The 57,671-nt window shown below is 43.4% G+C and carries 50 protein-coding genes (2 of these 50 cut by a window edge); 31 read left to right on the top strand and 19 right to left on the bottom strand.

Annotation, left to right across the window (positions count from 1 at the left end; translation table 11 throughout):
• Positions 1-555, top strand: partial view of a 3'-5' exonuclease gene (locus tag Q4561_RS14450; RefSeq protein WP_303461462.1) — the 3' portion only. It extends 81 nt beyond the left edge of the window; 555 of the gene's 636 nt are visible here — the last part of the coding sequence; the start codon falls outside the window, past its left edge; its stop codon occupies positions 553-555.
• Between the two features lie 22 nt (positions 556-577).
• Here Q4561_RS14450 and Q4561_RS14445 read toward each other — a convergent pair whose 3' ends face one another.
• The 3 genes from Q4561_RS14445 to Q4561_RS14435 all read right to left on the bottom strand — a co-directional run bounded on the left by Q4561_RS14445 (position 578) and on the right by Q4561_RS14435 (position 2,744).
• Positions 578-1,537 carry a diguanylate cyclase gene (locus Q4561_RS14445; protein WP_303461460.1) on the bottom strand — a complete coding sequence of 320 codons (960 nt, stop codon included), beginning with the start codon at positions 1,535-1,537 and terminating at the stop codon, positions 578-580.
• A gap of 120 nt (positions 1,538-1,657) precedes the next feature.
• Positions 1,658-2,074, bottom strand: coding sequence for an MAPEG family protein (locus Q4561_RS14440; protein ID WP_303461458.1), 417 nt, complete (start codon positions 2,072-2,074; stop codon positions 1,658-1,660).
• A 163-nt stretch (positions 2,075-2,237) separates the two neighbouring features.
• On the bottom strand, positions 2,238-2,744 hold the full coding sequence (locus Q4561_RS14435; RefSeq protein WP_303461456.1) for a fasciclin domain-containing protein: 507 nt from the start codon (positions 2,742-2,744) through the stop codon (positions 2,238-2,240).
• Between the two features lie 187 nt (positions 2,745-2,931).
• Here Q4561_RS14435 and Q4561_RS14430 point away from each other — a divergent pair, with 187 nt between their 5' ends.
• Positions 2,932-4,101, top strand: coding sequence for a tetratricopeptide repeat protein (locus Q4561_RS14430; RefSeq protein ID WP_303461455.1), 1,170 nt, complete (start codon positions 2,932-2,934; stop codon positions 4,099-4,101).
• A gap of 59 nt (positions 4,102-4,160) precedes the next feature.
• Here Q4561_RS14430 and Q4561_RS14425 read toward each other — a convergent pair whose 3' ends face one another.
• From Q4561_RS14425 to Q4561_RS14405, 5 genes are all read right to left on the bottom strand, one after another.
• A complete protein-coding gene (locus Q4561_RS14425) occupies positions 4,161-5,000 on the bottom strand; it encodes an isopenicillin N synthase family oxygenase (protein ID WP_303461454.1) in 840 nt (279 codons plus the stop codon).
• A gap of 195 nt (positions 5,001-5,195) precedes the next feature.
• The gene (locus Q4561_RS14420) at positions 5,196-6,407 is read right to left on the bottom strand and encodes a NupC/NupG family nucleoside CNT transporter (protein ID WP_303461451.1); all 1,212 of its coding nucleotides are present in this window, start codon (positions 6,405-6,407) and stop codon (positions 5,196-5,198) included.
• A 12-nt stretch (positions 6,408-6,419) separates the two neighbouring features.
• Positions 6,420-7,043, bottom strand: a complete 624-nt coding sequence (gene udk / locus Q4561_RS14415) for a uridine kinase (protein ID WP_303461449.1) — start codon at positions 7,041-7,043, stop codon at positions 6,420-6,422.
• 188 nt (positions 7,044-7,231) lie between these two features.
• The gene (locus Q4561_RS14410; protein WP_303461448.1) at positions 7,232-8,179 is read right to left on the bottom strand and encodes a hypothetical protein; all 948 of its coding nucleotides are present in this window, start codon (positions 8,177-8,179) and stop codon (positions 7,232-7,234) included.
• A complete protein-coding gene (locus tag Q4561_RS14405; RefSeq protein WP_303461446.1) occupies positions 8,172-8,900 on the bottom strand; it encodes a PhnD/SsuA/transferrin family substrate-binding protein in 729 nt (242 codons plus the stop codon). Before Q4561_RS14405 ends, Q4561_RS14410 begins: the two co-directional genes overlap by 8 nt.
• A 566-nt stretch (positions 8,901-9,466) precedes the next feature.
• On the opposite strand from Q4561_RS14405, the gene Q4561_RS14400 reads away from it, so the two are divergent.
• On the top strand, positions 9,467-12,472 hold the full coding sequence (locus Q4561_RS14400) for a TonB-dependent receptor (RefSeq protein WP_303461445.1): 3,006 nt from the start codon (positions 9,467-9,469) through the stop codon (positions 12,470-12,472).
• Between the two features lie 180 nt (positions 12,473-12,652).
• Positions 12,653-13,336: a type 1 glutamine amidotransferase domain-containing protein gene (locus Q4561_RS14395; RefSeq protein WP_303461444.1), complete on the top strand. Its 684-nt coding sequence runs from the start codon at positions 12,653-12,655 to the stop codon at positions 13,334-13,336.
• A 183-nt stretch (positions 13,337-13,519) separates the two neighbouring features.
• Here the strand turns inward: Q4561_RS14395 and Q4561_RS14390 are convergent, their stop codons facing one another.
• On the bottom strand, positions 13,520-16,120 hold the full coding sequence (locus Q4561_RS14390; protein WP_303461442.1) for a TonB-dependent siderophore receptor: 2,601 nt from the start codon (positions 16,118-16,120) through the stop codon (positions 13,520-13,522).
• 939 nt (positions 16,121-17,059) lie between these two features.
• Positions 17,060-17,524 carry a transcriptional regulator ArgR gene (gene argR, locus Q4561_RS14385; protein ID WP_013782583.1) on the bottom strand — a complete coding sequence of 155 codons (465 nt, stop codon included), beginning with the start codon at positions 17,522-17,524 and terminating at the stop codon, positions 17,060-17,062.
• A 231-nt stretch (positions 17,525-17,755) separates the two neighbouring features.
• Between argR and mdh the strand changes: the two genes are divergently transcribed.
• Positions 17,756-18,694: a malate dehydrogenase gene (mdh, locus tag Q4561_RS14380; RefSeq protein ID WP_303461440.1), complete on the top strand. Its 939-nt coding sequence runs from the start codon at positions 17,756-17,758 to the stop codon at positions 18,692-18,694.
• 797 nt (positions 18,695-19,491) lie between these two features.
• Here the strand turns inward: mdh and Q4561_RS14375 are convergent.
• Complete coding sequence (locus tag Q4561_RS14375) at positions 19,492-20,292, bottom strand: hypothetical protein (RefSeq protein ID WP_303461438.1); 801 nt, start codon at positions 20,290-20,292, stop codon at positions 19,492-19,494.
• Positions 20,293-20,629: 337 nt separating this feature from the next.
• Between Q4561_RS14375 and katG the strand changes: the two genes are divergently transcribed.
• Entirely contained in the window at positions 20,630-22,813 is a 2,184-nt protein-coding gene (katG, locus tag Q4561_RS14370; protein WP_303461507.1) for a catalase/peroxidase HPI, read from the top strand.
• Between the two features lie 97 nt (positions 22,814-22,910).
• Here the strand turns inward: katG and ppc are convergent, their stop codons facing one another.
• Positions 22,911-25,532, bottom strand: a complete 2,622-nt coding sequence (gene ppc, locus Q4561_RS14365) for a phosphoenolpyruvate carboxylase (RefSeq protein ID WP_303461436.1) — start codon at positions 25,530-25,532, stop codon at positions 22,911-22,913.
• Between the two features lie 233 nt (positions 25,533-25,765).
• Between ppc and Q4561_RS14360 the strand changes: the two genes are divergently transcribed.
• The 13 genes from Q4561_RS14360 (at position 25,766) to Q4561_RS14300 (ending at position 38,089) form a co-directional block, all read left to right on the top strand.
• Entirely contained in the window at positions 25,766-26,386 is a 621-nt protein-coding gene (locus Q4561_RS14360) for an FKBP-type peptidyl-prolyl cis-trans isomerase (protein WP_013782588.1), read from the top strand.
• 281 nt (positions 26,387-26,667) lie between these two features.
• Positions 26,668-27,846 carry an enoyl-ACP reductase FabV gene (gene fabV, locus Q4561_RS14355; RefSeq protein WP_303461433.1) on the top strand — a complete coding sequence of 393 codons (1,179 nt, stop codon included), beginning with the start codon at positions 26,668-26,670 and terminating at the stop codon, positions 27,844-27,846.
• 475 nt (positions 27,847-28,321) lie between these two features.
• Positions 28,322-29,662, top strand: coding sequence for a Na(+)-translocating NADH-quinone reductase subunit A (locus Q4561_RS14350; protein ID WP_303461505.1), 1,341 nt, complete (start codon positions 28,322-28,324; stop codon positions 29,660-29,662).
• A 2-nt stretch (positions 29,663-29,664) separates the two neighbouring features.
• Entirely contained in the window at positions 29,665-30,867 is a 1,203-nt protein-coding gene (locus Q4561_RS14345; RefSeq protein ID WP_303461431.1) for an NADH:ubiquinone reductase (Na(+)-transporting) subunit B, read from the top strand.
• Positions 30,857-31,621, top strand: a complete 765-nt coding sequence (locus Q4561_RS14340) for a Na(+)-translocating NADH-quinone reductase subunit C (protein ID WP_303461429.1) — start codon at positions 30,857-30,859, stop codon at positions 31,619-31,621. The genes Q4561_RS14345 and Q4561_RS14340 overlap by 11 nt, the downstream gene beginning before the upstream one ends.
• A gap of 10 nt (positions 31,622-31,631) precedes the next feature.
• Positions 31,632-32,264 carry an NADH:ubiquinone reductase (Na(+)-transporting) subunit D gene (locus Q4561_RS14335; protein ID WP_013782593.1) on the top strand — a complete coding sequence of 211 codons (633 nt, stop codon included), beginning with the start codon at positions 31,632-31,634 and terminating at the stop codon, positions 32,262-32,264.
• A gap of 3 nt (positions 32,265-32,267) precedes the next feature.
• Positions 32,268-32,876 (top strand): NADH:ubiquinone reductase (Na(+)-transporting) subunit E, encoded by a 609-nt coding sequence (gene nqrE / locus Q4561_RS14330; RefSeq protein WP_013782594.1) that lies wholly within the window; start codon positions 32,268-32,270, stop codon positions 32,874-32,876.
• Between the two features lie 20 nt (positions 32,877-32,896).
• On the top strand, positions 32,897-34,129 hold the full coding sequence (nqrF, locus tag Q4561_RS14325; RefSeq protein WP_303461427.1) for an NADH:ubiquinone reductase (Na(+)-transporting) subunit F: 1,233 nt from the start codon (positions 32,897-32,899) through the stop codon (positions 34,127-34,129).
• Positions 34,130-34,195: 66 nt separating this feature from the next.
• Entirely contained in the window at positions 34,196-35,227 is a 1,032-nt protein-coding gene (locus Q4561_RS14320) for an FAD:protein FMN transferase (protein WP_303461425.1), read from the top strand.
• A gap of 10 nt (positions 35,228-35,237) precedes the next feature.
• A complete protein-coding gene (nqrM, locus tag Q4561_RS14315) occupies positions 35,238-35,471 on the top strand; it encodes a (Na+)-NQR maturation NqrM (RefSeq protein ID WP_303461424.1) in 234 nt (77 codons plus the stop codon).
• 240 nt (positions 35,472-35,711) lie between these two features.
• The gene (gene dinB / locus Q4561_RS14310; RefSeq protein ID WP_303461422.1) at positions 35,712-36,785 is read left to right on the top strand and encodes a DNA polymerase IV; all 1,074 of its coding nucleotides are present in this window, start codon (positions 35,712-35,714) and stop codon (positions 36,783-36,785) included.
• Positions 36,786-36,875: 90 nt separating this feature from the next.
• Positions 36,876-37,148 carry a DUF1653 domain-containing protein gene (locus tag Q4561_RS14305; protein ID WP_303461504.1) on the top strand — a complete coding sequence of 91 codons (273 nt, stop codon included), beginning with the start codon at positions 36,876-36,878 and terminating at the stop codon, positions 37,146-37,148.
• A 65-nt stretch (positions 37,149-37,213) separates the two neighbouring features.
• Positions 37,214-38,089, top strand: coding sequence for an MBL fold metallo-hydrolase (locus Q4561_RS14300; protein WP_303461420.1), 876 nt, complete (start codon positions 37,214-37,216; stop codon positions 38,087-38,089).
• A 182-nt stretch (positions 38,090-38,271) separates the two neighbouring features.
• On the opposite strand, the gene Q4561_RS14295 is transcribed toward Q4561_RS14300, so the two are convergent.
• A complete protein-coding gene (locus Q4561_RS14295) occupies positions 38,272-39,201 on the bottom strand; it encodes a sterol desaturase family protein (RefSeq protein WP_303461419.1) in 930 nt (309 codons plus the stop codon).
• 78 nt (positions 39,202-39,279) lie between these two features.
• Between Q4561_RS14295 and Q4561_RS14290 the strand changes: the two genes are divergently transcribed.
• Positions 39,280-40,011, top strand: coding sequence for a Crp/Fnr family transcriptional regulator (locus tag Q4561_RS14290; protein ID WP_303461417.1), 732 nt, complete (start codon positions 39,280-39,282; stop codon positions 40,009-40,011).
• A gap of 15 nt (positions 40,012-40,026) precedes the next feature.
• Here Q4561_RS14290 and Q4561_RS14285 read toward each other — a convergent pair whose 3' ends face one another.
• Positions 40,027-40,533: an Lrp/AsnC family transcriptional regulator gene (locus Q4561_RS14285; protein WP_303461416.1), complete on the bottom strand. Its 507-nt coding sequence runs from the start codon at positions 40,531-40,533 to the stop codon at positions 40,027-40,029.
• A gap of 469 nt (positions 40,534-41,002) precedes the next feature.
• Between Q4561_RS14285 and Q4561_RS14280 the strand changes: the two genes are divergently transcribed.
• The 3 genes from Q4561_RS14280 to Q4561_RS14270 all read left to right on the top strand — a co-directional run bounded on the left by Q4561_RS14280 (position 41,003) and on the right by Q4561_RS14270 (position 44,452).
• Positions 41,003-42,403, top strand: coding sequence for a cytosine permease (locus tag Q4561_RS14280; protein ID WP_303461414.1), 1,401 nt, complete (start codon positions 41,003-41,005; stop codon positions 42,401-42,403).
• Complete coding sequence (locus tag Q4561_RS14275; RefSeq protein WP_303461412.1) at positions 42,400-43,515, top strand: DUF917 domain-containing protein; 1,116 nt, start codon at positions 42,400-42,402, stop codon at positions 43,513-43,515. The genes Q4561_RS14280 and Q4561_RS14275 overlap by 4 nt, the downstream gene beginning before the upstream one ends.
• A gap of 91 nt (positions 43,516-43,606) precedes the next feature.
• On the top strand, positions 43,607-44,452 hold the full coding sequence (locus Q4561_RS14270) for a class II glutamine amidotransferase (RefSeq protein ID WP_303461410.1): 846 nt from the start codon (positions 43,607-43,609) through the stop codon (positions 44,450-44,452).
• A 31-nt stretch (positions 44,453-44,483) separates the two neighbouring features.
• Here the strand turns inward: Q4561_RS14270 and Q4561_RS14265 are convergent, their stop codons facing one another.
• On the bottom strand, positions 44,484-45,377 hold the full coding sequence (locus tag Q4561_RS14265) for a LysR family transcriptional regulator (protein ID WP_303461408.1): 894 nt from the start codon (positions 45,375-45,377) through the stop codon (positions 44,484-44,486).
• Positions 45,378-45,476: 99 nt separating this feature from the next.
• On the opposite strand from Q4561_RS14265, the gene Q4561_RS14260 reads away from it, so the two are divergent.
• Positions 45,477-45,992 (top strand): lactoylglutathione lyase family protein, encoded by a 516-nt coding sequence (locus Q4561_RS14260; RefSeq protein ID WP_303461406.1) that lies wholly within the window; start codon positions 45,477-45,479, stop codon positions 45,990-45,992.
• Positions 45,993-46,093: 101 nt separating this feature from the next.
• Here the strand turns inward: Q4561_RS14260 and Q4561_RS14255 are convergent, their stop codons facing one another.
• The 3 genes from Q4561_RS14255 to Q4561_RS14245 are packed head-to-tail and all read right to left on the bottom strand — an operon-like array spanning position 46,094 to position 49,518.
• Positions 46,094-46,735, bottom strand: a complete 642-nt coding sequence (locus tag Q4561_RS14255) for an MBL fold metallo-hydrolase (protein ID WP_303461404.1) — start codon at positions 46,733-46,735, stop codon at positions 46,094-46,096.
• Positions 46,736-46,756: 21 nt separating this feature from the next.
• Positions 46,757-48,502, bottom strand: a complete 1,746-nt coding sequence (locus Q4561_RS14250; RefSeq protein WP_303461402.1) for an amidohydrolase — start codon at positions 48,500-48,502, stop codon at positions 46,757-46,759.
• A gap of 2 nt (positions 48,503-48,504) precedes the next feature.
• Positions 48,505-49,518, bottom strand: coding sequence for a serine/threonine dehydratase (locus Q4561_RS14245; RefSeq protein ID WP_303461400.1), 1,014 nt, complete (start codon positions 49,516-49,518; stop codon positions 48,505-48,507).
• A 316-nt stretch (positions 49,519-49,834) separates the two neighbouring features.
• Here Q4561_RS14245 and Q4561_RS14240 point away from each other — a divergent pair, with 316 nt between their 5' ends.
• On the top strand, positions 49,835-50,209 hold the full coding sequence (locus Q4561_RS14240) for a PH domain-containing protein (RefSeq protein WP_303461398.1): 375 nt from the start codon (positions 49,835-49,837) through the stop codon (positions 50,207-50,209).
• Positions 50,210-50,350: 141 nt separating this feature from the next.
• Here Q4561_RS14240 and Q4561_RS14235 read toward each other — a convergent pair whose 3' ends face one another.
• Positions 50,351-52,558 carry a S9 family peptidase gene (locus Q4561_RS14235; protein WP_303461396.1) on the bottom strand — a complete coding sequence of 736 codons (2,208 nt, stop codon included), beginning with the start codon at positions 52,556-52,558 and terminating at the stop codon, positions 50,351-50,353.
• 72 nt (positions 52,559-52,630) lie between these two features.
• On the opposite strand from Q4561_RS14235, the gene Q4561_RS14230 reads away from it, so the two are divergent.
• The 6 genes from Q4561_RS14230 to Q4561_RS14205 form a co-directional block, all read left to right on the top strand.
• Positions 52,631-53,251, top strand: a complete 621-nt coding sequence (locus tag Q4561_RS14230) for an NAD(P)H-binding protein (RefSeq protein ID WP_303461395.1) — start codon at positions 52,631-52,633, stop codon at positions 53,249-53,251.
• Positions 53,252-53,332: 81 nt separating this feature from the next.
• Entirely contained in the window at positions 53,333-54,097 is a 765-nt protein-coding gene (locus Q4561_RS14225; RefSeq protein ID WP_303461393.1) for a tRNA1(Val) (adenine(37)-N6)-methyltransferase, read from the top strand.
• A 15-nt stretch (positions 54,098-54,112) separates the two neighbouring features.
• Positions 54,113-54,613 carry a YgjV family protein gene (locus tag Q4561_RS14220; protein ID WP_303461391.1) on the top strand — a complete coding sequence of 167 codons (501 nt, stop codon included), beginning with the start codon at positions 54,113-54,115 and terminating at the stop codon, positions 54,611-54,613.
• A 209-nt stretch (positions 54,614-54,822) separates the two neighbouring features.
• Positions 54,823-55,326, top strand: a complete 504-nt coding sequence (locus Q4561_RS14215) for a hypothetical protein (protein WP_303461390.1) — start codon at positions 54,823-54,825, stop codon at positions 55,324-55,326.
• A complete protein-coding gene (gene bcsA, locus Q4561_RS14210) occupies positions 55,307-57,529 on the top strand; it encodes a UDP-forming cellulose synthase catalytic subunit (RefSeq protein ID WP_303461388.1) in 2,223 nt (740 codons plus the stop codon). Before Q4561_RS14215 ends, bcsA begins: the two co-directional genes overlap by 20 nt.
• Positions 57,526-57,671: the beginning of a cellulose biosynthesis cyclic di-GMP-binding regulatory protein BcsB gene (locus Q4561_RS14205; RefSeq protein WP_303461386.1), read on the top strand. 2,131 nt of this gene lie beyond the right edge of the window; the window shows 146 of its 2,277 coding nt (coding positions 1-146); its start codon is at positions 57,526-57,528; its stop codon lies off the right edge, out of view. Before bcsA ends, Q4561_RS14205 begins: the two co-directional genes overlap by 4 nt.

Genomic DNA, 57,671 nt, shown 5'->3' with positions numbered 1-57,671 from the left:
AAAGCTGAAATCACCTCTTTTGGCTGGGTGTGTGGACGCAATAGCAATATAGCCTTAGAAAGTAGTGCCTATAGTGTAGTGAAAACGAAGGCAACTTTAGGGCAAAGTCCCGTTATTCATGGGCTAACTCAAGATAATATTTCAAAAGGCGCGATGATAGAGGATGTACTGCACAAATTTATCAAACAGTTACCAGATCGCGTGTTGGTTATTCATAATGCAACGCTAGATTTAGCGGTGCTAGATGCAGTATTTAAGCGGTTGAACCTGCCCGCCCAAGAGGTGTTTTACATAGATACCTTACAGCTTGCACTCTATCAACTTAAAAAAGAACACGAAGTGGTACCTAGAAACAGCGCGACGTTAGGGGCATGTTTGCAAAGGGCTGGCTTGCCAGAGGCACCTCAACATAATGCGTTAGAAGATGCCATGGCTGCGCTATTGCTGTGTTATGCACAATTAGCAGCTTTAGGGTTAACACCACAAAGTTGTTTAGCAGATTTATCACATACACTGGCACTTGGAAGAAAAACTTTAGGGGAAAGGAAAGACTAAGGCTCACCTTTGAATGTAGACTCTAGATCTCTGTTTCCAATACCTCGTGAGCCGTTTCATCACTGGCAACAACACAGTTTCTTCCTTTTGCTTTTGCTGAATACAAACTTTTGTCAGCCTGTAACATAACAAAGTCGATAGTTTTATTGTCGTTAGGCTTTTTCGTAGCAACGCCAGCACTAATGGTTATTCTGGAAAGTTCTGAAGCGGCATGGGTAATATCTAATTCGTACACCGTTTTTAATAGCCGTTCGGCAACAATAGCCGCTCCTCTTTCGTCGGTACTAGGTAAGATAACTAGGAATTCTTCACCACCCACACGAACTAATTTGTCCATCGGGCGCAATAAACTTACGTTAATCGACTCGCTAAGTTTCCATAAGCAGCTATCGCCTTCCAAATGACCATATAGATCGTTGTAGCGTTTGAAAAAATCAATGTCGAATAATATTAGTGAAAGGGGAGACTTATCTCGCTCACTATTTCGCACACAACGAGGAAGGTAGTCTTCCAAATAATGTCTATTGTAAGCCCCTGTTAATCTATCTATATAAATGAGCTTCTCTAACAAATCGTTTTTGAGTTTATGGTTTAGGTGAGCTTTTACTCGGTTTTGCAACGTGCAGGCATTAATAGGTTTGGTAACAAAGTCCACGCAGCCAGAATTCCAGCATTTTAACTGGGCTTCATCTGTGGTTGTTGCGGTAACAAAAATAATAGGGATATCAGATTTGCTGGGGTTTTCACGTAAGGTCTTTGCAAGTTGATGACCGTCCATGCCAGGCATATGAACGTCCATTAGGATTAAGTCGGGTGTATTATCTTCGCAATATAATAGCGCCGCTTCACCAGATGAAACGGTAGTACAAGTGACCATCTCTTCAAGGAGTCCTTCAAGAATCATTCGAGAACTTGCTTGATCATCCACAATTAATAGATGGCAGTCGGATAATGTTCGTCTATTTGCTTGCTCAATAAACATGAGAGTCCTTTACCTACAGCGCAGCCAATTTCTACTATGTTCTAACACTGCAACCAGACTAACGTGATAAGGGCAAGAAGTGCATTAAACAAAAGTTTAATAATCAGTAAATTTACTTCGTCAAATTATCGATATAAATAGATAAACAAACAATAATAGGTTGGAGAGTAGCCCAATCATGTAAAAATAAGATCTTGGACTAGGGTTACTTTCAGTTGCCACTGCATAATACAACGCCATGTGAAAAATTCTGCACAGCGCATAAACCCAGATGAATACAGCAAGGTAAAATGGGGATACGCCAATAAACATACAAAGTATCGCTGGGATAACAAATTGAACAACGTTTTCGAGCGAGTTGTGGAAGGTTCTATGACTTCTAAATACAAAGCTATCGTGACTCAAGTTGTCAGCCACTTTCCCAGGTATATATGATGATTGTTTACGATGTGCCACAGCAGCGACAATATTTTGAACCAATACTGTGAACATTATTATCGCAAGTCCTGCAATAGAATAGGTATAAACAGTAAACATAGCGCCTCCTTGTTATGGCTGAATGTTATACGGTCTAAGAGGAAGTTATGGATCTGATGATTAGGATTGGATAGTTACAAGTGGGTGGATATAAGGTGGGCGGGTAGAAGATGAACAGGTAGAAGGTAAGCAGCGAAACCCGCCACTTACCCAAAAAAAAATACTATAAGGCTTCTTTAACTTCAGCTGGAAGCAATACGGTATCGATAACGTGAATAACACCGTTAGTTGTTTTAACATCGGCTTTAATCACAGTGGCATCATTAATCATCACTTTACCCATAGCGGTAACTACCTTTACATCACTGCCCTCAACGGTAGTCGCACTCGTTAGAGACATAACATCTTCAGCCATGACCTCGCCCGATACTACGTGGTAGGTAAGCACCTGAGTTAATAGTGACTTATTTTCGGGCTTCAATAGCATCTCTACGGTACCTTCGGGTAACTTAGAAAAAGCTTTATTGGTTGGAGCGAATACCGTGAAAGGACCATCGCCTTTTAAGGTATCAACCAATTCGGCCGCTTTTACAGCTGCAACCAAGGTTGAAAACATCTCTTTACCTGCCGCAGTATCAACAATATCTGATTTCTCTGACTCCATATGATGCCCAGCAAATGCTGAAAGGCTAATTAAACTCATCATTACTAACGGGATCAACTTGCGCATAATTTCTTCCTTTAATTGTGATTGAAAAATGAATAGATGTAACAGGAATAGTTACGCTGGTATTGCAGATTGGATGATTAAGTTTACGTAATAGAAGGGCAGGGTTAAATAATAAATGTAAAAATAATGTTAAATTTAAGTGTTTCAGCTATACTCCGGCAAGGTGTTGGTAGGGGAGGGCTGTATCATGTTACTTCGACATCTTGTTTCTGCACTTATCGTTCTATCCTGTTTAGGCATACTAGGTTGTGCTAGTACTACGCCTGTTGTTATCGACAATCCTTATCCTGCGTTACACGACGATCTATTTCCTAGCTACGCGTCATTTTCGGTTGAGACCGAAGAGGAAGTTTTTAGATTGGAAGAAGATGCGCAGTTGTTTGTAGATGAGGCTATTTCGCAAGTCGGTGAAAAGAAAACCAATGTAAAAGCACTGATTTCTTCCATTTTCGATCACGCAGAAATGGGCCTACTGTATCGCAGTAACGCGAATTCAGTGGCCAGCGATACGTTTTACAACCGCTCAGCAAATTGCCTGTCGTTGTCAATAATGACATACGCCATGGCAAAGCACGCGGGCTACGATGCTACTTTCTATGAAGTAGATATACCTGAATATTGGACACGGCGTGAAGGATTCAGTTTCCTAAATGGCCATGTTAATTTAACCATAAATGTCCCTAGAGACCCTTTAATTGCTAACGTTGGGCCCAGTAGCGCTGATGTGGATTTTGATCCGCAGATGATTCGAACTCACTTTCCACGAATTGCTGTCACTAAACGTCTTATCTTATCTATGTTCTACAACAACAAAGGGGCGGATGCACTTATTGCGAACAGTTACACGCGGGCGTACAGTTACTTTAGAGCCGCTGCTGTGTTATCACCAGAGTTGCAACAAAGTTGGGTCAACTTAGGTGTGCTATACCGTATGGTCGACGCATTTGAAGCCGCGGAGCAAAGTTATCAATTTGCGTTAAATCTGGATGAGAACAATCTGACTGCGTGGGATAACTTATCGATTCTGTACTATCACCAGGGGCGTTATGATAAGTCTGCAGAAATTAAAGCACGGGTGGAAACACAAAGAAAAGAAAACCCCTTCTATCACTTTATTCTAGGGGAGCAGGCCCTTGAAGGTGGTGAGTTAGCCGATGCGCTAAAACATTATCAACGTGCGCTACGGTTAGATAATACAAGACATGAAGTGCTATTTGGATTGGCAAAACTGTATTACGAATTAGGTGACATCACCAATGCTCAACATTACATAAAAAGAGCAATTCAGTTTGCGCCAAATTCTCAAGATGAGAACCGGTATGTGAATAAGCTTTCAACCATTGCTCGTAGCTATTAACTAGCACGCACAAAAAAGCCACGCTTAGAGCGTGGCTTTTCTTCGAGCGTTACTGCTCACTAGATAACACCTAGTTCTCTTAAACGCTCTTGCAAATATGTACCTGCAGTATGACGCTCAGAAAGCTTCACATCTGGACGAGGGTGCAAGAACAATGGCAATGAAATACGTGACTTGGTCATGTCTGCGCCATCTGGATTCACAACACGGTGAGTCGTAGATGGGAAGTAATGACCCGATGCTTCTTGAAGCATATCGCCGATATTCACAATCAAGCTACCAAAATCGCAAGGTACGTCTAACCAACTGCCATCTTGCGCTTTTACTTGTAATCCTGGTTCGTTAGAAGCTGGAAGGATAGTAATAAGATTAATATCTTCATGAGCTGCCGCGCGAATAGCATCTACTTCTTCTTCGCCACTTAATGGTGGGTAATGAAGTACACGTAATAGGGTTTGATCTGAATCTTTGATCATGTCGCCTAACGGTTGGCTGTACTTGTCGCTTACTTCCTCTGGAGAGTGTTTCTCAATCCAGCCTAAAAGCTCAGAAGCAAGCGTGTTGGCTTCTGAATAGTACTGTGACAGCAAAGGACGAAGTTCGTCAGGACATTGACCCCAAGGGTAGTAATGAAAATATTCTTTAATATCTTTTTTGGTGAAGCCTTTGGCTACCTCAGAAACACTTTGAGGAAAGAAACCATCTTGCTTACCTTTGTTGTAAAGGTAGTCATTTTTTTCTTCACTATCGAAAAAGCCCTGCCAGCTATCGTAAATGCCTTGTACGAGTGACTGTTGAATAGGGTGGTTTTTCAATACCCCAAAGCCCGTCTCACGTAGTGACTTAACGAATTCTTCTTGGGCGTTTTCCGCCGTGTAATCAACAGCAACTAATTGCATAACTTTATCCCGTTTATTTTGATTGCGGCATTATAAAGGTATACGGGCCGCCAAAAAAGCTGTGGTGATTGACCTAAATCAATCAACGTCATCTAAGATGCCTAATGTAATCAATGTAGACCATTTAGTCTACATTTGGGCAATAACTTAACCGAATAACCTAGTAACTTAAGTCTAGTAACCTAATCTATTAAATTAGCCTAGTGTTAAGTAAAAGCCAGCGAGCGCTGCGCTCATTAAGTTTGATAGCGTTGCTGCGATAACTGCTTTTAGGCCTAATTGCGCAATTTCTTTTCTACGTGTAGGTGCCATAGCACCAATACCACCCATCAAAATAGCGATAGAAGACAAGTTTGCAAAACCGCAAAGCGCAAAAGTGACAATAGCTTGCGTTGATTCAGATAACTCTGACCGTACATCAAGGTAATTAAGGTAAGCCACGAATTCGTTAACTACCATTTTCTGACCTATAAAGCTTCCTGCTATCTGTGCTTCCTCCCATGGAACGCCAATTGCCCATGCTAGAGGTTGAAGTATGTAACCCATGATCCCTTCAAAGGTAACGTTTTCATACCCTAATAAACCACCTGTCCAACCGATTAAGCCGTTGAACATGGCAATTAATGCAATGAACGCAAGTAGCATAGCGCCCACGTTTAATGCGAGTGTCATCCCTGATGCTGCGCCGCTAGCCGCCGCATCGAAGACATTGGCGTAGCCAGTATCTTCCGCATCTATTTCGCTTAAGCCATCTTTGGGTTCTTCCGTTTCTGGCAAAATAATCTTTGCCATTAACATGCCGCCTGGGGCGGCCATAAAGCTTGCAGCAAGTAAGTATTTTAAATCTACGCCCATACCTGCATAACCGGCCATCACTGACCCAGCAATTGAAGCAAGACCACCTACCATCACGGCAAATAGCTCAGAACGCGTCATATGCGGTATAAAGGGGCGAACTACCAATGGGGCTTCTGTTTGCCCTACAAATATATTTGCGGCCGCTGACATGGACTCAGGGCGGCTAGTTCTCAATACCTTCTGTAGGAAACCACCAATCACTTTAATAATTAAGCCCATCACTTTTAAGTGATATAGCACAGCAATGAGTGATGAGAAGAACACGATGACAGGTAAAACATTGAAAGCAAAAATAAAGGCAATAGATTTATCGCCGATAGGGCCAAACAGGAAGTTAATACCGTCTTGGCTGTAGTCAATGATGTTAGCAACAAATCCTGTAGCCACTAACAGCACATCTTTGCCTGGCTCTGAATACAGAACAAATGCACCTATTAACGCTTGCATAGCAAATGCACCGCCCACGGTACGCAAACTAATGCTGCGTTTCGCCGACGAGAGTGCGAATGCAATACCTAACAGAACTGCAATGCCCAGTAAACTCACCATAATATCAATCCTTTATAAAAGCGCTTGCTGAATGTGAGATTTAATCACATCTAATGCAATTTGGTTTTTACCACCTTGTGTAACTACTACATCAGCAGTGAACCGGCTTGGCTCGATAAATTGGTGATACATAGGTTTTACCGTTTCTTCGTACTGCTTAGCGACAGAATCAATAGTACGTCCACGCTCTTTTATATCTCTCATCATGCGGCGCATGAGGCAAATATCTAATGGCGTGTCGACAAAGATCTTAACGTCGTAAAGAGGGAGTAGATCGGCACGGGCAAGCAGCATTATTCCTTCTAGAATAATAACAGGTGCGGGGTTTAATCTTTCAGTGTCTGGCAGGCGGGTATGCGTTTTAAAGCAGTAGTGAGGATAGTCAATAGGTTGACCTTCTCTAAGTGCCTGCAAATGTGCTTTAAGCAATTCATGCTCAAATGCATTGGGGTGATCGTAGTTGTTTTTTTCTCGTGCTTCCATGGGCAAGTGATCTTGGGCGCGATAGTAATGATCTTCGCGAAGCACTTGCACAGGCCTTCCTTGAGCAGAGAAGCCGTTAAACAAATTTTCGGTAAACAGTGACTTTCCAGAGCCTGAAGCTCCAGAAATGGCAATAATTAAAGGCGATTGCATAATTCTAGAAAGCTGATTTTATTGGAGCAAAGATACGCGTTTCGCCTCTACGAATCAATGTTATATTCATACCAATTGGTCAAATGGATCGTTATTTGCTAACTGAATCAATAAGATTCACACAATTTAAGTGCGTTTCACGTCTTTATTTATTGTGCATATCTCTGTAACGATTGATTAAAAAATAACTAGTTCCCTATAATTTCTATGTCATCGACAGATAAAGTGGTAAGTGCATAAGAATGTTGCTTGGAACGAGAGCCTTCACCCTGTGCTCTAGGCGGGTAGTATCGTTCTTTTTCCTCGCTATACAGTGCAAACACTTCATCTAATGATGCCCTTATTTCGCTTAGCGTCTTATCTAGGTTCGCATTGAAGTCTGGCCTTTTACGTTTTGTATGACCAAGTTCAATTAAGCGAGCAAAAGCTTTATTGGCTAAGGTAATTAACTCCAAAGGAACGTCTTTGTGCGGGGGAAGAGGCTGACTTGGGTTTTCGGTACAATATTTTACTAATGCGGTATAAAAACAAAGTGGCTTATTCTGCAAAATGACAACGGTGTCGTTAACACTATTGCCTAGTGTTTTATCTCTTAAGTTAATTACTAACTTAGGTTTAGGTGGAGGCGCTAACTCTTCACTTACCGACAATGCTGCTCTGCGCTGCCTAGGAAGGGCAAATGCAGGGGCTAACAGCAACGAGGCTAATACCGCCCACCAACTAATGGTTAAGTTTTGATACATGGGCAGCGATTGCATTGTTAATGTAATTTGCTGTTCAGCATTTTCGAATTTAAGGGTATGGGATAGGGTAAAGTCGGGGTAGGCCAATTCACTACTTACGCCTTGAATGGATTCCACTCTAAACGGGTATTCTTGCGCTGCCAAATCTTCATTAATGCTCGCTATATATTGGCTTACTGCATAGTTATTTACCGGGGTATTAAGTGTAGCGTTACCCACATCTAAAAATGCGCTGTCTAAAATAACCCTTCTTTCTACATTATCTTTTGCGTTATGACGTGCAGATTGAATACCGATAACCTGCCCAAAGGTACTCAGTCCCTGAAGTACGATAAAGAGTACAAGTGCACAAATTAAGGTAAATGGACGTATGGTTGATTTAATACTATTCATCGTCACTGCATCCATTAACCAATACCAATGTTTTGTAATACGGGCGAGAGTGCGAATTAGCGATGTCTTTTACCACAGACTGCATCGCGCAAAGTAAATCTGTATTCTGCGTCTGCATTTTCAAAAACCATTGCATACCGCTTACATCTTGAAGTAACGGAGTCGCATAGTTCTTCGAGAGGATTTGTTCATCATCTTGTGCCCAATACGATGAGATTATATCGACTTCCCCAGCAAGTAATGCCCTTCGCAAGTCTTTGTGAGAGTTAAAGTACACAATATCTACATTGTTCTCGGTTAAGCCAAGGTTCTGTAATATGGTTTTTGGGACAATGTGACCAGAGCGGCTAGAGGGATAATCTAATAAACCTATACGTTTGCCTAGTAGATACTCTTTTTCCAATAATGGCTTTTCACGTTGGGATATAAAGAATGCACTATAGTTCGGGTGAGAAGCAATTAGGGTTAAACCATATATTTGGTCAGCGCCAAATGCATCAACCACATTACGTTTTATTAGCGCTAAATCTACCACGCCATGGTTTATATACCTGAACGTATCATAATCACTTTGGCCCACAATCACTCTTACTTGACCAAACTGTCGCTTAATAATTTTGTTTTCACATAATCGTTCTAACGCCATATTGGCGATAGAGCCATCGGTGACATACACTGAAAAGATATCGAGATTATTTTGAAGGGTTGTCTCACAGGTCAAAGTTCGACCAGTTTGAGGCGCGACGGATGTAAATTCTATTTTCTTAGAAAAATAGCCGGCGCTACCGCAAATGAGAGCGGCAATTAGGAGTAACATCCACCTTCCGGTAGCAACAATTCTGACTTTTGGCAAAAAAATAACCAAATGAGTTAGTGATTTATGGACTGATTTCATCAGCTAAGGTTATTTATTGCAATAGGTAAATTTATTTTAAATAGTTATCTGTATGAGAAATAAGGGTTTTTTACAAAACATACTGAATTTTGTTAAACGCTGTTTATTAGTCCATTATATGTCATCAATAGAAACCATAAAAATAAGTCAAACGACCAACGGTTCGATAAGTAAAATAACTTGACCAAATGGTCAAGTGTGTGATGCAAAAATTGTGATGAATTGCTGTCAAGGAATTGACTAAATATGTAAAGTTGTAATAAATATGACATGAAGGTCTATAACAATTCCATCCATTCAAAGAAGTCTTTTAGTCAATATCAGAGGTCGTAGACGGGAAAAATAATTCCTGCTACGCCAAAAAAGAATTTTAAACAAAAAGGGAAACACACATGTACTCATCAGCTAAGCTCAGCCGTGTTGCTGCAGCGGTTGCATTAACAGTGGGTCTATCCACGACTGCAATGGCTCAAGTAACGTCATCAGATATGAACGGTCAAATAGTCGGTCCTAATGGCAACCCTGCCGCTGGAACCGTGGTTAAAGTCACTCACGTACCTACTGGTGCAGTTAAATCAGTTACTGTTAACAGTGCAGGTACATTTAACCTTCGCGGTTTACGTGTAGGTGGTCCTTACACAGTTGAAATCGACTCAGATGAATTTGCAGATCAAACTATAAGCGACATTTACTTAGAGCTTGGTGAATCAGCAACAATTGAAAGAACGTTAGAGTCTGCAGCTGATTACGAAAACATTGTTGTAACGGCATCTCAAGTTGGCAGTTTAGCATTCGGTCAAACTGGCCCATCAGCTAACTTCGACCTAGCAACGCTTCAAGAAGCGCCAGCTATTAACCGTGATATTACAGATATCGTACGTATCGACCCTCGTGTATACGTAGATGAAGGTGGCAGCGGTGGTATTCAGTGTGTTGGTAAGAGTCCACGTTTCAACAGCTTAACTGTTGATGGTGTTCGCATGAACGACCTTTTCGGTCTTAACTCGAACGGCTACCCTACAGAAAGAATGCCTTTCTCTTACGATGCAATTGAAGGTGTTTCAGTTGAAATCGCACCTTTCGATGTTATCTACGGCGGCTTCTCTGCGTGTAACATCAGTGCAGTAAGTAAAACAGGTACTAACGAAGTTCACGGTAGTGCGTTCTACGATTACGGAAGTGACAGCTTAAGAGGCGACTCTCTTGAAGGCTCAGATATCACTCTAGGCTCTTACACTGAGAAACGTTACGGTTTCACCATTGGTGCACCATTAATTAAAGATACTTTGTTTATCTTTGCTGCCTACGAAAAACTAGATGGCGCTAACACTTTCGACCGTGGTGCAATTGGTTCAGGTGCGGTAAACGAAGTTAACATTACTGCTGATCAAATCGCTCAAATAACTGCGATTTCTCAAGATGTTTATAACTTCGATCCGGGCACAACACCTTTAAGTGAGCCAAATGAAGATGAAAAGCTTCTTGTTAAATTAGACTGGAACATCAACGACGCTCACCGCTTTGCGTTAACGTACAACTACAATGACGGCAACAACATTGCTCAGTCAGATGGCGATTCAGATGAGTTCGAGTTTACCAGCCACTTATATGAGCGCGGTGCAGAACTAGAATCTTTCATCGGTGTTCTTTACTCAGATTGGACTGATAAGTTCTCTACTGAAATTCGTGTTTCTCGTACAGAACTAGATAACCGTCAGAACTCTTTCTACAGTGACGGTACTGTTGGCGGTAACGATTTTGGTGAAATTAAACTTTACCTTGACGACATTACGGTTTACCTAGGTTCTGACGATAGCCGTCAAGCTAACGGTCTGAACTGGGATGGTACCAGCCTAATGTTCCGTGGTAACTACTACTTCGATAACGGACATGCCCTTACTTTCGGTTACGAGAGTGACAAGCTAGACATCTACAACATGTTCGTACAGCATTCAGAAACATCAATTTCATTTGGTAGTATTGATGACTTCCAAAACGGAACGAATGCAGAAATAGAATATTCTTATGCTTACTCTGGTGATTTGAACGACCGTGCTGCAGAATGGGGTTTCACTTCTCACTCTACTTATGCACAAGACGAGTTCTACTTAACGGATGACTTGAAAATTATCGCTGGTCTTCGTTACGATTGGATAACAACATCTGACCGCCCTGTAGAAAACACTGATTTCACAGCATCTTACGGCTATAGCAATACCGCTAACCTAGATGGTATTAGCTTGCTTCAACCACGTGTTGGCTTTAACTACACAGTGAGTGATAGCACTGAACTTCGTGGTGGATTCGGTCTGTTTTCTGGTGGTAACCCGAACGTATGGATGACTAACAACTATCAGAACACAAACGTAACTGGTGGTGAAGTTGAAGGTGCATACGCCAACTTGTTCGATGGCAGTGTTACATGGGTTAACACTGAAGATGGCGCACCTGTAGGTCCTGGTTATTCTGTACCATCTGACCTAGACGCGCTTATTGACGCTGGCGAGGGTGAAAACTTTGAAAGTAATAACCTAGACCCAGACTTTGATATGCCTAGCGAGTGGAAATTCTCTGCTGGTATGACGCACATTACTGACGATGACTTTATTTTCAATGTAGATCTTCTTGTAAGCGTTACTCAAAACCAAGCAATGGTTAAGTACAAAGGTATTGAAGCTGTTGGTTTAACTGACGAAGGTTATATCGACTACGATTATACTGGCTACGGTTCACTTGAGTTAACAAACTCAGACGAAAGCTCAACGTCTTACTCAATCACTGGTACGTTAAATAAAAGCTGGGACAACGGAATTTCATTAACAACGGGCTATAACTACAGCCACGCTGAAGATGTTCAACCAATGACAAGTTCTGTTGCTTTCTCTAACTTCCAGTACCGTGCGTTTACTAATCCAAACGAAGAAGTATCTTCTTTGTCTGATTGGAATATCGAACACCGCTTTACTGCTGACCTTCGTTACACAACTGAGCTGATTGATGGTTACAGAACTATCTTCTCTGCTTATGCGTTAGCACAGTCAGGTAGACCATACAGCTTTACATTGTCGCAAGGCGATTCTAACGGCGTATTTGGTTACACTCCTTACCTAGACAGCAACAGCGTGTTGCCTATGGGTTCTGAGCGTAACGAAGAAACTAGTAGCTGGTGGGCAAAAGTTGACGTAGCAATTATTCAAGAAATTCCTGCGTTCAGCGAAGATCACACTGCTAAAGTAAGATTGACTATCAACAACTTCACTAACATGTTGAGTGATGAGTGGGGAATCTTACGTGAAGTTTCTTACAACACGTCTACTGTAGGTACTCAGTACCCAGAAAGTCGTCAAGGTGATGCGTCACTTTGGGAAATGCGTGTAGGTATCGACTACCGCTTCTAAGCAACAGTTAAAAAACAGTTGTAGTGTTAAATGCCACTTTCCTTTTTTGGAAGTGGCATTTTTTTTATCTTGTAAATCAACTTCTCCTAATGTTTCTCACCGCATTCCCCGCCTTTTTCTGATCTAACTATTGCCGCCATACGAACGAATAACCAAATGAATTGTTCACATGGAGAACTTATGTCTAAGCATATATTGATGGTAATGACCTCACACGAACTATTAGGTGATACGGGTAAGAAAACGGGAATGTGGCTAGAAGAATTTGCCTCGCCTTACTATGCGTTCAAAGATGCTGGATATACCCTCACCTTAGCGTCGCCTATGGGCGGCCAAGTGCCAATCGACCCGAACAGCTTGGCAGAAGACGCTATGACTGACGACGCGGTTCGCTATACAAAAGATGAAGTGGCTAGAAGCGCAATGTCTTCAACCATTGTGTTAGAAGATGTAAGAGCAGATGAATTTGATGCTGTATTCTATCCGGGCGGCCATGGCCCTCTGTGGGACTTATCTGACAATACCCACTCCACGATGCTAATTGAAGATATGATTAAAGCACAGAAGCCTGTAGGCGCTGTTTGCCATGCTCCTATTGTATTGAAAGACGTGAAACGTGCTGATGGCGAATCTTTTATTAACGGAAAATCGGTAACGGGTTTTTCAAATAGCGAAGAAGAAGCGATGGGATTAACTGACGTAGTGCCTTACTTAGTGGAAGATGCGCTTATTAGTAAGGGCGGAAAATACGAAAGTACTGAAGATTTCGGGGTTAAAGTATGTACCGACGGCTTATTAGTGACAGGACAAAACCCTGCATCATCGGCCCCTGCTGCTGAAGCGCTCATCAAAATGCTTTCATAGCTAATATTTTATAGCTAATAGTACGTGTTGGTGGCCTAGGGTGCCGACATAGATTAATTAGTTATAAACCCATATATCGTAAAGAATTACGTCACAAACAAAGACGCCGCCGACTTTGCGTTAACTCTTTACTGTGAAGTAAGAGGTAAATCAAAGTTCGAGCGGCGTTTTATTTACTAAGACTTAGAAGCTAGCTTGAACGTTAAAGCTCATAGTACGACCTAATGGATCGTAAAGTGAGTCGTCATAACCGCGCCATTCACCTGGAGCGTATTCTTCCAACTCATCAGTGAGATTCGCAATGCCGGCTGAAACCTTCACGTTGTCAGTTACATGGTAAGAAACTGTTACGTTATGCTTAAAATAGTTATCAGCGTAGTCGTAGTAATCGTAATAAGTATCACCGTTAGACCCGATAAACAGTGTACGCCACGAAGCTGTCCATTTGTCGCCGTCAGTCCAATCAACGGTTAAGTTCGCACGGTTGTCTGGGTAAAACAATTCTCCCGCCCACTCAATACCTTCTTCTTCGTAACTAAATACGTGCGAATACTCTAGGTTTACACCGAAATCACCAATTGAGGTAGGAAGATGATAGTTAGCGGTTATATCTAGGCCACTTGTGAAAACCTCAGCATAGTTAGTGTAGCCAGAGGTAATAGACGTTATTTTACCATCTGAATCACGAGCAATATTCGATGAAGTGCCATCTAAATCAGCGGCAATTAAATCATCAACATCGATATCTTCAATTTTGTTTTCGTAATCGTACTGGTAATAAGATACTTCAAGAGATAAGTCTTCAGTAACATCATAAACCACGCCTAATGTAAGCGACTCTGAATTCTCAGGGCTTAAATCTGGGTTGCCGCCGTAATAAGTAAGATGCTGCTGACCTGATGAGCAATAAGAATCATCCGCGCCAGGGTTATCTAAAGTATCACAGTAGTAGGTATCGTAAGCGCTTGGGAAGCTGTAAGAAATGGTTGAGAACATCTCGCTCATAGTAGGCGTGCGGAATGCTTCACCCCAACTTGCGCGAAGTAACAACGACTCAGTAGGACGCCAGCTAATACCTAATTTAGGTACCGTATCTGAAAATTCAGCGCTAGAGATAGCATCGCCTGTATCACCTTCAAGTTCATAGCCGTCGTAACGAAGGGCTGCAGACACTTCTACTTCATGAGGTAATTCAATGGCAAATTCAGTGTAGTAAGACTGACGTTCGCGAGTTGCATATACGTCGTCACCACCTGAACCACCTGAAATAATACCTAAACCTGATTCAGGATCAGAGATTTGCTCAAAGTCTAAGTATGAGTACTCTGCACCAAATACAGCACTAACGGTCATGAAGTTGTTAGAGAACACTTCACCAGAAATACTACCGTCGATAATGTCGCGCTTCTGAGTAGACTGGTAGGTACCTGTATGATCGGCATTGGCTAGAAGTTCAGAATTGTAAGATGCCCAATCGTCAGTGCTTAAGCCCTGTACGTTGAATAAATCTAGTTGCTCAGTGTCTATCAAATCTTGTACAACGGTGTCATTAACCAAGTTGTAGTTGAACACTTCTTCTTTCGCCAAAGTGCGCTGATAATACACTTGCCAGTCCCACTCGTTACCGCCAATGTCGGTATAGCCTTCAAGGCCAGCAACCAATTCAACAGTTGTTTTTTCAGTAGTGGTATCACGAGTCCCTAAGCTAGCAGTACGGAAATAGACACTACCGTCTGTACCATAAGGGTTCATTGCGTTATCAGCATCGATAGTGAGTGAAGACGTAGACACTGGTGTAGCGGCATAACGTGAGTCAGTAGAAGTTTGAAGTGCTGAGAATCGGCTTATTAGCTGAAGGTTCTCGGCCAGTTCATACTCTATTTTGGTCATCAAAGAGTTTTTCTCAGTTGCGCCATACAACCAAGTCGAGTTTCCGTAGTAATATCCACAGCGGTCAGACTCAATAGAAGTATCGGCAACATCGCCACACAAGTCTTCGTTGTAAAGGAATTCGCCAGCATCTGCATCATAGAAGTTTGCAACAGGACTATAGGTTGAATAGCTATCTGTGGCGTAGTCACCTGATACTGCGTTGTCGGTCACTTCCTGACTATTTTGATGTTCAGCAATAAATACAATGCTGCCTTTGTCACTAGTCACACCTGCAGAAAAGTTATATTTGCTTGAATTACCGCCATCAGCGCCTGGATCTTCAAAGCTATAGCCTACATTAATGCCGTCGAACTGTTTCTTGGTAATAATGTTGATTACACCCGCTACGGCATCTGAACCGTAGATAGCAGATGCGCCGTCACGAAGAATTTCAATTCGTTCAACAATAGACATAGGGATCATCGACATATCCGATGATGAACCACCGTCGTATCCAAGCCCTGGAAGACGACGACCGTCCATAAGTACTAGCGTAGCACCTGCACCTAAACCACGAAGGTTTACTTCGCTTGAAGCCGATGCACCGCTACCATAACCAGATTGGCCACGAAAAGAACCGAAGGTATTAACAGAAGAGTTACGTAATACCTCAGCTACCGTGGTATCACCTGAAAGGGCGATAGATTCAGCAGTGATAACCGTTACTGGTGACACAGACTCTAAGTCCACTCGCTTAATCCGTGAGCCAGTAACTTGGATTTTTTCTACAGGTTCAGCTGTACTTTCGTCATCTGATTGGGCCAATGCCATTGGAGCAGCGAACAAGCTAGCAGAACCTGCTAACAATATTCCACGCTTAACAGCAGTGCTAAGTTTATTTGAGTTGAACATTTTAAATTCCCCTTGTCGAAGGTGATTACAAGTTGTAATTACAAAGACTTTATTAGTTTTTATTTTGTACAGATGTTTTCTGTCTATTGAATTAAGCACTTCGTCGTGGTGTTTGGCAATTTACAATGGATATAATTTGTTCTATTTCGCGTTTATTTACTTGAATTATACGTGAGGTGATGAAACCTTTACGAAACTATACGTTCGTAAATATTTTAGTTTTATGAAGTATTTAAAATTTACTCAATTTAAGTTTAAATTTTGAGCTAGGTAAGTGTTCAGCTTTTATACAGGTGGAATATAAAAATGTGGAGTATTAGTGCAGTGACCGTGCAAAACCTGTGCAGCCTTTATAGCTAAAGGTTGTGGCCTTCATGGGGAAAGTTAAAAGCACGTGTGAACCTGAACATAATAAACATGAAGCGAGAAAGGTAGTAGAGTTAGAAATTTTAAAACTGACATTTATTTAGTTATCATAAATTCATAAGAATATGTAAGTCGGTGTGAAAAACGCACAATTAATTTTTAATTGATGGTTTTTTTTGAGACCTGATTTATATTGTTAGTTAATTTTTTAAATGATAATTAATTTATGAAAACTTTTGATGCGAAGGTTATATTTTTTAAATTTATTCTAAGTTTAATTATTAATTAAGTTTATTTTATAAGTGTTTTTAATTGATGTGATTTTAAATTTTCGCTTTTCGAATTCTTTACCTTTCTTTTCTTACTACTGCTAAAGTCTATGGTAATTTAAATACACAGCTACCAAGTTGTTTTGTATCTCCCTGGTACAAATTCTTTACCGCCATACTTTTATGGCGGTTTTTTTTGCTCGTAAGAAAGTTCGCTCAGAAAACTACTGTGCTTGATGCTAGCCGATGATCGACTTTCAGTAGTTTATGCGACGGTAAATAGAGGAAAATAGAAAGGGGCGGGCTATACGTTCTCGAATAAATCTTCTACGCGTTGACGCAACTCTTCAATAAGTGTCACATCGGCAGGGGCGATAAAAATAGTGTCGTCACCAGCAATGGTTCCTAACACACCATCTTTTTTGCTTAATGAGTCAAGTAAGCGGGCGATAAGTTGTGCTGCACCTGGGCTGGTGCGAATAATCACCATTACATTATTATGCACAATATCGAGCACAAGCTGCTTTAATGGGCTTTTGGCGGTGGGCATACCTAATTCAGGTGGTAAACAGTACACCATGTCGCCACGGGCGTTACGGGTGCGCACCGCGCCAAATTTGCTTAGCATGCGAGAAATTTTAGATTGGCTAATGTTGTCATGACCTTGAGTTTTTAAGGCATCGACAATTTCACCTTGTGAGCCATAGCTTTCCGCTTTTAAAATCTCTTTAAAGGCTTTAATCAATTGCTCTTGTTTTGCGTTGGCCATAGCGTCCTGCATATCAGTTAGCGATAAGAAGTTAAATAATCATATATCACATATTGTGCCTTACAGGTGACCTTTGCGCAATTTAATTGCATAATCATGCATGATAATGAATATCGACTTGAAATTGATTGAAATGGCCGTATTAAGACCATCAGACGATTGAGTTTTCCCCCGCGTTGCATTAGTGTGACGTTCCGTTTAAATACTGAGTAATCCCATAGGAGAAATGGTATGAAAGTAGCCGTGTTAGGTGCTGCCGGTGGTATTGGCCAAGCGCTGTCTTTGTTGTTAAAAACACAATTGCCAGCTGGTTCTGAGTTGGCGCTTTATGATGTAGCGCCAGTTGTTCCTGGTGTAGCTGTAGATTTGAGCCACATCCCAACTGCAGTAAAAGTAACCGGTCACGGTAAAGATGACCTAGCTGGTGCATTAACAGGTACAGACGTAGTGCTTATCCCTGCTGGTGTTCCGCGTAAGCCAGGCATGGATCGTTCAGACTTGTTCAACATTAATGCTGGTATCGTTAAGAATCTTATCGAAGGTGTTGCTGAAAACTGCCCAGACGCTTGTGTTGGTATCATTACTAACCCAGTTAACACAACAGTGGCAATTGCTGCTGAAACGCTTAAAGCGAAAGGTGTTTATAACAAGAACAAATTGTTCGGTGTTACTACATTAGATGTTATTCGCGCAGAAACGTTTGTTGCTGATCTTAAAGGTGTTGATGTTGCTTCTGTACACGTACCGGTAATCGGTGGTCACTCAGGCACAACTATTCTTCCTTTGCTTTCGCAAGTTGAAGGTGTTGATTTCTCTGATGATGAAGTTTCAAGCCTAACTACTCGTATCCAAAACGCGGGTACTGAAGTTGTTGAAGCTAAAGCTGGCGGCGGTTCTGCAACCCTATCTATGGGTCAAGCAGCTGCACGTTTCTGCTTGTCACTAGTTGCAGCAATGCAAGGTGAGAACGTAGTTGAATACACTTACGTTCAAACTGATGACAGCGACGATGCTGCATTCTTCGCACACCCTGTTCGCCTTGGTGCAAACGGTGTTGAAGAAATCTTGCCATACGGCGAGCTAAGCGCATTTGAAGAAAAAGCGAAAAACGACATGCTTGAAGGCCTTCGCGGCGATATCAAGCTAGGCGTAGATTTCGTAACTGGCTAAGGACGTATTAGGCCCGGCACCCGATTTGAAATCAAATCGTAGCCACGCCGTAAATACGTCCATGTAGGCTCCGCCACCGCATCCATGCGGTGGAGGGGCTACTATTTAATTCCAAACCGTATACCTACCAATATACTTACCGCACCCAGTAAATTTCCTTTTTTGTAAGACAGCATCCATGCTGCTGACAGTTTGTTGCAAGCTTACTAATCCTGCCTTTTTGTTTGTGGCATCTGAGTAATAACCACGCCGTAAATACGTTCATGTAGGCTCCGCCACCGCATCCTTAGCAAAAGAGGGGCTACTATTTAATTCCAAACCGTATACCTACCAACATACTTACCGCACCCAGTAAATTTCCTTTTTTGTAAGACAGCATCCATGCTGCTGACAGTTTGTTACGAGCTCACTAGCCCTGCCTCTTCATTTGTGGCATCTGCGTAATAACCACGCCGTAAATACGTTCATGTAGGCTCCGCCACCGCATCCTTAGCAAAAGAGGGTCTACTATTTAATTCCAAACCGTATACCTACCAACATACTTACCGCACCCAGTAAATTTCCTTTTTTGTAAGACAGCATCCATGCTGCTGACAGTTTGTTGCGAGCTTACTAATCCTGCCTTTTTATTTGTAGCATCTGCATAATCGCCACGCCGTAAATACGTTCATGTAGGCTCCGCCACCTCATCCTTAGCAAAAGAGGGGCTACTATTTAATTTCAAAACGAATATCGACCCCGACTCCACATGTTTCGCACGCTGCTATTCCAGTGGGGCGTGGTACGGCGTACGGCGTTTAATTGCGAATTCGATATAGGGTAAATGTCATATTTTCTAGTGGTTGGTCTTTATAAACTGAATAAGCATAGCCGTTTAATACATCTGACACTGGGATGGTAAATAATAGTGAGTTAGCGAAGGTGGGGTGTGATGTCTTGACGGTATATACGCTTCCTTCCTTATGAATATCTTCAGGTTTGAAACTCGTTTGATTTGTATAACTGCTACCATTTATAAACCGCACTAACCGGCCTTCTTGTTTTGGGTAAATCTCAATACTTATGAGCTCATCTTTATCATCAATTCGCATGATACCTACCCACAACCCATAGATGTCTCCAGTCGCAGTATTAGCTAATGCTATTATTGAGTTTCGGTATTCGTCCATGAAATTTCGCACAGAAGATTGGTTATTCTGTTTGTCTAATTGATAGGTGCTACTTAAGATAGGTTTATTGTTTTTATCGGTAGTCGATTCTAATACTTTGTAATGGGTATCTATGGAGGGAGACAAAATTAAGTGTTTATCGTGTCCATCTTCATAATTTTGAAGCGTTATTTCGCAATTTAGCGCACTACATTCAATATCTCCGTTACCAAATGGAATGCGTCGGATATGGCGAAATCCATTGCCTATACCTGCTTCAAACAGGAAGTGCTCCCCGTTTTCATTTATCTGAAGTAATTTGTAGCTATAGTCAGACTCACTGACGCCTTCCCATAAGCCCGGCGGTAAAGTCTTTGTCCCACAACACGCAGAAACGGGCATTAGTGCGCATACAAGCATTAGCGTTATGGATACGAGTAATTTGGTCAAAATAGACTCCTTGTCCTAGTTTTGTATTTTTAGTGACCACATATTAGATTCTACGGTAAATTCTTAAGCTTTCAAAAAAACGAGATAAAAGACATAGAAAATTCATAAATCTTAGCTACGCTTTCTTTAGGTAATTCTGGGTGAACATGAATACGAATAGGTTCTGTAACTACCTGTTATTAAGATATTAGATTTACTTAATGCTAATCGTAAAACCTATTCGTCATCATCTAAAAAACTCACTGTAGTAACAGCCATCTAATAACTAGAATGAAACAATACTAATCAATAGGTTGTATTGATGAAGTCCTTTGTCGAACAGCAAGAGGTAACAAATATGAGTAACGCTAAGCTAGGCGATGTAAATGATTCAGAAAGAAAATGTCCCGTCATGCACGGCGGCCTTACGGCTACTGGTAGCACGAACATGGATTGGTGGCCAGAAGCACTAAATCTAGACATTTTACATCAGCACGACACGAAAACGAATCCAATGGGTGATGACTTCGATTACCGCGAAGCAGTGAAAACCCTTGATTTTGATGAATTGAAAAAAGATATGATAGCGCTAATGACTGACTCTCAGTCATGGTGGCCGGCAGATTGGGGTCACTACGGTGGTTTGATGATTCGAATGTCTTGGCACGCAGCGGGCTCTTACCGTATTGCTGATGGTCGTGGTGGTGCGTCTACGGGCAACCAACGTTTCGCGCCGCTAAACTCTTGGCCGGACAATGTTAACCTTGATAAAGCACGCCGTTTATTGTGGCCAATTAAGAAAAAGTACGGCAACAAATTAAGTTGGGCTGATCTTCTTGTGCTAGCGGGTACTGTTGCATATGAAAGTATGGGGCTTAAAACCTATGGCTTTGCGTTTGGTCGTGAAGACATTTGGAATCCTGAAAAAGACACTTACTGGGGCGCTGAGAAAGAATGGCTAGCACCGAGTGACGAGCGTTATGATGACGTTGAAACGCCAGAAACAATGGAGAACCCACTAGCAGCGGTTCAAATGGGGCTTATTTATGTTAACCCTGAAGGGGTGAACGGTAAACCTGATCCACTTAAAACCGCATTACACGTTCGTGAAACTTTCGCCCGTATGGCGATGAACGATGAGGAAACTGTTGCACTTACAGCCGGTGGTCACACCGTGGGTAAATGTCATGGTAACGGAAGTGCAGAACGTTTAGGACCAGATCCAGAAGGCGCTGATATTGCTGAGCAGGGTTTGGGTTGGATGAACCACGAATCACGTGGGATAGGCCGTGATACGGTTTCAAGCGGTATTGAAGGTGCGTGGACGACTAATCCAACTCAGTGGGATAACGGTTACTTTGAATTGCTACTTAACTACGACTGGGAATTGAAAAAATCACCAGCAGGTGCAGAGCAGTGGGAACCTATCGACATTAAAGAGGAAGACAAACCTGTTGATGTTGAAGACCCATCAAAACGCTACAACCCTATTATGACTGATGCAGATATGGCCATGAAAATGGACCCAATCTACCGTGAGATTTCTGAGAAATTTTACAATAACCCAGACTACTTCAGTGAAGTATTCGCTAAAGCGTGGTTCAAACTAACGCACAGAGATTTAGGTCCTAAAGTTCGCTATATCGGTCCTGAAGTGCCACAAGAGACACTTATCTGGCAAGATCCTGTACCTGCGGGCAGTACGTCTTACGATGTGGATGCATTAAAAGCGAGTATTGCGGATTCTGGCCTAAGTATTGGTGAAATGGTATCTACGGCGTGGGACAGTGCTCGCACCTTCCGCGGTTCAGATTTACGTGGTGGTGCTAATGGTGCCCGCATTCAATTAGCGCCTCAGAAAGACTGGGAAGCGAACGAGCCGGAAAAACTAGCTAAAGTATTGTCAGTGTTAAAACCACTTGCTGAGGCTGCCGGTGCAAGTCTTGCCGATACCATTGTATTGGCAGGTAATGTAGGTGTAGAAAAAGCGATTGAAGCAGCTGGTTTCAGTGCTGAGGTTCCTTTTGCTGCAGGCCGCGGAGACGCTACTGATGAGATGACGGATGCTGATTCTTTTGCTCCGCTAGAGCCGCAGGCCGATGGCTTCAGAAACTACTTACCAAAAGATTATGTAGTTAAACCAGAAGAGCTGTTATTAGACAAGGCACAGTTGCTTGGGTTAACTGCTGCAGAAATGACTGTGTTAGTAGGTGGTATGAGAACCTTGGGAACGAATTACCAAGATACCGCACACGGTGCATTCACGGGTAGTGTAGGTTCACTAACTAATGATTTCTTTACTACCATTACTGATATGCAATACACGTGGAAGCCTACAGGTAAAAGCACTTACGGTATTGTAGATAGAGTTTCAGGTGAGCAGGTTTATTCAGCCACTCGTGTTGACTTAGTCTTCGGTTCAAACTCTATATTACGTTCTTATGCAGAAGTTTATGCGCAAGACGATAATAAAGAAAAATTTGTAAAAGACTTTGTGAAAGCATGGACTAAAGTGATGAATGCTGATCGCTTCGAATTGTAGGCATAAACTGTAATTCGTAAAAGATAGCCATTAAAAAGCCCGCTTCAAGCGGGCTTTTTTACATCAGCTATTTTTTGAAATAGCTAAAAATCAGCGATTAACCAGTGTTTCGCATACCGGTTGCGATACCTGTAATAGTTACCATCATGGCACGCTCCAAATCAGGATTATGTACATCATCTCCTGCTTTACGAATTCGTTCTAGCAACTCAATTTGTAAATAGTGAAGCGGTTGCAAATAAGCGGCGCGAATTTCCATCGATTCTTTGCCCAGCGGATCAGCCTTCATGATGTCGTTTTCGCCAGTGAGTTCAAGCAATGAAGCGATACTCTCTTTAAGTTCCTCTCGAAGGGCTGCACCAAAATGCTTAAGCTCTTCTGGAACCAGACGCTCATCATAGGCTTCACTAATACGCGGATCAGCTTTATGAAATACCATGTCCAGCATTGAAAGGCGCGAACGATAAAATGGCCACTCGGCAAACATTTCATTAACGACCTTTTCATTCTCGGCATTTTTCACGCTGTCGATAGCGCGCATTACGCCCAACCATGACGGCAATACAAGACGCGTTTGTGCCCATGCAAATATCCAAGGGATAGCACGAAGACTTTCAATACCACCTTGCGGCTTACGCTTCGATGGACGACTGCCTAATGGCAACTTGCCAAGTTCCTGCTCTGGCGTAGCCACGCGGAAGTAAGGCACGAAATCTTCATCATGACGCACTGTCGCGCGATAATTATCACGACCTTGTGCAGCCATAGTCGTGATGAGTTCTCGCCATTCTTCTTTTGGCGCCGGGGGCGGGAACAACATTGCTTCAATGATTGCGCTGGCATAAATGCCTAAGCTTCGTTTAGCCAGTTTTGGCATACCGAACTTATAACGAATGGTTTCGCCTTGCTCAGTAACACGGAAACCACCTTCTAGCGAGCCCGGAGGTTGCGAGTAAATAGCAGCATGGGCAGGTAACCCACCGCGACCAATTGTACCGCCACGGCCGTGGAACAAGGTCAGTGAGCAGTTAAACTCTTCAGCAATAGCAACCAGTGCTTCTTGAGACTGATACTGAGCCCAACCAGCAGCTAGTGCGCCAGCATCTTTGGCTGAATCTGAATAACCAATCATCACGAACTGGCGGCCTTTTACATAGCCACGATACCAGTCGATAGAAAGCAATTTACGCATAACACTTGGCGAGTTATTAAGGTCGTCCAGTGTTTCGAACAATGGCGCTACTGGCATTGGCCAATCAACACCGCTTTCTTTAAGCAGTAATTGCACGGCAAGCACATCTGATGGCTCACTCGCCATTGAGATAATGTAAATACCAAAACCGTGCTTGCTATGCTTAGCTACCACTTTACAAGTCTCAAGTACTTCTTTCACATCTTCCGATGCGCCCCATTGAGCTGGAAATAGCGGGCGTTTTGAGCCAAGTTCACGTAGTAAGAAGGCTTGCTTGTCTTCCTCACTCCACTGTGAGTAATCGCCTAAACCAAGGTAGCGAGTAAGTTCGCTAAATACATCAGCATGGCGTTCTGAATCTTGGCGTATATCTAAGCGAAGTAGGTGAATTCCGAAGACGCGGGCACGGCGAATAGTATCTAGTAATAGACCCTTTGCAACCACATCCATGCCGCAGTCGATGAGTGACTGGTGGCAAAGCAACAAGGCTTCTAAGAGTTCGTCGTTGCTTTCAATCCAGTTTGATGAATCTGGATTTTTACCTGCCAAGTAGTCGGCAATGCCATCTCTTGTGGCCACAAAGCGGTCTAGTAGCGGGCGAAGTAGGGCGCGGTAAGGCTCGTTTGCATCGCCAACTTTTTCGCGCAATGCATCGTTACAGTCGTACATCGACAGCTCAACTTGCAAACGGTCTAAATCTAAAGCGAAAAGCTTAGATGCGCGTTTACGAGCCAGTAATAAAACTTGTTCAGTTACTTTTGAGGTAACGAAGGGGTTACCGTCACGGTCACCACCCATCCAAGAGCTAAACTGTACCGGCGACGCATCTAGCGGAAGCGATACATTATAGTCTTCTTGCAAACGGCCATCTAATTCACGTAAGAAATCAGGAACGGCTTCCCACAGTGAATTCTCAATAACTGAAAATCCCCAGCGAGCTTCATCAACAGGGGTAGGGCGAACAGAGCGAATTTCTTCTGTATGCCAAGCCTGACTAATTAAATCAGCAACACGGGTTTCAACTTTACTTCTGTCTGCGCCAGTGAGCGATTCTTGATGAACCTCTTGTAAGCAGTCTGCTAATTCTTTGTGTTTATGAATAAGGGTGCGACGTGTTACTTCGGTAGGATGTGCGGTTAACACTAGGTCGATATTTAATTTGCCTACTGCCTCTTGCACTTTATCAGCCGTGAGTTCGGCCTTATCTAGGTGCTTAAACAATGCATCAATAGACGCATCAACGTTCATTGCACTGTTATATTCTTGCTCAGCAATATTACCTAGATTTAGAAACTGTGCAAAAGCACGACCTACCGTCAGCAAGTCGCTGTCGTTCATCGTTTTGAAAGTTTCTTTCAGTTCGTCACTGCAATTAGTGTCGCCTTGATAAGACGCCCTACCGTCTTTTCGAATCTTCTCAATGCGATCAAGCCACTCTTGGCCTAATTGGTTTTTGATGGTTTCACCTAGCGTTTTGCCAAGGTATCTAACTGTATCTTTTAGTTCAGCATCGTAATGAGTGTGCATGCTATCCTCCCAATTATATGGCCTTCACCATACTAAGTACTTAACAAGTTGTAAAACCACTTTGCGTTATAATTTACAATAATTCGTTCCAAATGCATCCATCTATTTAATGCTCAAAGCAAGATAAATTCTGGTGTGCTACACTCTGGCACCGGAAAATGCAGAAACATATTCGTGAAACGCGGTTTGTTTGAAATTTGTACTGCATTTGTAATTTAATTTCAGGAGTTCTTGTGACTGATACATTCAATACAGTAGAAACCCAAGCAAGTTACGGCATTGGTTTTCAAATGGGTCAACAATTACAATCTAATCCTTTTGAAGGTATGGCGATTGACGCAGTAGTGGCAGGTTTAAAAGATGCTTTCGCGGGTCAAGCTCCGCAGGTTGATAACGACGCACTACGTGATGCATTCGGTGAAATTCATAAGCGTATGCAAGCTGAGAAAGAAGAAGCTAGCAAAGCGGTTATCGAAGAAGGCGTTAAGTTCTTAGAAGAAAACGCAAAGCGTGAAGAAGTTCAAGTGACTGAATCTGGCCTACAGTACGAAGTACTGGCTGAAGGCGATGGCGAAACGCCAACTGCAGATAGCACGGTTCGCGTTCACTACCACGGTACACTTACCTCAGGTGACGTTTTTGACAGCTCTTACGATCGCGGTCAACCTGCTGAATTCCCAGTGGGCGGCGTGATCAGAGGCTGGACTGAAGCATTACAGCTTATGAAAGTTGGTGCTAAGTTGCGTTTGTACGTACCTCACGACCTTGCGTACGGTGAGCAAGGTGCTGGTGCAGCAATTGCACCATACAGCACGTTAATTTTTGATGTTGAATTGCTTGATATCTTAGGCTAGTTCACAAAAAGGTGAGCTCTTGTGGGGGCTCACCTTTTTACCTTGCGTTTTAGCGCATCAGTCGCTAATCACTTTTGTTTTCATATACATTCCATAGCTTTCCACTATATTCTTACAAAGATACGCTTCTAAAACAGTTGTCAAAATAAATACTAATTTGTACATGTGCATCTTTTTTGAACATTAAGGTGTTCGTTGCTTATATAAGTGTCATCTGCTCCGAGTTGTTATAAGCCTTCGCACGTTTACAATAGGCGCACGCATAAAAAAGGAAAATGATTATGGTTATCAAGCCTAAAGTGAGAGGCTTTATCTGCACAAACGCACATCCTGTGGGTTGTGAAAAATCAGTAGAACAACAAATTGCCTTTATTGAAAAGAAAGGCGACTTAGGCGATGGCCCTAAAAACGTGCTAGTCATTGGCAGTTCAACCGGTTACGGGTTGGCATCACGTATTACTTCTGCATTTGGTTATGGTGCAAAAACCCTCGGCGTTTGCTTCGAAAAAGCGCCAACAGAACGTAAAACCGGTACAGCGGGTTGGTACAATACTGCAGCCTTCCATCAGCAGGCGTCTAAAAAAGGGCTTTATGCTGACACTATCAATGGTGATGCGTTTTCTGATGAAATTAAAGCGCAAACGATAGATAAGATTAAAGCCAACATGGGCAAAGTTGATTTAGTTATTTATAGCTTGGCGTCACCGCGCAGAACTGACCCAGATACGGGTGTGGTATACAAATCTACCCTTAAGCCAGTAGGGCGTGAGTACACTACTAAAACTTATGATACCGATAAAGACAAAGTACACGATGTTACGTTAGAAGCGGCAAACGACGATGAAATCTTAAACACCATTAAAGTAATGGGCGGGGAAGATTGGGAGCGTTGGATGGATAAGCTTGCCGAAGCTGGTGTATTGGCTGAAGGCTGCAAAACCACCGCTTATACCTACATAGGTAAAGCGCTAACTTGGCCTATCTATGGTCAAGCGACTATCGGCAAAGCGAAAGAAGATTTAGACAGAGCGGCCGCGGCTATTATTGGTAAAAATAGCGAGTTGTTAGTTGAAGCGAACGTAAGTTCGTTAAAAGCATTGGTTACACAAGCCAGCTCAGCTATTCCAGTTATGCCGTTGTATATCTCGTTAATGCAAGAAGTCATGAAACGTGATGGCACCCATGAAGGCTGCATAGAACAAATTCATGGTTTATTCTCAACGTGCTTATTTGGTGACACACCTACGTTGGACGAAGCGAACCGTTATCGCATGGATGGAATTGAGACCAACGATGCTACACAAGCAAAAATTCAAGCGTTGTGGGATAAAGTGACCCAAGAAAACTTCCATGAATTAAGTGACTACGCGGGCTATCATCATGAATTTTTGAAGCTGTTTGGTTTCGATATTGAAGGTGTTGATTACGAACAGGATATTGACCCACTCGTTAATTGGTAAGGGTTGGCTATACTAAAGTATGCTTTGGTAGCGCTTCAAGCCGTCGAATAGGGCGGCTTTTTCGTTGTTTAGTTACCACATAAACGTAAATAGGGTTTACATTAAATTATAGAAAAGTTGCTCTTTATCTATGATTTGCGTGGCACAAACCGCTCGGTTAATGCTAAAATCCCGAAATTAAGTAGGGGTCTATTCTACTCCTACTCAACAACAGCGTTGATTGCACTAATACAACAACAAAAATATGTGTGAATTTTCACTGTTGGTCTATATAAGAAAAGACGTATTACGTCACTTGTACATTTGGAATGTAAGTTACGGCTTCAAAACAGGCTGACCGTGACAGTAAGTAAATTCCGTCAATCTAAATATTAAAGGTATTACACCTTAAAAATAGTACGCTTTTGCATGCTGATAAGCAGGATTTACTGCGGTCATGCAAAAGAGTATTTCTATTAGAGTAGTGCGATTACATATGATAAAAATCAAGAAAGGTCTCGACCTCCCAATAGAGGGAGCGCCGAAGCAGGAGATCGATGAAGGATCTGCCGTTTCACGCGTTGCCATTCTGGGAGAAGAATATGTGGGTATGCGACCTACCATGCACGTGCAAGTTGGCGATGTAGTGAAAAAAGGCCAGATGCTTTTTGAAGATAAAAAGAATCCTGGCGTTAAGTTCACTGCTCCTGCAGCAGGTGAAGTGGTAGAAGTAAACCGTGGTGCAAGACGTGTTTTGCAATCAGTTGTAGTGAAAGTAAATGGCAATGATGCTGTTAGCTTTGACAAAATCGCTGCTGAGCAAATTGCGAATACAACACGGGAGCAACTCCAGTCAATCTTAGTAGAGTCAGGCATGTGGACAGCGTTACGCACACGTCCATTTAGCAAATCTCCAGCCCTTGACTCGGTACCAAATTCAATCTTTGTTACAGCAATGGACACCAACCCGCTAGCAGCGGACCCAGCGGTGATTATTGCTGAGCGTAACGATGACTTCGTTAACGGTCTTAAAGCGTTAACCCAGTTAAGCGGCGGCAAAGTTTACGTTTGTAAGGCAGCAGGCTCTTCAGTCGCAACGGGTGACGCTGCGGTAGACGTAGAAGAATTCGGTGGCCCACATCCTGCGGGACTAGCTGGTACACATATCCATTATTTGGATTCTGCTGGTTTGAACAAAACGGTTTGGCACATTAGCTATCAAGATGTAATGGCCTTTGGCGCATTACTTACTACTGGTGAGCTAGACACTCGTCGTGTTATTGCTATCGGTGGACCATCTGCTAAAAACCCTCGCTTAGTTCGTACCTCTTTAGGTGCCGATTTAGGTGAGTTGCTAGCAAACGAACAACAAGATGGTGATGTACGCGTGGTTTCAGGCTCCGTGTTAAACGGTGTAACTGCAAATGGTGTTCACGGCTTTTTAGGTCGTTTCCACTCACAAGTATCATTGCTTAAAGAAGGTCGCGAGAAGAAGTTTCTTGGTTGGATCACCCCTGGTTCAGACAAGCACTCGGTTACGCGCGCTTACCTTGGTCACTTAGGTGGCGGTAAGAAATTTGATATGACAACAACAACCAATGGCTCTGAGCGCTCTATGGTGCCAATTGGTAACTACGAACGCGTTATGCCCCTAGATATCATTCCTACGCTTTTGCTTAGAGATCTGATTTCTGGTGATTGTGACAGTGCTCAAACGTTGGGTTGTTTAGAGTTGGACGAAGAAGATTTAGCCTTGTGTACTTACGTATGCCCAGGCAAATACAACTACGGCCCAATTTTACGCGACTGTTTGACCACTATTGAGAAAGAGGGTTAGTCATGGGTTTAAAAGCGTATTTAGAAAAAATTGAACCAAACTTTGAACCAGGTGGAAAGCACGAAAAATGGTATGCATTGTATGAAGCAGCGGCAACTATTTTCTATACACCAGGTAAAGTAAACAAAGCTAACACGCACGTGCGTGACAGCATTGACCTTAAACGCATCATGATTTTGGTGTGGTTAGCAACATTCCCAGCAATGTTCTTCGGTATGTACAACATTGGTTTCCAAGCGCAAGATGCTATTGCTGCTGGTGCCGGTACACTTCCTGATACATGGCAAGCAGGACTATTCACTGCGTTAGGCGGAGACTTAGCTAATTCTGGAATTTTAGGGCTGTTCTTCTACGGTGCCTGCTTCTGGTTACCTATCTATGCAGTCACCTTCATTGTAGGTGGCTTCTGGGAAGTATTGTTTGCGTCAGTGCGTAAGCATGAAGTTAACGAAGGTTTCTTCGTTACCTCAGTACTTTTCGCATTAACATTACCGGCAACTATCCCGCTTTGGCAGGTTGCATTAGGTATTACCTTTGGTGTGGTTATCGCTAAAGAAGTATTCGGTGGAACTGGCCGTAACTTCCTTAACCCTGCACTATCTGGTCGTGCGTTCTTATACTTCGCATACCCGGCACAAATCTCTGGCGACCAAGTTTGGGTTGCTGCCGATGGTTACTCAGGTGCAACGTCATTAAGCCAAGCAGCTTCAGGCGCGCTTGATTACACTAACATGGACCTTTGGTTTGACAGCTTCTTCGGTACTATCGCAGGTTCTGCGGGTGAAGTATCTGCATTGGCCATCTTAATTGGTGGTTTGTTCATTATGTATATGCGTATTGCAAGCTGGCGAATTGTTGCTGGTGTAGCAATCGGTGTAGCCGTGTTTGCCACCTTGCTGAATATGATTGGTAGCGATACCAACTATATGTTTGCAATGCCTGCCTATTGGCACTTCGTTATTGGTGGTCTTGCCTTTGGTATGTTCTTTATGGCGACAGACCCAGTGTCTGCATCGTTTACCAACCAAGGTAAGTGGGCATACGGTATTTTCATCGGCTTTATGACAGTACTTGTTCGTGTGCTAAACCCAGCCTTCCCAGAAGGTGTAATGTTGGCCATTCTTTTTGCCAACCTTTGGGCGCCACTGTTCGACTATTTCGTCGCACAAAGTAATATCAAGCGGAGGGTAGCTCGTGTCGGCTAAAAAAGAATCTTTAGGAAAAACGATTGGCGTTGTAGTCGCCGTTTGTCTTGTGTGTTCAATTGTTGTATCTGGCGCGGCAGTAGGCTTACGCTCGCTACAACAAACCAATGCGTCGCTTGATAAAAAGAGCAACATTTTGAACGCAGCCGGGCTTTACGAAACAGGTATGACAGGTAAAGCAATCGAAAGTACATATAGCGAAAAGATTGAATCTCGCTATGTTGATTTGGAAAGCGGTGAGTTTGTAGAAGCACCTGAGCCAGATTACGATATGTATAAAGCCGCGAAGCAAACTGAGTACAGCACAAAGGTAACTAACAGCAACGTTGGCTTCCAACGTCGCCCGAATGTTGCCAGTGTTTATTTGGTACGTGACGAAGCTGGCGATGTATCTCGCATTATCTTGCCTGTGCACGGTAGTGGTCTATGGGATCTTATGTACGGTTTTCTTGCCCTTGACGCCGATGGCGAAACAGTTCGTGAGTTGATTTACTATCAACAAAAAGAAACACCAGGACTTGGTGGCGAAGTGCAAAATCCAGCGTGGCAGGACAAATGGGATGGAAAGAAACTATTTGAAGATGGCGATGTGGCTATCCGCGTAGTTAAAAATGCAAACCCAAGCAATCCACACACTATTGATGCGCTTTCAGGTGCTACCCTAACCAGTAAAGGTGTTGAAAACACCATTCAATACTGGGTAGGCGAGCAAGGCTTCGGCCAGTTCCTGAAGACTCAGGCATGGCGTTCATAAGGGGAGTCTCATGGCAGATACTAAAGAAATGAAAAAGGCCCTCTTTGGGCCAATTATGGACAACAACCCAATTGCCTTGCAGGTACTTGGTATTTGTTCTGCACTGGCTATTACCACTAAGCTTGAAACAGCCTTGGTAATGTCTTTGGCGCTAACCACGGTTGTTGCGTTCTCGAACTTGTTTATTTCAATGATTCGTAACCAGATCCCATCAAGCGTTCGTATCATCATCCAAATGACTATCATTGCGTCTTTGGTAATCGTAGTTGACCAAATACTGAAAGCTTATTCGTATGAAATTTCGAAGCAGCTGTCCGTATTCGTTGGTTTGATTATTACTAACTGTATCGTAATGGGTCGTGCTGAAGCCTATGCAATGAAGAGCCCACCTCTGATGAGCTTTTTAGATGGTATTGGTAACGGTTTGGGTTACTCATTCGTATTGATTGTTATTGGTACAATCAAAGAGCTATTCGGTTTCGGTACAATTTTAGGTTTCGAAATTCTTCCTTTAGTTCAAAACGGTGGTTGGTATCAGGGTAATGGTTTGTTAATCCTACCATTTAGCTCATTCTTCTTAATCGGCGGTATGATTTGGGTTATCCGTACCCTTCGTCCCGAGCAAGTAGAGCCTAAGGAGTAAGTCATGGAACATTATTTGTCGTTATTTGTTCGCTCAATTTTTGTTGAGAACATGGCGTTATCACTTTTCTTAGGTATGTGTACCTTCTTGGCGGTATCGAAGAAAGTTAAAACTGCTATGGGTCTTGGTGTTGCGGTAATCGTAGTACTGGGTATTTCTGTACCGGTTAACCAAATCATTTATGTGAACATCCTTGCACCAGGTGCACTAGCGTGGGCTGGTTTCCCTGATGCAGATTTAAGCTTCCTAAACTTCCTAACCTTTATCGGCGTTATCGCGGCATTGGTTCAAATTTTGGAAATGAGCTTAGACAAGTTTTTCCCTGCGCTTTATAACGCGCTTGGTATCTTCCTTCCGCTAATTACGGTTAACTGCGCTATCTTCGGTGGTGTGGCATTCGCGGTACAACGTGAATACAACTTGACCGAAAGTGTCGTTTACGGCGTAGGAAGTGGTATGGGCTGGGCAATAGCTATTGTGTTATTGGCCGCTGTACGTGAAAAGCTTAAATATGCCGATATGCCTGATGGTATTCGTGGTCTGGGCTCTGTGTTCATGATTGCGGGTCTTATGGCACTTGGCTTCCAGTCATTCACTGGTATTCAGCTGTAATCGAGCTCGGGAGCATATAAATGAATCAAGTAGAAATTTTCCTAGGCGTCGGCATGTTTATTGCCATTGTATTGGCGCTAGTATTTATCATCATGTTTGCCAAGTCGAAGCTGGTACCAAGCGGTGATGTAACCATCACTATTAATGGTGACCCAGACAAAGCAATTAAAACTGAGCCAGGCGGCAAGCTTCTTGGCGCACTAGCAGATGCAGGATACTTCGTATCTTCAGCATGTGGTGGTGGTGGTTCTTGTGGTCAGTGTCGTGTAGACGTGCATTCAGGTGGTGGTGAAATCCTTCCAACTGAACTTGATCACATCACTAAAGGTGAAGCTCGTGAAGGCTGCCGTTTATCATGTCAGGTTGCGATTAAGCAAGACATGGAAATCGAGCTTGAAGAGTCGGTATTTGGTGTTAAGAAGTGGGATTGTGAAGTTATTTCTAACGATAACAAAGCTACTTTCATCAAAGAACTTAAGCTTCAAATTCCTAACGGTGAAAGCGTACCTTTCCGTGCTGGTGGTTACATTCAAATTGAAGCCCCTGCGCACCACGTTAAGTACAAAGAGTTTGAAATCCCTGATGAGTATCGCGGTGATTGGGAACGTTTTGGCTTCTTCGATATCGAATCTAAAGTAGATGAAGAAACCATTCGTGCTTATTCAATGGCTAACTACCCAGAAGAAGAAGGCATTATTATGTTGAACGTGCGTATCGCTACGCCGCCACCTAATAACCTAAGCCTACCTGCTGGTAAAATGTCATCGTACATTTGGAGCCTGACTGAGGGTGACAAAGCCACGATTTCTGGTCCATTCGGTGAGTTTTTCGCGAAAGAAACCGAGAACGAAATGGTATTCGTTGGTGGTGGTGCTGGTATGGCGCCAATGCGCTCACATATCTTCGACCAACTTCGTCGCTTAAAATCTGATCGTAAGATGAGCTTCTGGTACGGTGCACGTTCACTTCGTGAAATGTTCTATACAGAAGATTTCGATGAGTTAGCAGCAGAAAATGATAACTTTAAATGGCATGTTGCCCTTTCAGATCCTCAACCAGAGGACAACTGGGAAGGTTACACAGGGTTCATTCACCAAGTTCTTCTTGAGAACTATTTGAAAGACCACCCTGCGCCAGAAGATTGTGAGTTCTACATGTGTGGACCTCCTATGATGAACGCAGCCGTTATCAACATGTTGAAAGAACTAGGTGTTGAAGACGAAAATATAATGCTTGATGACTTCGGTGGTTAATCCGAAATCAATTAGGTAAGAAAGGGGGCGAGAGCCCCCTTTTTGTTTAGTGAAAGGACCATAAACGTGATTCGATTTTTTGCACGTATAGCGTTGGCAATTATGGCTATCAGTATTTTACTGATAGCAAGTTGCAGCGACAAACCGCTTGCAGTAGCGCATCTGCAAGGCCAAACCATGGGCACGACTTATAATGTTAAGTATGTGCTTGGTGAAGGTGAAAAAGAAGTTGAAGGCTTGCAGGAAGAAATTGATGCAAAGCTAGTAAATATTAACAAATTGATGTCAACTTACGACACCACGTCTGAGCTATCACGATTTAACCAATATCGTTATTCGGATAACTTTGCGGTATCGCAAGAGACTCTGACAGTAGTTAATGAAGCATTGCGCTTGGCCCGTTTGAGTGATGGGGTGCTAGATGTTACGGTAGGTCCCTTAGTCAATCTGTGGGGATTTGGACCTAACAAACGCCCAGAGAAAGTGCCAACCCAAGCGGATATTGATGCCGTACGGGATTATGTAGGTTATGAGAAATTATCTACTACGCCAACCGGTCTTATGAAAGCAAACCCTATGCTTTACGTTGATTTATCGACCATTGCTAAGGGGTACGGCGTAGATGAAGTTGCGGCCATTTTAGATTCCCATGATTTACAAAATTATCTTGTAGAGATTGGCGGCGAAATGCGAGTGAAAGGCGAACGTGGCGATGGCAGTGAGTGGCTAATTGCAATTGAAAAGCCGGTGACTACACAGCGCGCAGTACAAAAGGTAGTGTCTATCGGGACTAACGCCATAGCGACATCGGGCGACTATCGTAACTATTACGAAGAAGACGGCAAACGCTATTCTCATTTGATTGACCCGAACACTGGCGCGCCTATCACTCATGATTTGGTGTCGGTTACGGTAGTCAACCCATCTTCAATGATTGCTGATGGCCTAGCTACTGCGTTTAACGTGATGGGATGGGAACGGGCTATTGAACTTGCAGAGCAAGAACAACTTGCTGTATTCCTCATTCGTCGCACGGCAGACGGATTTGAAGAGTATGCCACGCCAGAATTTGATAAACTGGTAGAAGTAAATAATTAAGGAGTAGGCTATGTCTACGTTTATTTTAGCATTCGGTTTCTTCCTCACCATGGTACTTGCTATGGCTGTAGGCTACTTAGTACAGCGCAAGACCATTGCTGGTAGCTGCGGTGGACTAGGCGCATTGGGTATTGCCAAAGCGTGCGATTGCCCCGAACCTTGCGATAGAAAAAAATCTCGCATGGAAAAAGAAGAGGCGAGAGAAAAGAAACTGAATGAGTGGAAACAGAATCAGATCCTTTAATCTGATCTTGTCGCTTTTTGGCTAAGATAGAAACAATACGCAAAACAGCTACTATGTATGAATATAGATGCGCGGTAAGTTAAAAGCTTACCGCGCTTTTTTGTATGCTTCATTTATTACTTGCTCACTATTGATCTCGTTCGCTGGTAAGGTGAATTAATATGCTCTAGAATACTGTCTTTCTATACAGTTTTTTGTAAAGCGGTTCAATTCGTTTGGCAGTTTAGGGGGCAATACGGCATGCGAAAGATCATCCATGTAGATATGGACTGCTTTTATGCTGCGGTTGAAATGCGTGACAACCCTGCGTTACGTAATATCCCTATTGCTATTGGTGGTAGCTCACAGCACCGTGGCGTCATCTCTACCTGTAATTATCCTGCCCGTAAATATGGCGTACGTTCCGCCATGGCCACCGCATACGCATTCAAGCTTTGCCCAAATCTTACCTTAGTGAAAGGGCGTATGGAGGCTTATGTCAAAGAGTCTCAACGAATTCGCGAAATCTTCGCCGACTATACCGATTTAATCGAGCCACTTTCCTTAGATGAAGCTTACCTCGATGTCACCAATAGCCAGTATTGCGGAGGGAGTGCTACATTAATTGCCGAAGAAATTAGAAGCCGAATTGAAGCTGAATTGGGGTTAACCGCGTCGGCGGGTGTTGCTTCCTGTAAATTTGTGGCCAAAGTGGCTAGCGATGAAAATAAACCCAACGGTATTTGTGTTATTACCCCCGACAAACTAGACAGTTTTGTTAGCGCCATGCCCCTTAAGAAAATTCCAGGCGTGGGCAAAGTCACAATGCAAAAGCTGCAACGACTAGGTTTAGCCACCTGTAACGACGTTCGTTCCTACCCCTTTGAGCGTATACAAAAGGAACTGGGCAAGTTTGGTGCGGTATTGTGGGAGCGTGCGCATGGTATTGATGACAGAGAACTTTCGGTATCACGAGAACGCAAGTCTATAGGCGTAGAACGCACCCTAAGCAACGATATTCACTCATTGGAAGAATGTCAGGCTTTCATGCCCCATTTAATGGAGAAGCTTGAAGAGCGCATAGAGGCCCATGAAAAGCGTACTGGTAAACCTGTTCGTATTCGCACTCAGGGCGTTAAACTTAAATTTCAAGATTTCCAATTGACCACCGTTGAACATCGATGCCCTTCGTTAAATGCCCATTACTTTGATACCCTATTGCAAGAAGCTTACGAGCGCGCCAAAGGCCGCGGTATACGATTAGTTGGGCTGCACATTGGCCTAGGTGAGGCGCAAACTATACATCAACTTCCTTTGCCCTTAGAAGGTGAGTAGGGGGGGGCAATAAAGTGAATAAAAGTGAATATAAAGCGACCAGCAGGAGCCATCATGACTACACCAGAATCTAAAATCCCAGAGTCTAAAATCTCAGAACCTGAAACCCCAGAAACTAAAACCCCCGAACTTAGGACCCCAGGTCGTTACCGCCATTACAAAGGCAGCGATTACGATGTTTACGAAGTGGCGACGCATTCAGAAGATGAATCTTCCTTAGTAGTATATCGTCCATGTTATGGTGAAAAAGCCTTGTGGGTTCGTCCATTAAGTATGTTTCAAGAAGAGGTGATGGTAGAAGGCAAATCTGTTCCGCGATTTGCTTATATTGGTGACATCCCAGATGATGATAAAATGATCTGAAGTGCAATCTAGTTCATAGTGTATGTAGTCTTAATAAATAATAAGCACCTCCTGAGGAAACCAAAATGGCGCAATCACTTACCCGAAGTTTGCTACTTGCTGCAAGTTTAGTATCAACCACCTTCATTCCAGCCGCTTTTTCGCAAGACCGTTTTGAAAAAGTTGAAATAGAAGCAACAGCACTTAAAGGCTCTGTGCATATGTTAACGGGGATGGGCGGCAATATCGGCGTTTCTGCAGGCGATGATGGCATTCTTATTATTGATGATCAGTTTGCTCCGCTTGCAGAGAAAATAGCTGCCGCGCTAGGGGAGCTGGGTAGTGATAAGCCAAAGTATGTAATTAACACTCACTACCATGGCGACCATACCGGTTCTAATGCTTTTTTTCACAGTCATAAAGGCGCAACTATTTTAGCCCATGACAACGTGCGTGTTCGATTGGCTAATGATGAAAAAGTCTCTCCTGATGCGCTACCTGCTATTACCTATGAAAACGGTATCAAGCTACATTTTAACGGTGAAACCATTCACATTATGCACTTTGCATCGGGGCATACCGACGGCGATAGTATTGTGTGGTTCGAGGAGCCAAATGTAGTTCACACTGGCGACTTGTATTTTAGTGGGTTATTTCCATTTATTGATTTAAATTCTGGTGGCAGTGTTAAAGGCTACATAGAATCAGTTAAACAGGTGATGGCAAAAATAGACGACGATACGGTACTTATTCCAGGCCATGGGGAGCTTAGCAACAAAGCGGAGTACACAACGTTTCTTGCCATGATTGAAGAGACCTTTGCCTTTGTAAAAGCGCAGAAAGCAAAAGGTATGAACCTTGAAGCCATTACTCAAGCAGGGCTCGATAGTAAATGGGATAAGTGGGCGTGGAGCTTCATCTCCGAAGAGAAGTGGATTGCTACGCTTTACGAAGAGGCCTAAGGCTTTCAAGCAAGATTTAGCTTTTTAGTAACGTCGTATGTAAACCGTTAGGAGCGGAACATCACTGCTCCTAAACGGATCTTTTTTATTACGATTAATCTGGATTTACTGCGAGCTTCGACTTCGGCCTTTATGTTATGAGCGAGTCGTAAACCCGAACTTACCGACCCTATTGTTTTGAGCTATATGGTAGCGTCAGGTTTATTCGTCACTGGTTCCGATATCAATATATCCTTAGCATTTTCGCTGATACTAGAGTTAGTTTCCGATTTGACTGCTGTATTAGTAACCGTCTTAGGTTTACGCGGTGTTTTGTATAGCGGCCAAACGAGTTGCTCTACCCAGTTAGCGTAAAACATACCTTCAATACCGTATTGGGCTGGGTATCTTCGCGTGATTTTGGCAGTTCCAAATAACACGTCCCAGAAAAACAATAGATTTCCGTAATTACCTTTATAATTGGTGATGCCATCGTCAGCCTTTAGGCCGTGGTGTGCGCTATGGGTAGATGGTGTCGATATTGTCCTTTCCACAATCCACGCTAGCTTGTTAAGAAACGGCGTTTGGTACAAAAATCTGTCCCATTTCCATTCGGCATGCGCACCGGTAATCACACTTAGTTTCACCACAAGGTAGAACGCATAGGTCCAACCTAATCCTAAATAGATAAGCGCGCCTGAAAACCACAGCGACGGCATCAACAAATAGTAGAACACGTTATTACGATAGATAATCCGCACGCTCATGTACTTGCCGTTGTGATGTGCACGGTGCAAGTTGTACAGGAAACGGGTGGAGTGAGACAGGCGATGCCACCAATATTGCATCATGTCGTCGAATATCAACAGCAATGCAATATGCAGTAAAATAGATGAGTTGCCCAATGCCCCTTGATTTAGCGCCCCTTGGTACTGGGGCACAATAAGTAACATTAACGCCCCGGCACTAAACAGCACCAAAGGCTGGGTAATGACAAACAACACTAAGGTGCCAATGAGTTCGACTTTTCCATCATCGCTCACTTCTGCGCTTTTCTTTAAAAGCTTCCCCTGCTTTGCTTCCAGTAAGGCAAATAATAGAAAAATACCGATAATCGCAATTTGATAGTTCATAGTTCTCTCCACGTATTGCAGTGAGATTAACACTCTATTAACATGGCAAATATATAGAAGTATAGATTTGGTGAAAATGTGTCTTATGTAAAAGCGCCTAATCAGGTCGTAATGCCAGAATCTTTGCTTGAGATGTGCACGCATTTGGGTACGCCAACCGAGTACGATAAGGGCGCTATGATTCACAATCGAGGGGATTTTAAACCAGGGCTGTCTATCGTGGTGTCTGGCCAAGTGAAGGTGGGCAACTATGGCATGGACGGTAATTATCAACTTACTACAGTGCTAGAACGGGGCGACACTTTTGGTGAATTCACTTTATATGCATCGTTAGCCAGAACCCACCATGCGCAAGCAATGTCCGACTGCACCGTGCTGCAAATTAATGAAAATCGCTTTCGGCAACTCGAAGCTGCCCACCCTGAAGTTGGTGTGTTTTTAACGCGCAATCTTGCCATAAAGCTTCACGCTACCTTAGAGCGGTTAGATGACATTTTACGCTTACCGACTCATGTGCAGTTGGCAAAATTGATTTACCAAACCAGCGTTGCGCAAGCTAACTCAGTTGAAACTAACACCTTTCAAGCTGACTCTTTTCAAGCTAGCTCAGGCCAAACTAGCACTGCAGTAGCGCTTAGGCAAAGCGACTATGCTGAGCGGTTAGGAGTAACTGTGCTAACCGCCCACAAAGCCCTAAATAAGTTGGTATCCCTTTCACTAATTCGAAAGCAATATGGAAAAGTAGAGATTGTTGATATGCAAGCAATGTCGAAATGGCTAAATGACAATGTATCTTTGTTACCTGTCTGAGGCGTGATCACTCATTTAAATCTCTGCTTTATCCAACCATTTCAATTGCGCGAGGGGATAGCCTAAAAAGAACTTTTCTCTGGATAGAATAATTCGATTTTCAATGCGCTTAATACCAAGCTCTTCTCTGTCACTTAACAATGTGCAGGCGTCATTGAGTTTAGCGATATTCGCAAAACAGCTGAAAGACACATAGTCAACTTTCCCCGTTATTTGCATGCAATCCATGAACTCAGGTATTTCTTGAATAGCGGCAATGAAGCGCCGTTTGAAAGGGGCACTGTTGTCATGCAAGGTAAATTCAACATACGCAAAAACATGTTCGCACATAGCTTCAATATTCACGTCTGCATGAAAGGTACGAAAGTAGCCGGCTTCTTTTAGTGCCTTTACCCGCTGGAAGCAGGCACTAGGGGAAAGATTAACGCGACCCGCTAACTCCACGTTGGTAAGGTCTGCTTGCAAATGTAATATGGCCAATATCTTTTGATTATAGCTATCTAAATGAATAATTTTTTTCATAAGGTGATTTCTTTTGCCTCAAACACACGTATTGCCACATTTATGATGGTCTTGCGCGCCGAATGTTATTACTCAGCTACACCAAATTGCACCTAGGTAGGAGATAAAGCATCTTGTATATGTGAAATAATATTTTTAGGAAATAGTAATAAGTTCGTGATTATCGGTGATTTCAGTACTCAGGTTATCAAAAGTTAGCAATTAACAAAATATTATTTTGTGGAAAGTTTGCACAATAGTGTTAGCCGTTTAAATAGGATGTGTATAGCGATTAATGTCTCGTTTAACGTGTGCGTTCTTTATACGTCAGCCAAATAAATTCAAACCAAAAATGCGGGAAAGCGTAAGCTGTTTTGCCTAAAAACTAAAAACTAAAAACTAAAAACTAAAAACTAAAAACTAAAAACTAAAAACTAAAACCTAAAACCTAAAACCTAAAACCGCAAACCTTAACAGGGATAACCAAAAGATGACGTCTGAAAGTACAACAGATACCAACGACTATGCCCTAGAACCTGTGCCTGAAAGCGCACAAACAAGCGGTGTGGCGGTAGGTATGATCAACGGGGCATTGGCTTTTGCGGTACCTGGACTAATTACGGGTATAGAAATAGGCGAAGCGCTGGGCTTTTGGGAAAGCCTCGCTGCTTTTCTGATAGGCGGCTTAATTTTAGCGTTCTTTGGCACGGTGACTGCGCTGGTAGGGCATGCTAACCGGCTAACATCGTTTGTCACCATACGGCATGTGTTTGGCGTGTGGGGCGCAAAGCTGGTGTCTTTTTGTTTTGTACTGTCGTTACTCGGCTGGTACGGCGTTAACCTCGACTTGTTCGCGCTGGCCACTAATGGTTTGTTGGTTGATTACTTGGGCATAACCTTTAACACCAACGCTATCGAGTGGGGTGTTAGTGCGGTGATTGTTATCACTACCTTGTACGGCTTTCAGCGGATGGAAAAATTATCCACTTGGCTGGTGCCCATAATGGGAGTGGTCACATTATTCCTATTAATAAAAAGCGCCATGGCGATAGAGCCCTCAGGCGGCTTGGCGGTGGTAAAGCCTACAATGAGTTTTGGTACGGCGGTATCGGCGGTGGTAGGAAGTTTTATTGTGTCTATTGTTTTACTGCCTGACTTAGCCCGCTTTTGTCGAACAAAACGAGATGCATGGTCAGCGTCTTTCATTCCTTTCTTTCTATTAAGTACGTTTGTATACATTGCTGCCTCTTTAGCCGCCAATGTATTCGGCAGTGACGATATTCTTGCGCTTATGGTAAAAGTGGGGCTAGGACTAGCTGCCTTCATACTACTTATATGTTCAAGTTGGCTCACCAATGTGTTGAATCTATATAGCGCCTCTTTGGGGGCTGCGGCAGTCATTAATGGCGGTAAACAAAAGGTATTGATCATAGCCATGGGTGTGATGGGAGCGGTAGCGTCATCCCTTAATTTGCTTGATAGTTTTTCTGAGTTTTTATTCTCGTTGTCCATCATGTTTACCCCGGTTGCCGCTATCTACTGCGCTGATTTTTTCATTCTAAGAAAGCAAGCTGTGTACCGGGCGCATGACTTTATTCCCTCTTTTAATATTAGCGCCATAGCAGCATGGATAACCGGCATCCTGTTTAGCTTTACAAGCGCTGAAACAGGGCTTTTCATCACGCCTATTGAAGCAATAGACGCTTTGATTGTGTCGTTATTCAGCTACCTCATTTTATCTTATATAACTCGCGTTTTCGGAACTAACATAACTATTAGAGCCAGCAATACAAGCAGCGCCACGGTTAGTACTAGGAGCAGCATCGATAGCAATACAGATAGCAGAGCCGACAGCCCTATCAAGAACAGTACAAAGAGAGAAAACCCATGAAAGAGTTAAGCTTTCAAGATATGAAAGATATTTTGCTTGGCTGCACTGTGCTAGGCACAGGAGGCGGTGGCGAAATGAGTGAAGGCCTAGCACTTGTTGATGAGGTAATCGAAAAAGGCTTGCCAATGCGCCTTGTAGGGCTTGATGAAGCGCCTGATGATGCATGGATATGTACGCCTTATTTACTCGGTGCGCTAGATTTAAGTGCCAAAGAGGCCGACGAATACAAAGCGCTACCTAGAAATACCGAGCCAGCAATTTGCAGCGCGTATAGTCGCATAGAATCTTATTTTGATAGGAAATTTTATGGCACCGTGTGCTGTGAAATGGGCGGTTCTAATACGGCAGTGGCATTTTATACCGCGGCGTTGAATAACGGTGTGGTGATTGATGCTGACCCTGCTGGGCGGGCAGTGCCAGAAATTACCCATTCAACCTATTATTTAAACGGCCTTGATGCCGCGCCTGTTATTGCCGCTAATAGCTTTTGCGAAACCTTTGTGTGTGAAGGATTGCGTGACGATCAAAGAGCTGAGCATGTTATGCGGGCTCTTTGCCAAGTGAGTGCCAACGACATTGCGGCTATCGACCATGCTATGCCTGTAAAAGACATTCGCCACGCCTTAATTGGCGGAACGATTTCTAAGGCATGGGCACTAGGTAAAGCGGTGTCGGCTGCCATGGTGCAAGGCGGTGATGTTGCCAAAGTGATTGCAGACGTGGGTAATGGCTTTGTTGCCTTTAGAGGCAAAGTGACCGCCTTTGAATTTGATACGGTAGGTGGTTTTTCTGTTGGAACCGTCGATTTAGCTGGCACCGCTGATGACGAAGGCCATACCTATCAGTTAGGGGTTAAGAACGAAAACTTAGTCAGTTATTACGACGGTGAAGTGGACGTGACTATCCCAGATTTAATCTGCGTGATAGATGATAATACGGGGGAGCCCGTGACCAATCCGCATTATGAAATTGGCCAATCGTTGGCGGTTATTATCTTACCTGCCCCTGATGCGTTTTTGACCCAGAAGGGTTTAGACACCTTTGGCCCAGCCTATGTGGGTGTGGATGCACCTTATCGCCCTGCTAGCTTGCAAAATAGGCATAATAAATAGGTGTAAATTAGACGTATTGCGCGTTGCTTAGCGCGCCAAGCTTGTTTATGCTCAATGCCTGCTAATATTTACGTTCTATAAAGGGTATATCGTGTGTGAACTGCTTGGCATGAGTGCCAATACGCCAACTGATTTGTGTTTTAGCTTTACCGGCCTCACCCGACGCGGTGGCGAAACAGGCCCGCACAAAGACGGCTGGGGTATGGCATTTTATGAAGGCAAGGGCATACGCCTTTTTCACGACCCCGAACCCTGTGCTACCTCTCAAATTGCAGAGTTTGTTTCCCATCTGCCGATTAAAAGCGAAACGGCTATTTGTCATATTCGCCAAGCCAATGTCGGCAATATTAATCTTGCCAATACCCACCCCTTTACCCGAGAAATGTGGGGTAAGTATTGGGTGTTTGCACATAATGGGCAGCTACCTAACTTTGTGCCTCGTGAAGGCATGTATGAAGCGGTAGGAGATACCGACAGCGAAGCCATGTTCTGCGATTTAATGAATCAAGTGCGGGAAAACCTGCCTCGTGATGCTATGCCGCAACAATTGGCCGATACGCTGGTAAATATCGCCAAAGGCTACGCAGAGCAAGGTGTATTTAATTGCTTGCTAAGCAATGGCGAATGGTTGTTTTCATTTTGCAGCACGAAAATGGCCAGTATTACCCGCCGCGCGCCGTTTGGCCCAGCTTGCTTAAGTGACGTGGAAGTAGAAATTGATTTTGCCGCTGAAACTACACCCAATGACGTGGTGAGCATTATTGCCACCGCGCCGCTTACTCATGACGAACAGTGGGATATATACGAACGTGGTGAATGGAAGCTATGGCAGCAAGGCGAAGTAATTGCCAGCGGCAAAGTAGATGTCCCGGTTCATAAATCTGAAGCCGCTATGACCAGCCCCGATCCCGATTTGAGTGCTCAACAAGCAAGTTGAGCTAGCATCGCGTGTGACTAATCTAATTAATTTAGCTACTTTCGAGCGTTTCAACAATTAGCGACTGAATTTTTTGATAGCGAAGCGGTAGCGAGCGGTGAGGTGTTTTCACAAAATACAGCGGCTCCGTTACATCGTGCTTCGCGGGGTAAATGGTTAAGCTGCTTGCCGCGTTACTAAAGCTATCAAGCACCTTAATAGGCAGTACGGTGAAGCCTAACCCTTTGCTTATCGGCAATAAAATTTGAGATAGTTGGTTGATGTAACCACGCTTTGGCAACCTGCGTGGGTCTAATTGCATCAGAGCCTGCTCGCCACTGTGACTAAAGTAAAGCTTTAAGTAATGCATGGCGTCTGGGTGATTTATCAATCCAAGGTCGAGCAATGTATCGTCTATCGCACCATAAGGCGTACCCTTAGGTAAAATAAGCCCCAGTGATTCATGGCCTATCTTTTCAGATGAAAACAATTCCTCGTCAGGCTGCTGGGTAACTATGCCTAGTTCAAGGCTAGACGCTTGAATGTTGTTCAATATGGTGCGGTTTGGGGCAACTTCTAAATGTATGCTCAAGCGAGGATGGGTGACTTGTAGCTCAACTAACACAGGGTACAAACGCTGGGCTAATGCACCAGAACACCCAATGACGCACTTACCTTCATAGGGTGCATCAAACTTTAAACTCTCTATCAGCGCTTGCTCATGCTTACTCAAGCTTAGCGCATAGTCGTAAACTCGCTGGCCTTGTTCGGTCAGTTCAACCCCTTTACCCAAGCGAATAAGTAGCGCACAGCCACAGGCCTCTTCAAGCTTCTTAATATGCTGGCTCACGCCTGGCTGGGTCATAAACCGCTGTTCTGCGGTGCGGGTAAAATTACCAGTTTCAACTAACATCTTAAAGGTGTCGAGCCACAAAGGGTTTAGCATGCTATAAATTTATATTATGGATTTAAGAAATAATCATAATTTCTAGTAGTGGGTTTGTCTAGTTAATATACGTGCATACTTTACATCGAGGAGATAAAGATGACTGAAGCAGTTAAAACCCCTTATCCACGTACGTTTTCACATATTGGTATTTCGGTTCCAGACCTTGATGCCGCCGTTAAGTTTTACACTGAAGTACTAGGCTGGTACTTAATCATGAAGCCAACTGAAATTGTTGAAGATGACTCACCAATTGGTGAAATGTGTACTGATGTATTTGGTGCAGGTTGGGATAAATTCCGTATTGCTCACCTTTCAACGGGCGACCGTGTAGGTGTTGAAATATTTGAATTTAAAAATCAGGAAAACCCTGAGAACAACTTCGAATACTGGAAAACGGGTGTATTCCATTTCTGTGTTCAAGACCCTGATGTTGAAGGCTTGGCAGAAAAGATTGTAGAAGCGGGTGGTAAGAAACGCATGAAAGCCCCGCGTTACTACTACCCAGGTGAAAAGCCTTACCGCATGATTTACATGGAAGACCCGTTTGGTAACATCCTTGAAATTTATAGCCACAGCTATGAACTTCATTATGCGAGCGGTGCCTACCAATAAGTAAAGAAGGCAGTAGGTAAAGGCGAGTGGCTCACTCGCCTTTTTTAATGGGCAGAAAAAATATTCTATTGGCTGTTTTTATTAGCTCTTATTATTGCTACTTAACCCCATTGTGATGCAACGTAAGGGTTACTGGCTTTCTCTTTTGCTACCGTGGTGGTAGGGCCATGACCAGGATAAATCACCATATCGTCAGGTAGTGTTAAAATATTCGCGTTTATTGAATCGAGTAGCTGTTGATGATTTCCCTGAGGGAAATCAGTGCGCCCAATTGAACCAGCAAAAATCACATCACCCACAATAACCTTGTTACTTATTCGCTCCACAAGGACCACATGGCCAGGGGTATGCCCCGGGCAGTGCAACACCTCAAGCGTTAGCGCGCCAACTGAAATGGTATCCTTGTCGTTTAACCATTGGTTAGGTAAAAAGGGCGTGGCAGGTGGAAAGCCAAACATTTGGCTTTGCTGCATAAGAGCATCTAGCCAGAATTTGTCACCTAGGTGTGGCCCAACAATCGGCACATCGTAGTGTTTAGCCAGTTCGACGGTGCCGCCTACATGGTCTAAATGACCGTGGGTAAGAATGATTTTTTCAATAGTTACCTGATTATCTGACACCGCGCGGATGAGTTTCTGTATATCTCCGCCAGGGTCAACAAATGCCCCTTGCTTGCTACCTGCGTCCCAAATAAGCGAACAGTTTTGAGCAAATGGCGTCACCGGTATAATAATAATTTCCAATGTGCTTCCTCCTAACAGCGGCTATTTCGAAAACACTTTTTTGCCTGCTATGTAGGTAGCATGCACTTGGGTTTTCCAAATATCCTTTTTATCTACGGTAAAGATATCTTGATCAACCAGTATAAAATCCGCCCATTTGCCCGGCGTAAGGGTGCCAAGTGTATCTTCCATATGACCCGCGTAAGCAGCATCTAAGGTAAAGCCTTTAAAGGCTTGCTTAATCGTAAGCGCCTCGTGGGCGTACCAGCCTTCAACGGGTTGGTTTTCTCTGTCTTGGCGAGTTACCGCAGCGTGTAATCCATAGAAAGGGTTAGCTAACTCTACTGGGAAGTCTGAACCAAGAGGCAAAGGAATACCTGATTCAAGTAAAGTTTGCCAAGCATAAGCGCCTTCCATTCTGTCTTTGCCAATACGATCTTCAGCCATGTTTTTGTCGCTGGTGGCATGTGTTGGTTGCATGGATGGCAGTACATCTAACTCGGCAAATCGAGCGAGATCTTCAGGCGCGATAACTTGCGCATGTTCTATTCGGTTACGCAATTCACTACCGCCAATAGCGGTAAATGTTTTTTCAAATTCATTAAGCGCAACATGATTCGCTTTATCGCCAATGGCATGATAATTCAATTGGAAACCAGCACCGATTACCGAGGTAAATAACGGCGTCATATCCTCAGGCTGTGTGAGTAATAAACCATGCTGGTGAGGAGCGTCAGAGTAGGGGGCTAATAAGGCCGCGCCTCTGCTGCCAAGCGCACCATCGCCATAGGCTTTGACTGAACGAATATATAAATAATCGTTAGCGTCGCGAATGGGCCCTTTTCCTAATAGTTTACTTAAGTCGGGGTCAGTGGCGCTTATCATGGCGTATATTCGAATGGGTAGTTCAGCTTGAACTGCTTGTTTAATATAAAAGTCGTATACACTACGATCGATACCTGCATCGTGCATCGACGTAATACCATTTGATAGTAAGTGCTTACCTGCTGCATTAAGTTGGCGTTTGTATACCCCATTACTTTGCGTCGGCAAATAGGGTTCGACTAACGCCATAGCATTGTCGATTAATACCCCCGTTGGTTTACCATTAGCATCTTTTACAATTTCACCACCAACCGGCGTGGGTGTGTCTTTGGTGATGCCGGCCAAGGTGAGGGTTTTGGTATTTGCCCAACCCGCATGGCCATCTACTCGGGTTAGCCAAACAGGACGGTCAGATACTTTTTTGTCTAAATCAGAACTGGTGGGAAAGGCTCTGTCAGACCATAACTCTTGGTTCCAACCACGGCCAGTAATCCATGGTTGCGTACTATTTGCCAGTGCATATTCCGCTACGCTATCTGCGGCGTTGGCAGCACTGCTGCTTTCTCGCAAATCCACTTCAAGTAGGTTTGCTCCTAAGCCTAATAAATGCCCGTGAGCATCAATTAGACCCGGCAGCATAACGCGGCCATCACCATCAATAGTTTCTGTTATCGACACGTCATCAGCCATGCCTGCTTCAGTGTCTTTTGCACTGACGTTTAGTGATACCACCTTACCGTTATCAATAAGGATATTTGAGAAGGTCACCAACTCAGCATCATCATTCAGCGTGTAACCTTTTACGTTGGTAAAAAGTGTTGCTGCACAAGCGATACTGGATAGTGTGGTTATAGCAAGTGCACCACCGAATTTAAGAATGGAGCGTTTTATGACGCGGCTGTTATTTTGACTAGGGGTAATTTTACTTACTATTTCTGTCGTATTAACGTGCATTTTTAGCATGCTTATTCTTCCGTGTTAATAATAGGGGGTTGAAGCAAAAAGTCTCGCTCCCAGATTGCGGCCATAGAGGCTTGGCTAATATTGCCGCCAGACAGCATAACCAATGCTGTTTGCCCCGGTGGTGTGTTAGCAGCCCATGCCGCAACCGCCGCCATACTCATGGCGCAAGTGGGTTCTATGTGAAGTTTCAATAGGTGCTGCAGCCACTGCGTCCAGTAGGCTATTTGCAATTCGTCCACTTCGTAAAAATCATCAAGCTCTTGTAATAGAGGAAAGGTCACATTACCCACTGAGGGCGTTGCAGCGCCGTCGGCAAGGGTCACCGGCGGTGCATCGAGGGCAACAATCTCACCTTGCTGCAGTGACTGGGATGCATCGTTGGCGGCAAGTGGTTCAGCCCCAATCACTAACGCATCGGGTTGTAACGCTCGAGCAGTAAGTAACGTGCCCGATAGCAAGCCACCACCGCCACAAGGGGCAAAAATCGCATCTACCTTGCCTACATCTTCTAACGCTTCCATGGCAGCAGTACCTTGGCCAGCTACAATATCAGGGTGGTTGAAGGGTGGTATCCATACCGTACCTGCTTCTTCAGCCGCATTAGCCACGGCAATATCGGCTTCTTGGCGGGTAGGGAAGCGCTTCAACTGCGCCCCATAGCTTTCAGTGGCTGCTGCTTTAATAGGGGAAATGGTTTCGCTAGCGAAAATAGTCGCGGGAATACCATATTTTGCAGCAGCATAAGCCACAGCTTGCGCATGATTACCTGAACTATTAGCCACCACTTTTTGAGGTAGTTCACCTCGTTCATCTAAATGCGCCAAGAAGTTTAATGCACCACGCAGCTTAAACGCCCCAATAGTTTGCAAGCACTCGGCTTTAAACAAAATGCGATGTCCCATCCACTTATTTAACAGGCTCGACTCCATAATAGGCGTGCGCTTTACGTGGTCTTTAATTCTGCCGTAGGCTTGAGTTACAGATGAGTATGAGAGTTCCGTGTCACTTGGTTGCATGAGTAACGCCTTGTATCTTCATTGAAAACACGTTTTATCTACGTGGCTATTTTAATAAAAGTATACCCTACCATTTAAATACGAAAAGGCTAATTCATAAGCTGGTGTATAAGTGTAAGCTAATGTATAAATGCACTCATAAGCTAATCTAAAGCGTGGTGGCAGGCTTGTACCATGAACCACATATGCAAAGTGGGCACGTGGAGAATTGAAAAATTATTCGCAGGCCAAATGATCATGCTACAGTATTGGCGTTTAAAAATAGAGCACATAACGTGCTGAGCGAGCAAGGCTCGTATTTGTTGAGGAGAATAAAATGGGGCTATTTGATACCTTACTAGGTAATGCGAGTGAAACCAGCGCAGAAGCAGTACAAGAAGAACTGTCACCCATACTGGCTGACAACGAAACGGTTACCGCAGCATTTAAACTAGTAAGAGATTTAAGCGTATTTACCAATAAGCGTTTGATTCTTATTGATAAGCAAGGACTAACAGGCAGAAAGGTGAACTACCACTCCATTCCTTATAAATCGATTACGCAGTTTGTAGTAGAAACTGCAGGTCACTTCGATACTGATGCAGAACTAAAAATATGGTTATCAGGTAAAAGTGATGCTATCGAAATTGAGTTAAGTAAAGCGTCGGCGCAAGATGTGCAGAAGAACTTAGCCAATCAGATGTTTGCCTAACGCTATATTTTGCTTATTGCCGGCCTAGGTTTAACGGCGGGTTAAAATAGAAAAAGTGAAGTACAAATAGAAACGGCGATGCTCAAGAGCACCGCCGTTTTTTTGTTAAAACCTTTTATCAAAGCCTAAAAATCTAAAACCTTATTGCTCAGGCGTTAAATTTCTGTCGAAGAAGTTAGTAATGGTTTTGTACAAATGGATACCCGTTTGCTTACCACGAATACTGTGCTTCTTGCCTGGGTAATCCATAGTTTCAAATGGAATAGCCAAATCCTGAAGGTGCTTATACAGCATGGTAGAGTGGGTGAACAACACGTTGTCGTCAGCCATTCCGTGATAAATAAGCAAGTCACCCTTTAAGTCTTTTGCGTAGGGGAATACGGAAGAGGCTGTGTACGCATCGTCATCGGTTTTAGGGTTGCCCATATAGCGTTCGGTGTAATGGGTGTCGTATAAGCGCCAGTCGGTAACCGGTGCACCCGATACGCCTGCTTGAAAGTAGTCGCCCGCTTTAAACATGGTCATTAGGGTCATGTAACCGCCATAACTGTGGCCATGAACACCAATACGCTTAGCATCTACGTACGGTAGGGTACGTAAAAACTCAACACCTGCTACTTGGTCGTCAACTTCGATAAAGCCCATTTTTTTGTAGATGGGATCTTCAAACGCTTTACCACGGTAGTTAGAGCCGCGGTTATCAAGGGTAAACACTACATAGCCTTTATCTACCCAATGCTGCATCAGTAACCCTCGGTTACCTGCCCAACTATTCGTCACAACTTGCGCGTGTGGACCGCCGTAAAGATACACAATCACAGGGTGTTTCTTCTCAAGGTTTTCAGGCTTGTAAATACGATACTTTAAGGTTGCGCCGTCATTAGTGGTAATGTCACCGAATTCAGGTTTAGTCCAAGTATCCATGTAAGGATAAAGCGGGTGGCCTTCTTCAACTTTATTTTCTTCAAGCCATGTAATCCGTTTACCAGAAGCATCATTAAGGCTTACTTGGGCAGGCGAATTAATAGTAGAGAATCGGTCAATAAAGATAGACGCATCGTCACTAAACGACACGCTATGATAAGCGCCTTCGGCAGTAATGCGGGTTATATCGCCGCCGTCTAGCGAAACTGAATACGCGTGGCTTTCAAGCGGTGTATCTTTACGACCTGCGAAGTAAATTCGGTTGTGCTTAGCGTCGACCGCCTCAATATTATCAACCACCCAATCGCCTTGGGTTAGCTGACGCACTAACTTACCGCTGTTCTCGTAAAGGTAAAGGTGCTTGAAGCCATCTCGTTCAGAAGCCCAGATAAACTGGTCTGAGTCAGACAAAAAGTACAAGTCGTTATGCAAGTTAACCCACGTATTACTGGTTTCACTTAACAATACGCTCTGCTTTTCTGTTGGAACGTTATACGCTCTAAGCTCAAGAGTTTGTTGGTCTCGTGTTTGCCATTGGTACGTGAAGGTTTTGCTGTCAGGCATCCATTTGCCGCGAGCGAGGTAAATGTCTTTATCTTCACCTAAGTCTACCCATCTGCGTGCACCGTTATTTATATTTTGAACAGCTAATTCAACAAGTACGTTATTGGTGCCTGCTTTAGGGTATTTTTGTTCAATGGTTTTAATATCGTCGGCATAAATTTCAGAACGGGAAATTACATCAACTGGGCTTTCATCTACTTTAGTGAATGCAATGAAGCTTTCATCAGGTGACCACCAGTAACCAGTCATTCTGCCCATTTCTTCTTGAGCAACAAACTCGGCCATACCGAATTTGATGTTACCGCCGCCTTCTTTCGTAATGGCAGTTTCTTTGCCCGACTCAATATGTTTTACATACAAGTTTTGGTCGCGAATAAAAGAAATATAATTTCCTTTAGGAGAAAGCTTAATATCAGTTTCAAAAACATCGGTATCAAGGAGTTGCTTTGCGCCTTTCTCGCCGAGCTTGTGGTAATACACGTCGCCACCTAATGGGAAAAGAAGGGCTTTTCCATCGGCAGACCATTGATAGCTTACAATGCCGCTACCCGATAAGCGCATACGTTCACGGCGTGCTTTTTCTTCGTCACTTAAGACTTCTTCACCACTTTGAAGATCATTCGAGTCGAATAAAACGCGAGTTTCACCACTGTCTATATGGTATTCCCATAAATCGAGACGTTCATAATCGGTCTGTTTTCCTTTAAGAAACGTAACTCTTTCTCCATCTGGCGAAACTTTTAGTGCGCGCGGAGCATTGCCATCAAGGGAAGGAGAAGCGAAAATACGCTCGATATCGAGCGGTGCAGCCTGTACAGCGGTAGAGAGCATAGCGGCTCCTATTAAAAGGGCTTTTTTCATTTTTATCTGCATATTATTAACTGTCGAATAGTTGATTGTAGAGAAACTGTCTTAGGATACAAGGTACTACGTATGAAAACCGCATTGGTGCTAGGAGCGACCGGATTAGTGGGACGAACGTTGGTAAATATACTTTTACAAGACCGTCGCTATAGCGAAGTAATCTGTTTAGTAAGAAAGCCACTGCAGTCTAAGTTGTTTGCCGATCCCCACGACAAGCTAAAGCCCGTGGTGGTCGATTTCGACAGCCTGCAAGATTATCAAGGATATTTTGGTGTCGATCACGTTTATTGCTGCTTGGGCACCACGATAAAGCAAGCAGGTTCAAAAGCTGCGTTCAGGCGTGTTGACTTCGAATATGTACATATTGCGGCGCAATTAACCCGAGCCCAGCGAGCAGGCAGCTTTGTATGGATATCTTCAGTGGGCGCCGATGCCCATAGCGGTAACTTCTATTTGCGCGTAAAAGGCGAGTTAGAAAATGCAATTATGCGCATGACACAACTGCCTCATGCTGCGGCCGTTCGCCCCTCTTTATTGCTTGGCGAGCGCAACGAATCGCGCACATTGGAAGATATTGCACAAAAAACAGCCCCAGTGTGGAAACTGTTAATGCAGGGGCCGTTAAAGAAATATCGACCCGTGCATGCGGTTGATGTGGCTAGAAACATGATGGCCAGACAAAAGTGGTAAGCATTGGACGGTGTTTAACCGAAACCGTTGTTTTGGGAGCGTTTCACTGTCCTCAAAAAACGGTTAGAACGAAGGATCAGTATGTTTCGCTGTAAGCAATTTGTAGTTCACCAACATAACTGCGCCATGAAAGTGAACACAGATAGCCTCATCTTAGGCAGTTGGTTAGACGCAACACAAAGTAAGGTCAGTCTAGATATAGGTACGGGCACTGGCATTTTGGCGCTTATGTTGGCGCAAAAAACATCAACGTCTGCTCGTATTCAAGCTATCGATATTGATGAGGGCGCAGTACGCCAAGCATCAGAAAATGTGGCCGAGTCTACATGGGCGAATAAAGTGTCGGTAGCGCACTGTGACCTCTCTCAATTTTCTCCCTCAGGCGTTCTTGAACCAATCAATCCAATCGAGCCTACCCAGCATAATGATATTTTCGATCTTATCGTGTGTAACCCCCCTTACTTTGAGCAGGTACAGGGTGAAAGTCGAGGGTTTAGCACTCAATCCGCTCAGCGTAAAATAGCAAGACAGACTATTTCGCTTAACCCGAATACGCTTTTTACTTTTGCTGCACAGCATTTACGTAGCGATGGAACCCTTTATGTTGTTTACCCGTACTCCAGAGAGAAAGAGATTATTGCTTATGCAGTAGAAAGTGGATTACATCTGCATAAGATATTAAGGGTAAGACACAATGCACAACGTGACTTATACCTAAGCGCTTTTTGTTTTGGTAAACAAACATCCGCAACACATCAAATGAGCGAGCTTATCATTAGAGATGAGGCGGGGGCTTACTCCAGTGCGTTTAAGGAGCTTTGTCGTGACTTCTATATCCATTTTTAATTAAAGGATTTAATTATGTCGTATGTCGCAGAAGGATTTGGCGCGCTCGCGGTAGTGTTTAACTTTGTAGGCTATAAACAAAACAAGGTAGACCGCTACCTATTCATTTCGGCGTTTGGCTTGCTGTGTTTAAGTACCCATTTCTTCATGCTCGATGCAATGGCGGCTGGGGTCGGCACCTTGCTCGCAGGGCTTCGTAACTTCATTGCCATTAAAAATCGTAGTGTTTTCGTTCTTATTGGTTTTTTAGCAGCAAATATAGGCTTCATGCTGTACGAATGGTTTGTGCTACAACACAGTTGGATCATTTTTATCGCCTATGCTTCAGCACTTATTTTCACCGTGGGCTCTGTAGTATTGCGAGAAACTAAAAGTATTCGGCGTTATTTCTTGCTTGCCGAGACACTCGGGCTGATTTACGCGATATTGGTGGGCAGTATTTTCGGTACTATTTTTAATATCAGTAACATAGTCAGCATTCTCACCAAAATACATAGCGAAAAGAAAAAAACATAGTCGTTAGTCTATGTTGCTAAAGTCTGTTTTATAAAAAGCCCATATTATCAATGGTTTGCGCCTACATCTTTTCGCTAATAGGCGAAAGTTGAATTTAATCACATCCCCCAATTGGGTATAAATAACCATCAGGGTGTATTGGCCCAGTGATTTTCCCTCTGTAAGAGTATTTGTAAACTCTTGTGCAGTCATGAGGAGTGATGTGAATTATGAGTGTTGTCAATTTTCAGCAAAATACAGCGTTACCGCTAAAGCACGAAAGGTCTACTGAGCCTTCAGAGCCTAGTGCCTACCTCATTGGCGTTCAGTCAAAAGAAGATACTGAAAGGTTATGGAAAAAACGCCTTAATCTTTACCTTAATGCCGAGCAAAATCTACTCAAAGTGGGCCGTGTGCGCAACATTACTAGTATTGTTGCGACGTTGAGTGTATCGCTATTATTATTCTCTTTGTATATGTCTCCAACACTTACGCCATTGCTATTTTTCACCTTATCGATAGTGAGTGCTTTAGGTATCGCGATTTATCCAGTGTGTGTGTTGATCAGCAATGAGTGTCAAAAAAAGCGTGATAATATCTCTAGAATGTTCTATCAAAGCAACCACGAGCTTGAAATAGTCGATGGCAAAGTTACGCTAATTAATAGATCAAACTACACTAACGTTACGCACGTTCACATTTTGGATCGCTATAGTGGACAATTCGCCACCTAAAAAACATTACACAAGTCAGTACATTGTGGTGTTGCTAATAGCATCAACGCTGCTAGCGTTACTATTATTAGCACCAATGGATGCCGCAGGGCAGTTAATATCCTCTGCCGTTATTCTAACGGTAATCGCCCTTTGTAGCCGTGAAGCCAGCTTTACTCAAAAGTTTCAGTATTTTTTTAGGACCCTAGCGCTAGTGCTGGCTATCGCCATTACGCTTAGGTATCTAATTTGGCGTGGGCTATATACCTTATCAGCTGTCGACGTATTCTCATTTATTGCCATGTGGTTGCTATTTCTAGCCGAAATATACGCTGGTATTACGTCAATTTTAGGCTGTATCGTTAATGTATTCCCATTAAATCGCCCTACGTTGTCCTTAGATGATATAGACGGTGCTGCTATTCCTACCGTTGATATCATGATCCCCAGCTATAACGAATCTGAAGATATATTAGAGACCACCATCCGCGCAGCAAAAATCATGGATTATCCAGCCGACAAAATGCGTATTCATTTGTTGGATGATGGCGGTACTGACCAAAAAGTTAATCAAGAAAATAAAGTAGCCGGAAAAGCTGCACTTGCACGGCGCGTCGAGCTTACTGCTATGTGTGAAAGGCTAGGCATCACTTACCATACAAGAGAGAAAAATCTCTACGCCAAAGCGGGTAATGTGAACAGTGCTATTCAAAACACAACGGGTGAGTTAATTGTTATTCTTGACGCCGACCACGTACCTACCAGTGATTTTTTAAGTAGAACCGTGCCCTGGATGGTGAAAAAAGACAACGTCTTTTTGGTGCAAACCCCCCATTTTATGGCCAACCCAGACCCTGTAGAGCGTAACTACTTTTCTGCTTTTACACGTATGCCTTCCGAGAACGATATGTTCTACGGCACAATACAAAAAGGACTAGATTATTGGTCTAGTTCATTTTTCTGTGGTTCAGCAGCGCTAATGCGCAGGGCGCACCTTGATTTAGTTGGCGGAATATCTGGTGATTCAATTACTGAAGATGCAGAAACTGCCCTAGATTTACACAAAATGGGTTATGAGTCGGTATATGTCGATCGCCCCATGGTGAGTGGGTTAGCCCCAGAAACCTTCGACGCCTTTATTCAACAGCGTATGCGTTGGGCGCAAGGTATGACCCAAATATTGCTGTTAAAAAAGCCCTATAAAACCGAAGGGCTATCTTGGTATCAGCGGGTAGGCTACATGAGCTCCATCATGTTTTGGCTTTTCCCCTTTGCCCGCGTCATCTTTATGCTGATGCCATTGGCGTATTTGTTGTTCGGATTACAGGTTTACCATGCCTCAATGTTAGAAATTTTGGCGTTCACGCTTCCTCACGTTATTGCGACCTACATGATATCCACCATGTTATTTGGGCGAACGCGATGGCCTCTGGTGTCAGAGCTGTATGAAATATTGCAGTGCGCATTCACTTTCATGGCGTTAATTAAAGTATTTATAAAACCGCGAGCACCCTCTTTCGTTGTTACCCCTAAAGGCGAAAGTTTAGATAAAGATTTCGTTTCCCCCCTTTCCAATGTGTTTTATTGGGCTAGCGCCTTGCTAACGGTTGCTATGGTTGCGGGTATTTATAAATTTATTAATCAGCCTATAACCCGTGAACTTACCATGGTGGTTTTACTCTGGAACGGGTTCAACCTGCTGCTATTACTAAGCGCGATGAGCGTGCTACTAGAGCGCAAGCAAGTAAGGAATCAGTCTCGCTTGCCGGCCACCGACAGTGTGGTAATAAAAGCCGGGGAAGGGAATGCTTGGGTAGGTGAGCTTATCGACTTGTCTATGGGGGGAGCCAAAATACGATTAAAAGGAGATAGTTCGCTAATTCCTACTAATGTTGTATTAACGTCTTGGGCAGAAGCGTTAAAATCAAACGTAGATTTAAATATAAAAATTGTCGAATTTAATAGCGATAATAATATGTTACGCGTGAGGTTTAATCCTCAAACTGATGTGGAACGAAATCAAGTTGTCGCCTATTGTTTATGTGATAGTCGGCGTTGGCAATCGTTTCAGCGGCGTCGAACTCGTCCTATTTCATACTGGTTTGGTATGCGCCATGTATTAAAAGTAGGTTTGAAGCCGATTACCGTTCACGGCACTTTTCTATTCAAAAAGCTGTTCACGCAATTAGGAACCTACTTTAGGTTTGTAAGGGAAAAAGAATGATTCGACTGTATTTTTCACTTCTGCTTTGTTGCTTGTTTTCAAGTAGCAGTTTCGCCGATACAAAAACGTACCGGTTAAGTGATTTTTTTGAAGGCGACAGCATTGTTCGATTGAAAGGAAAGTCGAACAGTATCGATATTTC

Origin of the sequence: Alteromonas sp. 1_MG-2023, assembly GCF_030547075.1 — a bacterium.
Lineage (GTDB): Bacteria > Pseudomonadota > Gammaproteobacteria > Enterobacterales > Alteromonadaceae > Alteromonas.
The sequence above is the reverse complement of the archived record's forward strand: the minus strand, read 5'-3'. Positions and strand labels throughout refer to the sequence as shown.

Excerpts from the sequence above, each read along its gene's own strand:
- mdh (WP_303461440.1), top strand. The coding sequence starts at position 17,756 with ATGAAAGTAGCCGTGTTAGGTGCTGCCGGTGGTATTGGCCAAGCGCTG.
- katG (WP_303461507.1), top strand. The coding sequence starts at position 20,630 with ATGAGTAACGCTAAGCTAGGCGATGTAAATGATTCAGAAAGAAAATGT.
- Q4561_RS14240 (WP_303461398.1), top strand. The coding sequence starts at position 49,835 with ATGGGGCTATTTGATACCTTACTAGGTAATGCGAGTGAAACCAGCGCA.
- Q4561_RS14440 (WP_303461458.1), bottom strand. The coding sequence starts at position 2,074 with ATGTTTACTGTTTATACCTATTCTATTGCAGGACTTGCGATAATAATG.
- Q4561_RS14295 (WP_303461419.1), bottom strand. The coding sequence starts at position 39,201 with ATGAACTATCAAATTGCGATTATCGGTATTTTTCTATTATTTGCCTTA.
- Q4561_RS14275 (WP_303461412.1), top strand. The coding sequence starts at position 42,400 with ATGAAAGAGTTAAGCTTTCAAGATATGAAAGATATTTTGCTTGGCTGC.
- nqrF (WP_303461427.1), top strand. The coding sequence starts at position 32,897 with ATGAATCAAGTAGAAATTTTCCTAGGCGTCGGCATGTTTATTGCCATT.
- Q4561_RS14225 (WP_303461393.1), top strand. The coding sequence starts at position 53,333 with ATGTTTCGCTGTAAGCAATTTGTAGTTCACCAACATAACTGCGCCATG.
- Q4561_RS14285 (WP_303461416.1), bottom strand. The coding sequence starts at position 40,533 with ATGAAAAAAATTATTCATTTAGATAGCTATAATCAAAAGATATTGGCC.
- Q4561_RS14235 (WP_303461396.1), bottom strand. The coding sequence starts at position 52,558 with ATGAAAAAAGCCCTTTTAATAGGAGCCGCTATGCTCTCTACCGCTGTA.
- Q4561_RS14215 (WP_303461390.1), top strand. The coding sequence starts at position 54,823 with ATGAGTGTTGTCAATTTTCAGCAAAATACAGCGTTACCGCTAAAGCAC.
- Q4561_RS14390 (WP_303461442.1), bottom strand. The coding sequence starts at position 16,120 with ATGTTCAACTCAAATAAACTTAGCACTGCTGTTAAGCGTGGAATATTG.
- argR (WP_013782583.1), bottom strand. The coding sequence starts at position 17,524 with ATGGCCAACGCAAAACAAGAGCAATTGATTAAAGCCTTTAAAGAGATT.
- Q4561_RS14300 (WP_303461420.1), top strand. The coding sequence starts at position 37,214 with ATGGCGCAATCACTTACCCGAAGTTTGCTACTTGCTGCAAGTTTAGTA.
- Q4561_RS14425 (WP_303461454.1), bottom strand. The coding sequence starts at position 5,000 with ATGCAATTAGTTGCTGTTGATTACACGGCGGAAAACGCCCAAGAAGAA.
- dinB (WP_303461422.1), top strand. The coding sequence starts at position 35,712 with ATGCGAAAGATCATCCATGTAGATATGGACTGCTTTTATGCTGCGGTT.
- Q4561_RS14230 (WP_303461395.1), top strand. The coding sequence starts at position 52,631 with ATGAAAACCGCATTGGTGCTAGGAGCGACCGGATTAGTGGGACGAACG.
- Q4561_RS14280 (WP_303461414.1), top strand. The coding sequence starts at position 41,003 with ATGACGTCTGAAAGTACAACAGATACCAACGACTATGCCCTAGAACCT.
- Q4561_RS14350 (WP_303461505.1), top strand. The coding sequence starts at position 28,322 with ATGATAAAAATCAAGAAAGGTCTCGACCTCCCAATAGAGGGAGCGCCG.
- Q4561_RS14265 (WP_303461408.1), bottom strand. The coding sequence starts at position 45,377 with ATGCTAAACCCTTTGTGGCTCGACACCTTTAAGATGTTAGTTGAAACT.
- Q4561_RS14410 (WP_303461448.1), bottom strand. The coding sequence starts at position 8,179 with ATGAATAGTATTAAATCAACCATACGTCCATTTACCTTAATTTGTGCA.
- Q4561_RS14420 (WP_303461451.1), bottom strand. The coding sequence starts at position 6,407 with ATGGTGAGTTTACTGGGCATTGCAGTTCTGTTAGGTATTGCATTCGCA.
- Q4561_RS14250 (WP_303461402.1), bottom strand. The coding sequence starts at position 48,502 with ATGCTAAAAATGCACGTTAATACGACAGAAATAGTAAGTAAAATTACC.
- fabV (WP_303461433.1), top strand. The coding sequence starts at position 26,668 with ATGGTTATCAAGCCTAAAGTGAGAGGCTTTATCTGCACAAACGCACAT.
- Q4561_RS14245 (WP_303461400.1), bottom strand. The coding sequence starts at position 49,518 with ATGCAACCAAGTGACACGGAACTCTCATACTCATCTGTAACTCAAGCC.
- Q4561_RS14345 (WP_303461431.1), top strand. The coding sequence starts at position 29,665 with ATGGGTTTAAAAGCGTATTTAGAAAAAATTGAACCAAACTTTGAACCA.
- udk (WP_303461449.1), bottom strand. The coding sequence starts at position 7,043 with ATGCAATCGCCTTTAATTATTGCCATTTCTGGAGCTTCAGGCTCTGGA.
- Q4561_RS14435 (WP_303461456.1), bottom strand. The coding sequence starts at position 2,744 with ATGCGCAAGTTGATCCCGTTAGTAATGATGAGTTTAATTAGCCTTTCA.
- Q4561_RS14395 (WP_303461444.1), top strand. The coding sequence starts at position 12,653 with ATGTCTAAGCATATATTGATGGTAATGACCTCACACGAACTATTAGGT.
- nqrM (WP_303461424.1), top strand. The coding sequence starts at position 35,238 with ATGTCTACGTTTATTTTAGCATTCGGTTTCTTCCTCACCATGGTACTT.
- Q4561_RS14400 (WP_303461445.1), top strand. The coding sequence starts at position 9,467 with ATGTACTCATCAGCTAAGCTCAGCCGTGTTGCTGCAGCGGTTGCATTA.
- Q4561_RS14220 (WP_303461391.1), top strand. The coding sequence starts at position 54,113 with ATGTCGTATGTCGCAGAAGGATTTGGCGCGCTCGCGGTAGTGTTTAAC.
- Q4561_RS14445 (WP_303461460.1), bottom strand. The coding sequence starts at position 1,537 with ATGTTTATTGAGCAAGCAAATAGACGAACATTATCCGACTGCCATCTA.
- nqrE (WP_013782594.1), top strand. The coding sequence starts at position 32,268 with ATGGAACATTATTTGTCGTTATTTGTTCGCTCAATTTTTGTTGAGAAC.
- Q4561_RS14430 (WP_303461455.1), top strand. The coding sequence starts at position 2,932 with ATGTTACTTCGACATCTTGTTTCTGCACTTATCGTTCTATCCTGTTTA.
- Q4561_RS14260 (WP_303461406.1), top strand. The coding sequence starts at position 45,477 with ATGACTGAAGCAGTTAAAACCCCTTATCCACGTACGTTTTCACATATT.
- Q4561_RS14335 (WP_013782593.1), top strand. The coding sequence starts at position 31,632 with ATGGCAGATACTAAAGAAATGAAAAAGGCCCTCTTTGGGCCAATTATG.
- ppc (WP_303461436.1), bottom strand. The coding sequence starts at position 25,532 with ATGCACACTCATTACGATGCTGAACTAAAAGATACAGTTAGATACCTT.